Origin of the sequence: Mucilaginibacter terrigena, from assembly GCF_004168255.1 — a bacterium.
Classification (GTDB): domain Bacteria; phylum Bacteroidota; class Bacteroidia; order Sphingobacteriales; family Sphingobacteriaceae; genus Mucilaginibacter; species Mucilaginibacter terrigena.
This window is the reverse complement of sequence record NZ_SEWG01000003.1, coordinates 115,343-173,013: the sequence shown is the minus strand read 5'-3', so window position 1 is coordinate 173,013 and position 57,671 is coordinate 115,343. Positions and strand designations below refer to the sequence as shown.

The window sequence follows — 57,671 nt, the reverse complement described above, 5'->3', positions numbered from 1 at the left end:
GCAGGGCATTAGCGAAACCAGTATAGTTATACACCTCTCCGTTACCGGCAGGGTATTGTACCATAGCACCGAACATATCGTCGGTTAGCTGCGCGGTGCGGTGGTCGCCAATTTGCAGTTTTATACCGTAAGGCTCGCTGCGGGTCTTTAAAATATCAATGGTTTGCGGGAACACTTCTTCGGATACGAAGAAAATGTTTGCCGCATTGTTTTTACGTAAGCTGTACTGCATAAACATCGCCTCGGCAGCAGCTGTACCTTCATCCAGTAAGGACGCGTTGGCTATTTCCATCCCGGTTAAATCGATAACCATGGTTTGGAAGTTTAACAAAGCCTGTAAGCGGCCCTGTGCTATCTCGGCCTGGTAAGGGGTGTATTGGGTATACCATCCGGGATTCTCCAGGATGTTGCGCTGGATAACACCCGGTACAATTACATCATAGTAACCCTGGCCGATGTACGATTTAAACACCTTGTTTTTTGAAGCTGTTTGCTTAAGCGTATTCAGGTAATCGAACTCGCTTTTGGCGGGCGGCAGGTTCAGCGGGTTCTTCAGCCTTATTTTTGCCGGTACGGTTTCGTTTATTAACTCATCAAGCGAATTTACACCGATAGTTTTAAGCATTTTATCAGTATCGGCCTGGTTTGGCGCTATGTGCCTTTGCTGGAATTTTTCCTGGTAATCTACGTTCAGCTTCATTGAAATTTATGTCCCTTAAAATTTAGGGCAAAGGTACAATTTACCTGATGAATAACAATCAGGTAATACGATTTGACACTGGTTTTACTTAATAAAATATCTACCTTTATCCTCCCCGATATTATCATGCTTGTTAAGAAATTTTTACTATTTATTACCCTACTACTTCTTAGCTCCCAACTGTTATTCGCAGATACTTTTACGGTTACCAGCAATGCTGATAGCGGCCCCGGCACCCTGCGCGAAGCCTTAACATTGGCCGCTGCAAATGGCAGCGCAGTTAAAGATTATATTGTTTTTAATATACCCAGCCTAACTGAGGCGGGCAGGACGATCTTGTTACGCACCGACTTGCCTTATGTTAGTTCGGATGTCGTGATAGATGGTACTACACAGCCCGGCGCAGGCTTCGGGGTAAGTAATTCAAAGATCAAAATAACGGTGAACAGGCAGCAATTCCGTACCGCGCAGATCGTGGATCACGCGTGCAGCGCCGCCCTTTTTATACTCAACGCGCAAAACGTTGAAATTTATGGCTTATACATCACCAATTTTTACGCGTTAACAAGTATTTATGGTTATGATGCAACCCCCGGCGCCGCTATATACTTATCCAATACAAAAAACACAAAAATTGGCGCACCCGGCAAAGGAAATGTTCTGTTCGATAACGAATATGGAATAGCGGGAGGTTTTTTTGGCGACGGGCAGAATAGTTTTGTGGAGGTAAAGGGTAACTTTATTGAATGTGATGCAGATGGAAAATCAGTTTCAACGGTATCGTATACCGTTAATTCGGGTATATGGGTTTATGCCAGCGATGTTTTAATTGGCGGCGACCTGCCCGGCGACCGAAACTATTTAGGGTACTGCAATAACATCATCAACACCGGCGGCAATAATTATTCGATCATCAATAATTACATCGCGGTGGATTATTTCAACAATGCGCAATTAAATGAGGATGGCGTTACGGTTAGCGGCCATGTAAATGTTGGCGGCGATAATTTACTTTTCCGCAATAATGTGTTTAGCTATATGTTAATGACCGTTAGCGCCAAAAACTTTAAGATGTACAGCAATACGGATAAAGGCCCCGCACCTAATCGAAACCCCATTATAGAGATCCGCTACGCCGAGAATGGAATAATTGGAAGCGACGACATTACCGAGATAAATTCCATAACGGGCAACCCGTTTTCATCGGCTATTGCCGCCTATTCATCAAAAAATATAAGGATACTTAAAAACAGCATTATTTGCAGCGATTACGCCTATTATACTGACGACCCGGCAGCCCCTAAGATTGCGATAATTGTAAACAATGATACAGAGCTTTCCGGTACGGCTACACCCAACTCCTTAGTATATATTTATGAAGATAACCGCGACTGCCCTGTGTGCAGCCCTGTTCAATTTTATACAACCACAGCTGCCGACGCCGCCGGGAACTGGAAAATAACCGGCAATTTTGTTAATAAAAAATGGGTTGCCAATACAACACTACAGCAAACATCATCAGAGTTTACGCAACCCCGCTTCCCATATTTCGACAACAGTAACAGCACTGTTAAAAACCCTACCTGCGGTGCAAATAATGGCTCTATCGCTATCTCGAAATATAAATACATCCTTAATATTAAATGGTTTAATGAGAATGATGAAGAGGTGGGCCAGGGAAATAATGTGGGCAATTTAAAGCCCGGCACTTACTATGCCATTGGCTACAACGGCAACTGCTCTGCCCGGTCAGATCCTTTTACTTTATATGATATACACCCTGTTATATTTGATGGCTCCAAAAAAATAGTGAACCCATCGTGTGGCGCTGGCGGCTCTATAAAAGGTTTATTTGCATCAACCAACTCGCAAAATACCGCATCATATACCTGGGCCGAAAAAATTGCAGGTACGGTTGGGAACACCATAGACATTGAAAACCTGCCGGCCGGTGAATATACTTTAACCGTAACAGACGATGTTACCCACTGTACAGCACAATACGGCCCTATTACACTTACCAATACATCCGGCCCGCAGATAAACCAATCATCGTACGTTACATCGCCAAGCAGCTGCAGTACGGCTTCGGGGGCAATACATGGTATAACCGCAGCCGGTACCAATGTTAAATACAGCTGGAAGAACGAGGCAATGACAGAAGTGGGTACCTCTGCTGATCTGGACGGGGTACCGGCGGGTAATTATACTTTAACAGTTACCGACGATAGCAATTGCGGGCCGGTAACCTCTTCCCCTGTTGAGATACTTAGCGTAAGCGACATCAGCATAAACACCGATACCAAAAATGTACAGGATGCGCATTGCGATAATCCCGATGGTTCCATTACCGGCATAACCGTTACCGGTACCGGCACTTATTTATGGACCAATGAGCAAGGCACCGGGTTTGGAAATGATATTAACCTTACAGGAGCACCTGCTGGTAAATATAAGCTTACTGTTACCAGCGCCGGCTGCCCGCCGGTTTCAACTGAACTTATTGAGATAAAAAGCGTTAACGGTGTATCGTTAGACCTGACAGAGATAAATGTGGTATCTACCACTTGCGAAAAAAATAATGGATCGATAAAGGGTTTGCAAACCATAAATGCCACAAGCGTTGAGTGGCGAAGAAAATCGGATAATGCTTTTGTAGCGGGCACACTTGATATTATTAACCAACCTGCAGGCAATTATGTATTAACTATCAAAAACGCCACCTGCAGCAAATCGTACGATTTTACCATAGAGCAGCTGCCAACAATCGTTTTCCCCGATTTTGCACCTGTATACACCAAATCGTGCGCGGCGTTTGGCACGGGCACCATTACCCTTAATACCGGCGCAGGCGAGCAGCCCGTGGCCTACCGCTGGGTTAACAGCGAGGGTACGCGGGTTGGTTATACCAATAAGGCGGAGTTTTTGCCGGCGGGCGATTACAAGCTTTATCTTACAGATAAAAACGGATGCGAAAATTTTTATAAGGATTACCACGTTGATGCTTATCCCAACTTTAACATAACTTATGGCAGCATTACACAGGCGCAATGCGGCGTAAGCACAGGCAGCGTATCGGCTACCCTGGTAAGCGGCGGCACCTCAAATTACACCTACCAATGGCTGGATGGCAACCGCGACCCTATACCCGGTAAAAATCAACCATCGATAGATAATTTAGCGCCGGGCACATACACCCTGCGCATTACCGATGGCGGCTGCAATTTAGCGGAGCCCGAATTTACTATTACCGATGTTTCTGTAGACCCGCCTACACCATCTGTTACCAATATTGACCGCTGCAGCGCCGGCACAGCGGTTATTACTGTAAACGATGCTTACCCAACCGCTAAATACCGCCTTTACGAAACCGCCACAAGCGCGCAGCCAATTGATGAGCAGCAGGGCGGTAAATTTACGGTAAGCGTAACCGAAAGCAAAACTTACTATGTAAGCCTTACTTATGGCACCTGCGAAAGCCTGCGTGCCGAAGTTAAAGTATTGCTTGGCAGCATTACCAGCGGGATACCCAACACCTTTACGCCAAATGGCGACGGCACAAACGATTTTTGGAAAATAAAAGGGATAGAAAATTATACCAACGGTACCGTAAGCGTATTTAGCCGCGATGGGCAACTGGTTTTCCAATCTAAGGGATATGCCGTACCTTTTGATGGCACGCGTAACGGCAAGCCATTACCGGCAGGTGTATACTATTACATCATCGACCTGAAAAGCTGCGACCTGATAACGGGCAACCTCACTATTTTGCGTTAGGCCAACTTACCAAGATACATCTGGATAGTATTCTCTAACCCATAATACAGGGCATCGCTGATAAGCGCGTGGCCTATGCTTACCTCATCAAGCGCCGGGATGTTTTGGGCGAAATACTGCAGGTTCTGCAGGTCGAGGTCGTGGCCGGCGTTTATACCCAGGCCAAGCTTATGGGCAGCTTCTGCAGCTTTAATGTAAGGGGCTATGGCATCTTCCTTATTTACGGCGTAATTGTGCGCGTAGGCTTCAGTATAAAGTTCAATACGATGGGTACCGGTGGTGGCGGCGGCCTCTACCATTTCAACAACCGGGTCTACAAATATGGATACACGGATACCGGCGTTTTTAAACACCGCGATGATCTCTTTTAAATATTGCTGATTAGCTATAGTATCCCAGCCATGGTTTGATGTTATCTGCCCCAAAACATCGGGCACAAGGGTTACCTGCTCGGGCTGGCTGGCCAGTACCAGGTCAATAAATTTTTGCTCCTGACAATTACCCTCGATGTTAAACTCGGTGGTTACAATTTTCTTCAGATCGAAAACATCCTGGTAGCGGATATGCCTTTCATCGGGCCGGGGGTGTACCGTTATACCTTCCGCGCCAAAGCGTTCGCAATCTTTAGCAACCTGTACTAAGTTAGGGTTATCGCCGCCGCGCGAGTTACGCAGGGTGGCTATTTTATTGATATTGACAGATAATCGGGCCATAGTTGCAGATGTTTAAGGCAAATATCACTATTACATCAGTAACAATAAAACATATTTATGATTGTGTTTATTTCCTGCAGTCGCCCGGCTGGAGCCGGGCGACAATTATTATGAGGCCGCCTGCCGCCAACTTACACGCTGCGGCGTCCCGCCGCAGCGTGTAAGTTGGCGGCCGGCTGGAGCCGAGCGACTGCGTACTTTTATAAAACAAGAAAACCCCGACGAGTCGGGGCTTCCTGATATAGTAGTAAATCCTATTTAAGCGGCGGGAATTTCGCACCGTCAAATATACTTTTTTCTGCGGCCATTTTCTCAACATCCTGCCATTTTCGTGGGGCATCAATGGATAGGTTGGTGCCTTTATCTTTTCCTATTACAATGTCGTCTTCTATACGCACACCAATGTTCCACCATTTTTTATCGCACTTGCTGCCTGCGGGGATATAAATGCCCGGTTCAACGGTTATCACCATATTCTCTTCCAGGTTACCCTGGTACGAGCCTTTATCGTGTACATCAAGCCCCATATGGTGCGATACACCGTGCGGGTAATAAGTGCGCAGTTCCTTAGCTTCTTTGATGATGCCTAACTTTATCAACCCCGCGGCTAATACCTCGCCGGTTTTAGCTTCGAGCGATGCATACGGCACACCTGCTTTACAAAGCTTAAATACTTCTTCCTGCGCTTCGTAAACTATCTGGTAAATGGCTTTCTGCTCTTCGGTAAATTTACCTGTTGGCGGTACGGTACGGGTAACATCGGCCGAGTAGCCATGATACTCCGACCCCACATCAAGCAATACCAATTGGTTATTCAAAACGGTTTCGTTATTTTCTTCGTAGTGCAAAATGCAGGCATTGGCGCCCACACCTACAATTGGTGGGTAGCCCTCGCCTTCGGCGCCATACTTTTTATGAACGTACATCAATATGCCTTCCAACTCGCGTTCGCTCATGTTTGGTTTTACAGCGCGCATTACCTCGGCATGGGCAATGCTGGATAACTGTACCGATTTACTTAGCAAAGCCAGTTCTTCAGGCTGCTTAACCCCGCGCAATTTTACGGTGTATTCGTCAAACAAACCGGCGCTGCCCATAGTTTCTTTAATTTTAGCTTTTACACCTAACAAAGTAACCGAATCAGGCCTGGCTACCAGCTCTTGTATAATAGCGCTGTTTTTATGCGCGTCATCGGCAAGGCGAGGTTTAAGATAATTCATTATCTGCGTCAGGTTCTTCGCGGTAGCATACTTTGCAATAACATCATAATCGGCCTTAAGCCCTTTATCAATATTGGGCACAGCTGCTTTGGCTTTAAAAGTGTTTATTAATTCTTTTAGGTCGCCGGTGGCATCGTCGTTAAGGTCGTCATATACAACAGCGCTGAATTTTTTAAAATCGACAGGGAATTTGGCAAACTCGCTGCCGTTGTAAACCCTTTTAAAACCCAACTGTGCCTTTGCACCGTCAACACCCATACGCCTGCCTGTCCATTGCTCGCGCTGTGCATCGCGCTTGCGCACAAAAAGCACTTCGTTGTAGCTGGTATCGCCGGTGCCCTGCATATCTTTAAATATCAGCAGCGCGGCATCGGGCTCCATATATCCCGAAAAATAATACAGATCGGGGTTTTGGTGAAAAACATAATTTACATCGTTAGAAAATACCTGCTCGGGATAGGCAAATACTATCGCTACCGAATTGGCGGGCATTAAATTACGCAAGGCCTGGCGGCGGCCGGCATGAAATTCCTTGCTCAGGTAATCTTTAGGAATATTTGGGCTTTCCTGCGAAAAGGCTGTTACCGTACCCAGGCACACGGCCACGGCCGCGATGAATGTTTTAGTTAATAGTTTCATTATATAATTAGGTGTAAAAAACCGCGATAAGTTACAAATTATATTAAATAAATAATGTGCCATTATCACCTTTGCATTAACCGGTATCCCTGTTTGTTAAAACATAACCCTGCTGGTTACGTGCGCGTTAAAACTGATAATAACTATATTAGTTATTGTTAACTTTACGCTATCCAATCGCTGAGAAAACATCCTGATGCCATACACCTGCCCCAAATGCGACCGTGAATTAACCAGCGAAAGCCAAAGGCATTACTGCGCCAGGGTAAATTTAAACGATCTGTTTAAAGGCAAGCCCGATGAACTTATACTGCTGTTTGATAAACTGCTTGCCGAAGTTGCTGAATGGCCCGAAGTGCTGGTTGGCGTAACGCCCAACTGTATCACCTTTGTGCACAGGCAAACCTTTTTTGTTATCCGCCCCATGCAAAAGGTGCTTGACCTGAAATTTTATTCGGCCGCCAAAATAGATGAACCACCTGTTATTAAAAGCATTGCCACTGCCGGCAGGTTTCAAAACAATATCAGGCTAAGCCATACCGGCGAGCTAAAGCCGCAGCTGTTTAGCTGGATAAGGGGATCGTATGAGTTGTTGTGATTATATTTAAATGATGAAAAGATTAAGCCTTGTTTTATTGTTTCTGTTCGCTTTTAGTTTTGTAGCATTATGCCAAAGCCAGCTGACCGTCGATAAAACGCCAAGGCAAACTTCCTTTAATGGATACAGTAAAGTAATAACTTCACTATCGCAAGTTCCAAAAAACATTAAAGATAGTGCTGAAGTTGCTTTAGTTTCCTTTTTGGGTGATTTTTCTTCAAAAACAAGGTTTGAAAACGGGCAGATAGTGGATCTGGAGGCTTACCATAAGTTTAAAGCCAATGACAATCCAGGCCTCTTCATTCCGAAGTATGAGTTAATTTTTGTTTTAAGAGACCCGTCAATAGGTATTAGAAGCTATCCTATCGAACTAAGGTTAAATGAATTTGGCAAACTCCTTAAATTGAATTGGCCAAAAAAAGGGTATACTAACAAATCAAAATTCCCTCCATTAGATACGGTGAGAAACGCAGTTTTAAACCGTGCAAAAAAATTAAACTTTAATCGCTCCAATTACGAAATTGCTTTTAACTACGATTTTGAAGCTCAAAAATTCTATTGGACATTCCTTTTTTTAATATCAAAGAAAAATAACGTAAAACGCTATAATTTACTTACCATTAACTGGGCCAATTTAAACGACATCAGACAAAGCGAGCAATCTACAGTTACTGTATATTGATTTAACCAAAAAAGGGATACAGCTTAAAGCTATATCCCTTTTTTAATATGTATTGGTGGCGCAACTGTGTCAGTAGTTCACTCACAAAACCATTGATTATAAGAAACTTACAAATAAGAGGCTGGTTGTGCAAACGTGAACGTGAACATAAAGCGCCATTTTTTGCTTAGTAACGGTAGTACTCCGGTTTAAACGGACCTTCAACTGTAACACCAATGTACTCGGCCTGGTCCTGGTCTAAAACTTCCAGTTCCACACCAATTTTTTCCAGGTGTAAACGGGCAACTTTTTCGTCAAGGTGTTTTGGCAGGGTGTAAACTTTGTTTTCGTAAGCGCCGCCGTTTGTCCAAAGCTCAATTTGAGCAAGCGTTTGGTTAGTGAACGAGTTACTCATTACAAAGCTTGGGTGGCCTGTTGCGCAGCCAAGGTTTACCAAACGGCCTTCGGCTAATACGATCACATCTTTACCGTCTATAGTGTATTTATCAACCTGTGGTTTAATTTCGATTTTTGAACTGCCATAAGCGCCGTTTAACCAGGCCATGTCGATCTCGTTATCAAAGTGGCCAATGTTACAAACGATGGCTTTGTCTTTCAACGCGCGGAAATGCTGCTCGCGAACGATATTTTTGTTACCGGTTGCGGTAACCACGATATCAGCTTCTTTAATAGCGGTACCAAGTTTTTTTACTTCAAAACCTTCCATAGCTGCCTGTAAAGCGCAGATAGGGTCGATCTCGGTAACGATAACGCGTACGCCAGAGTTACGAAGCGAATCGGCAGAACCTTTACCCACATCGCCATAACCGCAAACAACAGCCACTTTACCGGCCATCATTACATCGGTAGCACGGCGGATGGCGTCAACCAACGATTCGCGGCAGCCGTATTTGTTATCAAATTTCGATTTGGTAACCGAATCGTTTACGTTGATAGCAGGCATTGGTAATGTACCGGCTTTCATACGCTCGTATAAACGGTGTACACCAGTTGTAGTTTCTTCAGATAAACCTTTAATGTCGCCTATCAGTTCAGGGAAACGATCTAAAACCATATTGGTTAAGTCGCCGCCATCATCCAATATCATGTTCAATGGTTTGCGGTCTTCACCAAAGAAAAGGGTTTGCTCGATACACCAGTCAAACTCCTGCTCGTTCATACCTTTCCAGGCGTAAACAGAAGTACCCGCGGCAGCAATAGCGGCAGCGGCATGATCTTGTGTAGAAAATATATTACATGACGACCAGGTAACTTCGGCACCCAGTTCTATCAAAGTTTCAATTAAAACAGCGGTTTGGATGGTCATGTGTAAACAGCCTGCAATACGTGCGCCTTTTAATACTTTAGCAGGGCCATATTCTTTACGCAGCGCCATTAAACCCGGCATTTCTGCCTCGGCCAATTCAATCTCCTTGCGGCCCCAGGCGGCCAGTGAAGGGTCCTTCACTTTATTTTTCACGTATGCAGTTTCTACTGATGACATATAATTCAATTTTTTTTGAGCTGCAAAAATAGTGAATATAAATATTTTAATGAAATTGGATGTATTATGATTACCGGGCAATTACACAAAGTAACTTTTAACCGATAGGCGGGTTAACCCTTTGCTTGTCAGGCTTTCTTAATCGAAAACTGGTCGGAGCTAAATATCACATAAAGTAACATCGCGGCCAATGCATATGCCCAAAACGCATTAAATGCAAACAGGATGGGTTCGCTGCTGCTGCTAATGTCGCCCCCTAAAAACGGGTAGAGCATGATACAGGCAAAGGACAGGCAGTAAACAAGCGCGAAGATAATTACATGCCTTATTTTGCGCGGCGATTGCTTGTTGTAGCCTATCAGCAAAAATCCGGCTACGGCTAAGTACTGGCAAATATCTTTCAGGTTACTCATCTTTATATAGTACAACCCATCGTGGCTACCCTGTATTAAAAAGTAATAGCCAATACGTGTTAAAATAACCCAAAAGCAAAGTATAATTATTTTCATTATGCGGTTATGCGCATGCGGTAAAACGTCCCTGAGCGTCGCAAGCCCCGCACCTGCCGGCATTTTCGGCCTCGCATAGTTCTTTAAGTGTCAGGTCCTTTTTATCCTTCGCCATGGCTGCTTTAGATACTACGATGATCTGCCCCTTTTTCGGCGCCTTATCTTTTTTCAGGTTGTCTTTCATTGCGATAAAAATTAAATTGTTAAACTAATATAAGCATTTATTAAACAAACCGGATAAGGTTCAAGGTAGCGTAAGCTATAAGTTAAGGCTCAAATATTGTTTTGGATTAACCGGGTGCCCGTTCCTGCGGATCTCGTAGTGCAAATGCGGGCCTGTCGAACGGCCTGTTGAGCCTACTTTGCCTATCATATCGCCAACGGTAACGCGCTGTCCTTCTTTAACATTTATTTTTGATAAATGACCGTACCAGGTTTCGAGGTTATTGGTATGGCGTATTTTAATACAGTTACCATAACCGCCTGCCCTGCCTGCAAATATTACCCTGCCGCTGGCTGTACATTTAACCGGGTCGCCGCGGTGGCCTTTAAAATCTATACCAGGGTGAAACTCGCGCCCGCCAAAATCAAACGGATTACCACGCGAACCAAAGAAAGATGTGAACGAGCTTAACTTTGGATAGCCCATTGGCATATAGGCTATATTGTTTACCAATTTATCAAGGTAATTGCTAAAGTCGGCATACAGTTTAGTATCGCTTTTGGGTTTGTCGCCAACATTCAGCTTTTTAAAAGATATGCTGTGCAAACCGCGCTTACTCATGAAATTATTAATGGTTTTTAGCTTGGCTTGTATGTCCTGTATATAAGATACGGCCTGGCTGCGGTTGCCTTCTTTTTCGGCATTTAAAAGCAACGCATCCTGCGATTCTTTCTCAATTTGTCCTTGTAAGGCAGCTATCTGAGATTGCAGCCGGCTGTTTTCCTGCCGTTGTTGTACACCTTGCGTACTAAGGCGAACAATGGCTGTCATAAGCACCATTACTACTATCAATATAGCGGCAACAGTAACTTTTAACGAATTAAAGTGTTTGGCCTTTACCTGTACCACACGTGGCTGGGCACTACTTTTTTGAGTAATAATTCCCATACCTAAATGTTTAATTTTAAGTTCATCAAATAGTGTTAATTAGGGTTAACAATACTAAGACATGCAAGATAAAAATAATTTTTAAAAATGCATGCTCCCGCTATTATAACGGAAACGTCAATTATTACGGATTATTCTGATAAGGGGTTGTTTTTATTTTGAATTGAGTATTTTTGTGCTGAATACAAGCGAAGTAAAATTATGTACCCAGAATATTTAGTTGCCCCAATGCGGGAAGAATTGACCAAAGTTGGTTTTGAAGAATTAAAGGACGCCCAATCTGTTGAGCAGGCTATTAAAAGTGAAGGAACTGTATTTGTTATGGTAAATTCGGTATGCGGATGCGCGGCAGCCAATGCCCGCCCGGCAGCACGCTTTGCAGCAGCAAACGAAAAACACCCCGACAGGTTGGTAACCGTTTTTGCAGGTATGGAAACCGAAGCGGTTAACGCGGCCCGTAACCTGATGCTGCCTTACCCTCCGTCTTCACCGTCGATGGCTTTGTTTAAAGATGGTAAATTGGTTCATATCATCGAGCGCCACCAGATAGAAGGCCGCCCTGCACAAATGATAGCTGACAACCTTATTGGCGCGTTTGAGCAATATTGTTAATAAGATTCAAGACTTTTAGAGTCAAGAATCAAGATAAAGAAAGCCCGGTACATTTAATATCGGGCTTTTATATTACAAAGTGTTTTATTTTTTTCCTGGCTCTTGATTCTCCTGTCTTATTACTTCGCGTCGGTTATTTTTAAGTTTTTCCAGTCGCCGGGCGAGCCGTTGCCCACCCAGTAGCCAATTTTTGTGCCGCCGGTTTTAACCAGTGGTTCAACCTCCAATACAGCATTTTGAGCGCCATTTATAAACACACGTATTTTTGTTGATGTAACCGTAATACTAACATGAAACCATCCGTTAGGATCGGGTGCGGGCGTAACCGCCTGTTCGTACTTATTGGGGAATTTATCCCTTAGCACCGGCCAATCGTAATTAGGCATGGCTATGTATTGTACCCCATGGCTTTTCCTAACAGCGTCGGCAGATAAAAAATTGAAGGGCCTAAAATACACGCATTGGTAAGTAGTATCATTTAACCCGTGGAACGCTATACCTACAAAACTACCCTGCATTTCGTCATTCCCTTTTACATCAAAATCAATTGTGCCAAACTTAAATTGCTTGTTATTAAGCCATGCAAGGCCGGCATTTTTCAACCCATTAAGGTGTGTGCTTCCATCGCTGCCCAAAGTTAGCTGACGGTTAATAACAGTTAGGCCGTGTGCCTGCAAAGGCGCCTGCTGTCCAAAGCAGTTGATAGCGAGCAGGCAAGCTGCCAGGGGAAATAATGCTTTATAAATTTTCATAACCGTTGTGCTTACTCTGTTTTTAAACTTTTTACCGGGTTAGCCAGCGCTGCCTTTATACTTTGATAGCTAACCGTTAATATGGTTATAGCAATTGCGCCAACCGCGGTTAATACAAATATCCACCAGGAAAGTTCGGCGCGGTACTTGTAATCCTGCAGCCAGCCATGCATCAGGTAATAGGCCATAGGTATGGCTACCAACAAGGATATGCTTACCAGGATTATAAAATCTGTAGACATTAAGCGCCACAGGTTAAATACCGATGCCCCAAGTACTTTACGTACGCCAATCTCTTTAATGCGCTGCTCGGCCATAAAGGATGCCATACCAAACAAGCCCATGCAACTAATAAATATGGCCAGCATGGTAAAGAAACCGGCCAGTTTACCTACACGCTCCTCGTTCGAGAATTTTTTGGCATATTCATCATCGGTAAATTTATACTCAAAGGGGCTGCCGGGGTCGTACTGTTTAAACACCGCCTCAATTTTTGCAAGGGCTTCATGGGTGCTTTTTTTAGGGTTAAGCCGTATATCAACAGTGCCTTCGGGACCGTTGGCCAATATCATTATGGTTGGCTTTACCGGTTCATATGGCGACGACATCACCATATCTTTTACCACACCTATCACTTTATATTTGCTGCCCCATTCAATAGTTTCGCCTACGGCATGCTTAAAATTCATGAATTTGGCGGCAGATTCGTTCAGTATCATAGCGGTTGAGTCGCTCACATATTCGCGCGAAAAATCACGGCCCTCAATTAATTGCCAGTTGGCTACCTTACCAAATTCGGGGGTTAGCCGCATTGTGGCGAAATCGTCTTGCAGATCCGGCGATTTGCCACGCCAGTTTAAGCCGCTGTTATTTGAATACACCCCTGTAAGCGGGCTGTTAGATTCGGCAATTTCGGTTATGGTGCCGCTTTGCAGCAGATCGTTACGCACCGCAGCGAAGTTATTATGTATATCGTCTGATTTCATGTTGACCTGTACAAGGCCGGTGCGGTCGTACCCAACTGGCCTGTTTTTGGTGAACTGTACCTGCCTGAATACGATAATGGTACAAATAATTAAAGTAGCCGATACAAAAAACTGCAGTATCACCAAAATTTTGCGCGGTAATGCAGCAAACCTGCCTGCCTTAAACGTTCCCTTTAATACTTTAACCGGTTGAAATGAGGACAAATAAAATGCAGGGTAACTGCCGGCAACAATGCCGGTAAATAAGGCAAACCCAAGCCCCATTAGCCAAAACACTGGGTTAGCCCAAAGTATATCTACAGTTTTACCTGCAACCTGGTTAAACCACGGCAATATCAGCAACACCAATACCAGCGATAAAATAAAGGCAAAGGCGGTTATCATTAACGATTCGCTGAAAAACTGGCCTATGAGCTGGCTGCGCAGCGAACCCACTGTTTTACGGATACCAACCTCTTTGGCGCGCTTCTCTGACCGGGCGGTGCTCAGGTTCATGAAATTAATACAAGCCAGCAATAACACAAAAATGCCAATAATGGCAAACAACCATACAAACTGTATATCGCCGCCGGTGTTAATGCCATCTTTAAATTCCGAATACAGGTGCCATTTGGTCATGGGGTGTAAGAAAATAGCCGGCTTAGACTGGGCACCTACCGAATCGCCCTGGGCCGCAATATTTTTTAGTTTAAGGGGTTTTATGCGTTCGTCTACTTTTGCTATATCTGCCCCGTCATTCAATTGTGCAAACAACTGAAACGAGTTGTTTCCCCAGCGGGTAGCCGCCCGCTGCAACCAGTCCTGGGTTGTCATATAAAAATCCCATGGGATGATGAGGTTAAGATCGTTAAGGGTGGTATTATGCGGAAGGTCTTCGTAAACGCCGGTAACCTTTACCAGTTGCTTGTTATCAATTTTAATAGTTTTATTAATGGGGTCGGCATCGCCAAACAAGGTTTTGGCCACCTTTGCCGAAAGCAGGATAGACGACGGATCTTTCAGCCCGCCACGTGTACCTTTCAGCATTTTAAGCGAAAGCATATCGGGCGCCTCGGGCTGCATGAAGTTACCTGTTTGCGTTATCTTTTTATCGCCAACGGCAAGTATATGTTCAAATGTCCAACTGGAAAGTACCATATATTTAAAATCCTTGCCCTTGCCGGTATAGTCTGTACGCAACAATGTCCCTAAGGGTATGGGTATCGATGTTTGGCTCCCTATTTTACCATTAAAGGTTTGGTGCTGCCACACTTGTACGATCTTGTCCTTATTCTGAAAATATTTATCATAAGATAACTCATCCCATATCCACAGGCCAATAAGCATAGCTACCGCCATACCAACCGATAGCCCGGTAACATTGATAAATGTGTGCGCTTTATTTTTGGTAAGGTTGCGCCACGATATTTTAAGATAATTTCTGAACATTGCCGTATAGTTTAGTGATACACTCTTAGCAAGCAAGCTTGCTATAGTACATTATTATAAGATACGTGCCAAATTTATAAATTACTCACTATCAGATATTTATAAAGATTAGAAATCCTGCAACCGTTCGTAAACGGACAATGCACTGTTCGGTTATAAGCGGGTAAATAGCTATTTTTAATTATATTTTTGTCATTCTAAGCATGACGATTGGAAAGGTTCTTTTAAAGCTTTGTGCCAGGTGAGGTTCTACATCTGACCAGTTAAATAGCCGTATAAAAAAATAGTGAATAAATAATATGCCAACATAACCATTAGGATAATTAAGGTGTAGTTAAACCGCCCTAAGGGATAATTTTCAATGAGCAAAAGATATCTTTTCCGCCAAAATATCAAAACATAATTTATGATATAAATTAATACGAATACCAGGACCATATCTAAAATGATAGAGATGTTTTCTTCGACTGCCGTAAAAATTCCAAATATTCCAATTTTACTTTGATAAACATGGAAATATTTCAACCAAAGCGTCGTGCTAAGCACAGCTAATGTAAATGTCCAAGAAATTAGCGTTAAAGGTTTTGTTACCCTACCTCTTTCTTTAGGATTATGCTTAATAAAACGCTGTATAGAATCGCTCCAAAATAAATAGTAATAGTTCCTCATAATTTTATAGTTAATGCGGAAGTGTACACGTAACAGCCTTCGTTGATTTAGTAAACCTGTCGAACCATTAACCGGGATGCAAGATGTACAAGTCTTCGACAGGCTCAGACTAACATCCTTCTCTGTCATGGTGAGCCTGTCGAACCATTAGCGAACCGTTCCTGCGTAGAAGTCTTCGACAGGCTCAGACTGACATACCTAATCACTGATCACTTAACTCTAATCACTATTTCAACTCTTTTATCTTCACATTCCTGTAATTTACATCAAAGCCGTGGTCCTGCAGCAGGATGTGCCCCTGGGTGGCTTCGCCAAAATCTTTCCAAACCTTGTATTTGCTAATGTCTACCAGGTCGCGGTATTCCTTAGAGCCACGGTCATATTCCAGCACTTTTATGCCGTTCAGATAATGCACCACGTGGTTGTTTGGTAAAACTACAATGCGCCCAATGTTCCATGCACCGATGGGGTGTACAAAGCGGGTTTGCTTTTTAGCAGGAATAAGGTCGTATAACGATGCCAGCGTGCGGTTACCGTCGCGGCCAAGTTTGGCATCCGGGTGTACGGCATCGTCCAGCACCTGGTACTCCAGCCCTATGGCCGAGCCTTGCGTTTTTTCATCAAGCGTAACAAAGTATTTAACCCCGCTGTTAGCCCCTGTAGACATCCTGAACTCGAACGACATATCAAAAGCTTTGTACTGCCCGTTGGTAATAATATCGCCGCCATTAGTAGCCTCGCCGCCATTCGCGCCAATTACCGATAGCATCCCACTGTCAACCTTCCAGCCTTTTGCAGGGAAGGTAGCGGCAGTGGCGCTATGCCAGCCCGTATTGGTTTTGCCATCAAATAAAAGCTTCCAGCCATCCTGTTTTTCGTAGGCCGATAAAACGTTTGGCTTCAGGTTTACCACGTAAACATCCTTTGCAAAAGGCTGGGGCTGCAAATTGGTGGTTTTGATGAGGATGTTTTTGAAGAAGATCTTTTTACCAGCTTGCCCCGCCTCGCTGATGGCGTGTACCTGCAGGCCGATAAAGCCTTTGGCATCCACCGTATCAACAACCATAGCTGTGGCTACGCCGTTTATCCATGTTTTGGTGGTATTGCCAATACATTCAATTTTTATGTGGTTAAACTGCCCGTTCTTCCAGGCGTTTTGGGCCTTGGCGTTCAGCTCCATGGGGTACAGCCAGTCGCGGCGGCCCTCGTCGTATATTCCGCCGCTCCATTTACGGTCGCTGGGGTCAATTTCGCATTGGCGGCCGTAAACCTGGCCTTTGCCGTCGTGCCCGGCAGGGTTGTAATGGCTGCGCAACTGGATGCCCGAATTGGTGATAGTGCTTTCCGTTTTAGCGTCAAGCTCTAAAATAAAATCGCCATATTCCTTCTCAGTCACTAAAAAGGTATTGCCGCTATTTAATACAGCCGTGCCGGTGATGCCTCCATTCTCTACTTTATATTCGGCTTTGCCGGCAAGGATCTTCCAGCCGTTAAGGTTTTTACCGTTAAACAGGTTTATATAGCCGGTTTTGCTTTGTGCCGATGTGGTTTGCATGCCGGCGGCTATTGCCATAGCCAGCAAGTAAATTTTCATGTTCTTCATAATATTTATTCAGGCTGATGTGTTAAACTTTCAAATTCCATCCGGGTTCGTATTCGCGACCCCAAAGTTTGGCGGCTTCGGCATCGTGCAGGATGTGGCCGTTGCTGCTATCCAGGTTCAGTACCCTGCCTACACGCTGTGCAATGTTTCCCAGCTGCGGTATCACGGTTGATTTATGTCCGTTAATAATAGTTTGATTTAGCTTTTCGGTGCCTTGTATAGCTTTTACAAAGTTTTGCAGGTGTACAAGATCAAGCTTTTCGGTAGGGCTCACTTTATTGGAAGCATCCACCGGGGTTTCGTCCTTTACTTCTTTCACCAGTTTATTATCGTAATCATAAACCTGGTAGCCGTTGCCGCCGCCATAATTAATGGTGCCGTGGTCTCCATAAAAAACAACACCACGGCCAACACCTTCAGAGTTATAGCCGTTGCAGCTGCGCCCCTCCCAGGATATCGCGGTATTGTTGGGGAAATTTACTAATATGGTTTGTGTATCGGGCGTTTCCCAGTCATCTTTAAAAGCAAAACGCCCACCCGATGAAGTTACCCGGTTAGGGAAATCGACACCCAGGCCCCAGCGCATTACGTCTATTTCGTGCGTGCCGTTGTTTAAGGCTTCGCCGGTTCCCCAGTTCCAATGCCAGTGCCAGTTGTAATGGATCAGGTTATCTTTATATGGCCTGCGTGGGGCATACCCCTGCCACAGGTCGTAGTTCAAATTTGCCGGTACAGGCACTACTTTACCTACCCCTATCGATTTACGGTTGTTTACATACCAGCCCCTTGCAAAGTAGGCCCGGCCAATAATACCTGCATGCAGCTCGGCCACCATTTTTTGCACGTTATCAAACGAGCGGCGCTGGCTGCCCATTTGTACCAGCCGGTTATATTTAGCAGCGGCGGCTATGGCCATTTCGCCCTCGTGCGGGTTGTGGCTGCAGGGTTTTTCTACATATACGTGTTTACCTGCCTGGCAAGCCAGTATGGTGGCGGGCGCGTGCCAGTGATCGGGCGCGGCTATTACCAGGGCATCAAGGTCTTTTTTCTCCAGCAGCCTGCGTATATCAGCAATGCCTGTGGGTTTTTTACCGGTTATCTTTTCAATTTCGGCAATACATTTCGCCATAGCAATGCTGTCTACATCGCATATGTAGCCTATTTCAACATCGGGCAGGGTTGCTAATTTCTGCGCCAGGAAAGCGCCCCGGCTGTTAACGCCCATGATGCCAACCACTACTTTTTTAGCCGGCGAACCTTTGTAAATGCCGCCTAAAGCAAGGTTTGACCCTATTAAAAAACTGGTGCCGGTAAGGGTTGCACTCTGAATAAATTTTCTGCGTTGCATAACAAATAGGTATTTGGTGATGTATTAGCGCACAATTGGTAATGGCTAATTTAGTATTTAATATATAAAATCACTTTTGGGTAGCGATTTTATTACATGGCTTATTATAGCCAAAACACTACATATTATTTTGTGTTATTAATAATCCCCCTAAAAGGGTGAATTGCCTTATTATCTAACGCAAACTGTAACTTAAATGTATTTTTGCGATCATAAATCAGATAAAAACTAATACTTTAGCTTTTATTATGCATGCATATCAATTAAACTATTAACCATATGAAAACTTTTTACGCTGCCGTAATCATCGGTAGTATCAGCGCTTGTGCATTAAGCACCGCAGTAGCGCAAACTGCACCACCTGCCGAAGATCCTGCGATGAAGATCTACCGCGAAACCACCCCAAAGATCAACGACCTTGTACACACCAAGCTTGATGTACGTTTCGATTATAAGAAACGCTATATGTACGGTAAGGAATGGGTTACTTTAAAGCCCCATTTCTACGCCACCGACTCGTTGCGCTTAGATGCACAGGGCATGGATATCAAAAATGTATCCATAGTAAAGGCCGGCAAAAATATACCGCTTAAATTCACATACGACAGCCTTACAATTAACATTAAGCTGGATAAGGTTTATTATAACACCGAAAACTATACCATTTATATTGATTATACATCAAAACCAAATGAGCTTAAAGCACAGGGCAGCGCTGCCATAACAGATGCCAAGGGTTTATATTTTATTAACCCGGATGGCACTGAAAAGGATAAGCCAACACAGATATGGACACAGGGCGAAACCCAAAGTTCATCGGCATGGTTCCCTACTATTGATAAGCCTAACCAAAAAACTACCGACGAGATAAGAATGACCGTTCCTAAAAAATATGTTACGCTGTCAAACGGTCGTTTAGCTTCGCAAAGGGTTAACACCGATGGTACCCGTACCGATACCTGGATCATGGATCTTCCGCATTCGCCATATTTGTTTATGATGGCGGTAGGCGATTTTAAAATAACCAAGGATACCTGGAAAGGCAAAGAAGTAAGCTATTACCTTGAGCCTAAATACGCGCCTTATGCTAAAGACATTTTTGGCTTTACGCCCGAGGTAATTGATTTTTACTCGAAAACCCTGGGTGTTGATTACCCATGGAACAAATACTCGCAAATTGTAGTACGCGATTACGTGAGCGGCGCGATGGAAAACACCACTGCTACCCTGCACGGCGATTACGTACAAGCCACCAAGCGCGAGTTGATAGATGCATACTACAGCCAGGGCCGCAGCACCATTGTGCACGAGCTTTTTCACCAGTGGTTTGGCGATTATGTTACTGCTGAAAGCTGGAGCAACCTAACGGTTAACGAATCGTTCGCTGATTTTAGCGAAACCCTTTGGGCCGAGCATAAATATGGTAAAGATGCCGGTGACGCGCATATTAACGACGACAGGCAACAATACCTGAGCCAGCCAAATCTTAAAACCAAAGACCTGGTACGTTTCCACTACAAGGATAAAGAAGAAGTATTTGATGCCGTTACTTACCAAAAAGGCGGCAGCATATTATATATGCTGCGCAACTACCTTGGTAATGCGGCATTTTACAAGGGATTAAACATTTACCTGAAAACAAACGCGTTTAAAAACGGCGAAGCCCATCAATTGCGCTTAGCAATGGAAGAAGCCAGCGGCCGCGATCTTAACTGGTTTTTTAACCAGTGGTATTTTGGTGCAGGCCACCCAATATTAGGTATTACCTACAAGTGGGACGATGCTACCAAAACACAAACCGTTTACCTGAACCAAACACAGGATGGTAATGTATTTACTTTACCATTGGCCATTGATGTTTATGCAGGTGGTAAAAAGGATCGCCGCATGTTTTGGATGCGCAATAAGGTTGATAGCCTGGTATTTCACTCGGCCACCAAGCCAAGCCTGGTAAATGTTGATGGTGATAAAATGCTGCTGGTTAAAAAAACAGATAATAAATCGCTTGACGAATTTGTGTTCCAATACTTTAACGCACCGTTATACTTAGACCGTTTTGAAGCTATAACTGCTGCTGCAAAACAGCAAACCAACGCGGGTGCACGCAAGGTTATTATTGCAGCCTTAAACGATAAATATTACGAGTTGCAAATAAAAGCTATCAAAGCTGCCGATATGACCAACGACGATGTACGCAACGCTGCCCAGCCAATATTAATTAACCTGGCGCAAACAGATCCTAACACGTTAGTTAGGGCGGCTGCCATAACCGTTTTAGGCAAGCTAAAGGCATCGGGCAATACCAATTTGTTTAAAGCTGCTTTAAAGAGCCAGTCGTATGCGGTACAGGGCGCTGCTTTATCCGCTTTAGGCTTGTTAAACCCTGCCGAGGCGGTAGCTTTAGCTAAAACTTACGAAAAAGATAGCGAAGGCGCTTTAACCCAGGCCATATTAAATGTTTACACAACCGGCGGTACCGATGCCCAGTACGACTATGTTTACAACGCATTTGCCGAAGGTGCGCCGCAAACACAATTCAGCATTATGCCAAAATTTGCCGACTTTACCGGCCGCGTTAAAGACCCCGCACAGGCACAAAAAGGCATTAAAGCCATTGCCGATTTTGGTGTTAAATACAAAAAATATGGCATAGGCCCGCAAGTAGTGCAAATATTAACCGGTATTAAAACCAGCCGTGCTAAACTGAACGATACAGCATCAGTTGCTGCTATTGATAAAGCTGTGGCCGAGTTACAATAATTGCGGTATTTAATTGATCAAAAGCCTCTCCATTTTTTGGAGGGGCTTTTTTTTACAGAAGATTTTATATTTGTGCAGATGAGCCTATTAGTTGATACCGCTAACCGCGATACACTTCACACTTTATTGTTAAAACTAACTGCCGACACCAAACCGCTTTGGGGTAAAATGACCCCGCAGCAAATGATAGAACATTTGATAGAAAATGTGCAATACACCAACGGCACGCTGATACCAATCTGCAGGCGAAGCCCGGAAGAAGCTTTAGAAGCAAAACAGCGGGGGTTAAACCCTGATGTACAGATCCCAAAAAACTTATTTTTAGGCGACCTGCCTGCTGAATACGCTTACCTTAACCTGCCGGCCTCCGTTACCCGGCTAATGGCCGACCTTGAACTTTTTGACCGCTATTTCAAAACTAATGCTATGGCCATTCATGGCGGTTTTGGCCCCATGGATTACAATGAATGGATTATTTGGCATAGCAAACACTTTACGCATCACTTCAGGCAATTCGGGCTTATTGAAGGGGATATTTAAATGTTAAATAAAAAAATTTAACATTTTTTAGCATTTACCTTCGGCATAAAATTTCATAGATTAGCACTAAGAATTTAGTTTATGAAAAAGTATTTACTTTTTATTGTATTGTTTATTGCCTCGGGCAGCTTAATGGCGCAAAGCGTAACCATTGCCCCTTTTGATAAAACCTTTGATCAAAAACTTACCCAAACTTTTAAGCTGGATAGCGCCTTGCGTGTACCGTTGCCATTACTGCCAACCGATAAATTTTTTAAGCAGGGCGATATCAACAAGCTAACACAGCAAAATCAAATGCTTGCACAGTTAAAAACCGGTAATGATGGTTACAATATGCCTGTTTATGTTTTAAGCGGCACATCTAACATGCCCATAAAAAAGATAGAAGGAAATTATACCATGCCGGTTTTGAGAGATGAGATCAAGAAACTTAGCAAGGTTACGCCGTAATTTTAAAAATCCTTATTCAGCAGTTTTTCCAGTTCGGCAAAGCTGATATCCATTTTTATACGCCCTTGCTTGGCGTACGAGATCTCACCGGTTTCTTCTGATACGATGATGGCCGTAGCATCGTTAGCTTCGGTAACGCCTATGCCTGCGCGGTGGCGCAGGCCAAACTGGGCGGGAAGGTCGGATTTTTCGGTAACAGGCAATATGCAGCTGGCCGATTTGATCTTATTTTCTGATATCACCACAGCCCCGTCGTGCAGCGGGCTGTTCTTTTGGAAAATGCTTTCTAATACGCGTTTAGAGATTCGGGCGTCCAGCACTTCGCAGCTGTTCTGGTAAAACTGTTCATCGTAATACTTCGCAAAAACGATGAGCGCCCCGGTACGGGTTTGTTTCATGCTTTTGCAGGCATCAATAATGGGTTTTATGCGGGCGTAATTGTTTTTTTCGGTTTCGGCTTTGCCAAAAAAGTAGCGCCACCAGGCCTTGTTACGCTGCAGCGACGCATTTTTTCCCATCAGCAATAAAAACCGGCGTATTTCCTGCTGAAACAGTACAATTACAGCAATGATCCCAACATCGGCTACTTTTTTAAGGATGCCTGCCAGCAGCGGCATTTTTGTATCAGGAACGATAAAATACAGCACATAGATGATGGCCAGCCCTATGAAAATATTGGCGGCGATGGTCCCCCTGATCAGGTTGTATAGCTGATAAATAATGATCGCCAGCAGCAATATATCTAATATGGCAAATGGCGTTACCTTAAGGCTGCTCAGATCAAAGGAATGCATGTTACGAAGTTAACAAGTTTTAGGAAAGTTCAGTAATGGTACCGGTTAGTTTACTCACCTTGATGGAATGCAAGTGGTGACACTATTTAGCCACCAATATTATCATGTACCTGACTATAACGTGTTGATGTTTTTTCACGGTGAGCATATGTGATGAACGTGAACTCCTGGCGAAGACCAAGGGTGAGGCTTTATTTATTACGCTCGGTGGTAAAGCGTACCAATTGCTCAAGGCCGGTACGTGCTTCGCCGGCGGGGAAGGTGTCCAATATAGCAAAGGCTTCTTCCTGGTATTTTTTCATTTGGGTCTCGGCGTATTCCAGGCCGCCTTTGGTTTTCACAAACCGGATGATCTCGGCTATCTTTTTAGGGTCGTCGTTATGGTTTTTTACCAGGCCTATCATGCGTTTTCGTTCGCCGCTCTCGCTGTTATTTAAAGCATATATCAGTGGCAGGGTAACTTTCTTTTCCTTGATATCGATGCCCAGTGGTTTGCCAACATCATCGGTACCAAAATCAAACATATCATCCTTTATCTGGAAGGCTATGCCTATTTTTTCGCCAAACAAGCGCATCTTTTCAATGGTTTCATCATCTGCATTGGCCGATGCTGCACCGCATGCACAGCACGAAGCAATTAGGGAAGCGGTTTTTTGACGGATCACCTCGTAATAAACCGTTTCGCTGATATCCATGCGGCGCACTTTTTCTATCTGCAGCAGTTCGCCCTCGCTCATTTGCTTAACCGCTTCAGATACTATTTTAAGCAGCTTAAAGTCGCCGTTATCAATGGATAACAAAAGGCCCTTGCTAAGCAGGTAATCGCCCACCAAAACGGCTATCTTATTTTTCCATAAAGCATTGATAGAGAAAAAGCCACGGCGCTGGTACGAATTATCAACCACATCATCGTGCACCAGGGTTGCGGTGTGCAGCAGTTCTACAAGCACGGCGCCACGGTGGGTAGCATCATTTATACCCCCGCAAATGGTGGCCGAAAAAAACACGAACATAGGCCTGATCTGCTTACCCTTGCGCTTTACGATGTAATAGATGATACGATCGAGCAGTGGCACAGAGCTTTGCATAGAGGTTTTGAACTTCTCTTCAAAAACATCAATTTCTGCAGTAATAGGTTTTTTAATTTCGTTGATGTTCAGCATTGAAACAAAACACGCTTTTTATGCAATTACCTTACCTGGCAATCCGCAGCAAACATAAGCTTTAAAAAATATATATGCATAAACGCCTAATATTTTTACGGCGATTAAACCTTTGTCCCATTTTATCCTCTATTATAATAGTTAGTAATAACTACATATGAGTTTAGTTTTTGTGAGTTAAAGTTTTCGTTTAGAGCGGGGCCGTAAAAGGTCCCGCTTTTTTTGTTGCCGTTTATTTTTACATTTGCACTCCTCAAAAAACGGAGAGGTGTCTGTCCCTAGGACTCCTTTGGAGAGTGGTCGAAAGAGCACGCCTGGCCCAAAGGGCTCCTTTGGAGAAAGTGTGTATATGCCAAAAGTGTATCGAGGGTTCGAATCCAATATAAATGAATACAAAATGTATTACAGTTATATTTTAAAAAGTTTAAAAGACGAGCGCTACTATTATGGTAGCACAAATGATGTAAATAAAAGATTGTTAAAGCATAACTCGGGGCAAGTTAAATCAACAAAACACAGAGCGCCTTTTGTAGTGCATTTTGTTGAAGAGCATTTAAACCGTACTTTGGCTTTCAAAAGGGAATTATTTTATAAATCTGTTGACGGATACAGATATTTAAAAGAAAATAAAATAACGTAATACGGAGAGGTGTCTGAGTGGTCGAAAGAGCACGCCTGGAAAGTGTGTATATGCCAAAAGTGTATCGAGGGTTCGAATCCCTCCCTCTCCGCCAAGGACATCTTAAATAAAACAAAACCGCCTTAAATGATGCATTTAAGGCGGTTTTTTGTTTTAGACCTACCAAAGTATTCAATAAATCGCATTGTTCTGATGGCCTTTTGGTGACCTGATAGGCACCCGAAGCAATAGGTTGAGCGTTTCGAGATTATTTCTTTTTTAAAATTTTCAAATATAATGATCCGCGATCTTTGATCACCGTGTCTCCAACAGAAATATGGATGCGTTTATTGTAAATGAGAGAATAAGTACTAAAACTAATTTTGTGAACAGTAACGGTTGCGATATTTTTCTGACCATACTTTACCTTATCTACTATCCCGTGTATACTTAATGATAATGCATCTTTTTTTACCTGCTTACGTTCCTTCAACAAAATAAATAATAAAATAAGTATAACTATTATAGCTATCTCTTTTTTTGAAATGTACTTTTTAAAATCCATATAATTTATAAGTTTGTCCAAATCCTACTGACACTCCAGCAGCAGGCCAGCCCCAAGATCTTCCAAATCCAGCCCATGTAATCGTTTTTACGGGTGATGTAACCTTATCAAAAGAAACCCATCCGTATGCCCCATTCGCTTCTCTAACTGTGAAGTTAACTGAAACAAATATTAACTACTATTAAACCTCCTTCAATATATCATTAAAAAAAAGTAAATATATTTGCGCAACTCAAAAGTTGCATATATATTTGCAACCCAGGGGTTGCATAATTAGCTATTCAATAATGAAACAAGATATATTTCAGGCCATATCAGACCCAACACGCAGGGCTATTTTAACGTTAATTGCCATCCAGGCATTAACACCAAATGCAATGGCCGAAAAATTTGACATGACCCGCCAGGCAGTATCAAAACATATTAAAGTATTGTATGAATGCGAATTGATTAAGCCTGAACAGAGCGGCAGGGAAATTTATTATCACTTTAACGCGAAAAAAATGCAGGAGTTTGACCATTGGTTAGCCCAATTCAGGCAAAACTGGAAAACTCAATTTAACCAACTGGACCACTTATTATCAACAATTAAAGAACAGAAAAAATGAACGACGATTTGCTATTTGATTTTAATGTTGACAAAGCCGCGAAAACAGTTTACATAACCAGGGAGTTTAATGCCGGGCAATCATTAGTATGGGATGCCTTTACTAAAGCCGAACTACTGGACCAATGGGGGGCGCCTGCACCTATGCGCGCCAAAACCAAGTATATGAATTTTGAAGTAGGCGGCCGGCGATTTTACGCGATGATAAGCCCCGATGGACAGGAGCGTTGGGCGGTACAGGAATTTACATCCATTACCCCGAAAACCAATTTTAAGATGTACAACGCGTTTGCAGATAAAGACGAAAACCGTGAATTGCCGGGTTCTGATTGGGATTACAGCTTCAGCGAACAAAATGGCATAACCAAAGTACACATCGTCATTTTTAATGAATCGTTTGAGCGATTGGAAAAATTACTGGAGGGCTTCAAAATAGGCTTCACCATTACCTTAAAAAATCTCGAAGATTTGTTAACCACTTTATCGCAGAAATAACAAGAAGATAAATAAAAACTTAAAAATAAAATTATGAGAGCAATCAATCCCTGGATCAACTTCAACGGGAATGCTGAGGAGGCATTCACTTTTTACAAATCAGTTTTTGGCGGAGAATTCACAAAGGTCATCCGTTTCAAGGATTTGGCAAGTGATGAATTTCAAATACCGGAAAAGGAAGCAAACAAACTCATGCACATTGCTTTACCTATTGGTAAACACAATGTATTAATAGCTAATGATGTTCCCGAATTTATGGGGCGGGTAAACGAAAGCGAAAACAGGTCTAAAATATCAGTGAGTGCCGAAAGCCGTGAACAGGCCGACAAAATATTTAACGGATTATCAGCAGGCGGGGACGTTGAAGGGCCTATTGGTGATAGTCCTTGGGGTACCTACGCCGGAATGTTTAGAGATAAATATGGCATTGAATGGATAGTGGAATTTGACCCCAATTATACCGGGCAAGTTTAACCGAAGAAAAAGGGCACTCTACATGGTGTTGAGTCCAATGTCAGCGGTATAGGGTGTTCGTTTGGCCGTCCTTTCTCTCCGCAACTTTAGAATAACAAAAAGCAACAAAAGCCTGCGATAATTTGATTTGCAGGCTTTTGTGTAAACATCTATAATACAGATTACCTATCGCATCAATTCTCTTTGAATATTGAATAGAAATTCAAAAAGGTTCATCTCTGTTGGTATTTGCAGCTTTTTACGAAGGCGGTAACGGCTTATTTCTACCCCGCGCACAGATATGGCCATCAACTGGGCTATCTCTTTACTGGAAAGGTTCATGATAAGGTAAGCACACAGTTTTAATTCCTGCTGGTTAATGCTTGGGTAGCGGTCTTTTATAATGGTTAAAAAGCCCGAATGCACCTTATCAAAATGGATAGAGAACTGTTCCCACTCTTCGTTTATCTTATTTTCTTCGGCCAGCAGGCGCAGTAATTTTTTAATCTCGCCAACCTCTACCATATCTTTACCCGATTTTTGAAGGCGCTGCAATTCATCTTTTACCTTTAATAAAAACTCCTTTTTTTGTACGATGTTTAATGCTGCAGATGCCAGCTCGGATGTTTTAAATTCGATTTCCGACTGCAGCTTTTCATTCTTCAGGTTCATTACCTCTTTTTCAGATCGCTCTAATTCCAGCTGGTGCAGATAGGCAATTTGCTTTTGTTCCTCTTCGTTTTTTTGATGCTGGGCAAGCAGTTGTTTTTGCTGTTTAATTATATGCCGTTTTTCCTGTAGTTTATATAAATAGTATAGCGCCCCTGCAAATATTACAAGGTATAAAATGTATGCCCAAACAGTTTTATACCAGGGCGGGTTTATAACAAAAGAGTAGCTTGAAATAGCAGACTCGTTATTTTGATGGTTGCGTGCCTTTACTTTAAACGTGTAACTGCCGGCAGATAAATTGGTATAATCCTTCTCAGATCTTTTGGACCATTCTGACCATTCTTTGTCAAAGCCCTCCAGCAAGTAGCTGTATTCGGCATTGGATTGTTCTTCAAAAATTGGCGACGAATACTCAAAATGCAACGAGTTCCAGGTATGGGCCAGCGAAGGCGCATTCTCAGCAGTTTGCTTTTTATCATCGCTAACCCCGGCAAAGTACCCGCCAAAAAGCAAACTATCGGTACCGTATGTTGCTTTAACCCTACGGATGTAAGCATTTAAAGGCCTAATATTTTGCTTGTATTTTGCATAGTTGATGTGATAAAAGCCGTTCTCGCTACCAACAAATACATTGTTGGCGTTCACCGGGTAAATGTTCTCGAAGCCACTTAAGATGCGGTTGTTCAATTCGGGGATATTGATAATAATCGGCGCCGATGAATAATCGGCCACGCCAACGCTTTTGCCTTCTACAAACCATACGTTGCCGGCGGCATCTTCTTTAAGGTATCGCAGGCCCCTGTCGCCGAATACTTTCTTAAATTGTGGTGATTGAATGAAACGGTCGGACGCCGCATCGTATTCGTAAATGCCTTTTTCGGTAGCAATAACGATCCGTCCTTTTATTTTAAAAACAAAATTATTTAGGGTTGATGGCAGGCCCTGTTCTTTAGTATAAGTTTTAACGCTGCCGGTATTGGGGTCTAACTTATAAACGCCACGGTATGGATGCGATGTCCAGATCAGGTTATGCCCGTCAACCTGCAGAAAGCGTGCCGACTCATAATACTTTCCTACGCTTCCCTTATCAGCAAGGGTAACGCTCTTATTATCAAAGAGGCGTACACCATAATAATTACCCGCTGCAATTAATGGCTCGCCGGCTTTGTTTTTTAAGGATTGAAATGTCCAGAAACCGGTGGCGTTGTAAACAGGAGAAAGCCTGTCGCCCACGATCTCGAAAAGCCCGTCGTCTTTACCGGCAAGCAGGCGTCCGCTTACCTGGGCCAAATTCCATGTTTGGCCTTCACCTATCAGTTTAAAGGCATTTTTCAAATAGCTCAGGTCGTCAACACCATTTACCGGCAGCTGGTACACCCCGTTAGATAAGGCAAAATATAAATTGTTCTTAAACAAAGCCGCGCCATAGCCACCGCCATCTTTAAAAATTAAGGGGTTAATGTGTTTAACCGCATTGTTGTAGGCTATATAATCTATCCCGTTATCAAGCCCCAGCCATACGTTATGGTTAACATCGGTATACATACAACGCACATTGATATTTTGCAATCCCTCCTTTTTACCGATATTTTCGATGATGTTACCATATTTATCAAACTGGTAAATGCCATTAATATAGGTACCCGCCAGGTATGTGCCATCATTAAGCGCCGTTGCTCCCGAAAAATGCTGGTGATTGTCAACCCCGGCCCCGTTCAGGTTAAAGTAGGTTAGTTTATTACCACTTAGCCGGTATAAGCCATCTTTAGCTGTTGTAACCAAGCCGGTGGTATCGTTAAACTTTGAAATATTGGTAATATAAAACCCGCCCGGCAGATCCGCTTTGGCAATAAACGGTTCCCAGCCGCCATTAGCGAAAGCCAATACTCCTTTTCGCTCGTCATGGGCCAGTAGCTTATCGCCGAATGTGCCCAAAAACAGCCATGACGGCGAATGATAAACGGTTATTTTACTATTACTGTACCTAAATATCTTATCGTGCGTGCGGAAGAAGATATCCTTACCATAACTGGAAATATCCCATATATCTGAAAACGCCTGGTCGGCCGCAGGGATAAGGCTCTTTAATGATGTAAATACAAGCAACCCGTTTTTTGCAGGCGAAAAGTAGCCTATTTCGTCCTGGCCACCTACATAAAGCCTTTTATCAGCACCAAATTCGAGCGAGCGTACAATGGTTTTATTGGGCAGCGGGTATAATTGCCAGTAAGCCCCATCAAAAACCAATACCCCTTCGTTGTTGGCAAAATACATGCGGCCCTGTGCATCCTGGCGTATTTTCCAGTTTTGTGTGCCTGCATTATACTGCCGTTTCTCGTAATTTACCGTTTTACGCTGGCCAATGTAAGCCTGCGACAAGGCATCCCTTGCCCATACCAATAGTACCGCGAAAAGTATTATCCTTAAAAACAGCGTTTTATGTTGGTGTATCAACATTATATATGGGGGCTTATAATTGGTTTACTAATATCTGTGTTTTTAAATGATTTTTCAATGTTGTGTAGCAGTGATGTAGTGCCAAATTTCACTTTAGGTACAGGCCTGCTATACATTTGAGACCACAAACCAATTGCTGCGGCAAGTTATAAACCAATTTTAAACCAATTAACAAAATGCTTTAAACTTAATGTATTACCGTGCATTGCTATGCCCGAAAAAATCTCACATGAATAAACTTTTACAACAAACCCAGGGCCGTTGCCAAACGGCTAATTAATTAAAACTAACAATAAACCTTATGCAATTAAAACTCAAGTTTTTTGTGGGTATTGCTTTTCTCTTTTGTTTTGTTAGCGAAGCCTATTCACAAAGCCTTCGTATAACCGGTAAAGTAACCCAAAAGTCTGACGGGCTAAGTTTGCCCGGAGCATCAGTATCCCTTAAGGGAACGTCAACAGGTATTGTTACCGATATAAACGGTAACTATTCCTTAAACATCCCGCAAAATGGCGGCACCATCGTAGTTTCGTTTGTAGGCATGGCCTCGGTTGAACGGATTGTAACACAAGCCGGCGAACAAAACTTTGTTTTGGAAGACAATGTAAATAATGCCCTAACAGAAGTTGTTGTAGTTGGTTACGGTACCCAAAAGGTAACCAAAGTATCCGGCGCCATCGCAACGGTAAAAAGCGCCGATATCCAGCGGCAAAACCCTGTACGTGCAGAAGAAGCCATACAAGGGCGTGCATCGGGTGTTACCGTTATACAGGGCGGTACACCGGGTTCCAACCCAACCGTAATTATCAGGGGTATCCCATCGCAAAGTGGATCGAACCCGTTAGTAGTTATAGATGGTGTGCAGCAAACCTTAAGCGATCTTAACGCGGTGAACCCCCTCGATATAGAATCGATAAATGTACTTAAAGATGCATCTGCTACGGCTATTTATGGTGTTAGGGGGGGTAACGGTGTAATTGTTGTGACTACCAAAAACGGTAGAAAGAATATGAAAACCGAATTCACCCTTAACAGTAGTTACGGTGTGCAGGAAATAGCCCGCTACATTGGTGTTTTAAATGCTACCGAATATGGCGCAATGATAAACGAAGGCAGTGTTGCAGCAGGCGGCAATGTTATATTTCCCGATCTTTCTGTGTTAGGTGTAGGCACCAACTGGCAAAAGGAGGTATTTAAAACCGCGCCGTTACAACAACACACTTTAGGTGTGCGTGGCGGCAGCGAAACCGTTTCGTATTTCCTGTCAGGCGGGTATACAAGCCAGGGTGGTATAGTTGGGGGGATTGATAAATCAAAGTTCGATCGTGCAAACTTCACAGCCAACCTTGATTTTCAACTGTCATCAAAACTAAAATTCATTTTAAATACTACCGGCGTCATATTAAACTCTAAAGGGATACAGGAAAACTCTTTTAACAGCGTAATTGGTAGCGCATTAAACTTCGACCCAACGGTATCGGTTTTAAATACCGAAAACACAGTTGGCAAATATGGCTACAGCAACCTTTTACTATCTGAAGTTTACAACCCGTTAACCAAGCTTGATAATACTTATAACAAAAGCCTTGGCAGCAAGCTTTACGGTAAATTTGAAATACAATATGATATTTTGAAGAACCTTAAACTTACCAGCAGACTGGGTTATACCAAATATGATGCTAACAGTAAAGGCTTTACGCCGCTTGTATTTTACGGGCCGCTTAACGTTGACAACAGCATGAATGCCGATGGTTCGACCGTATTAGATAAACATAATACCGTAAACCACGATAAAGTAAGCAACTTTAACTACAGCTGGGAAACTTATGCCAACTATAACTTTAAAGTGGCGCAGGATCATAATTTTGAAACAGTTGTTGGCTTTTCAATGGCGAAAGAATCTGGTAACGGAACCGGTGTAAACAGGCAGGATGTACCATTTAACTCATGGGAATTTGCAGATTACTCGGCAGCTACCGGTACAAATACTGCAACTAACCCAACCGCAACGGGTGGTTACTACTACCAATACTTTAAACGCAACATGTCGTACTTTGGAAGGTTGAACTATGATTACAAAGAAAGATACCTTGCATCATTCACCGCGCGCCGTGATGGGTCAACATCTTTTGGCGCCGACAGAAAGTTTGCTAACTTCTTTTCAGGATCGTTAGGCTGGGTTGCCAGTAAAGAAAGCTTCTTTAATGTACCCGCTATCGATTTCTTAAAAATAAGGGGTAGTTATGGTACAGTAGGTAATGATATTACGCCAACGCAGGCATACAGCATTGCAACCGGTGGCCCTGATTATGGCCCTACCGCAAACAGCAATGGCTATAACTTCAGCAACGTATTCTATCCGGGGTCTACCTTAGCCTCTACCGTAAACGAAAGGCTTGGCTGGGAAACCCAAAAGCAGGCAAATGTTGGTTTTGATTTGACGATGTTAAACGGCAAATTAAACATCACTGCAGATTACTATGAAAAAAGGGTATCTGGTTTAATATTTCAACCGGCAACAGTTTTAGTAAACGGTACCATACCATTGCCTGATGCTAACATCGGTTCAACTAAAAACAGCGGCCTTGATGTATCAGTAGGCTATAACGCAGACCTTGGCAACTCGTTTAAACTTGGTAATACCGTAACGGTAACTACCGTAAAAAGCTTGGTTACCGCAACCAATACCGATGGTACAGCGAGGATATTTGGCGGCAGCTATTTTAACGGCCAGTCGCAACAGGTAACGGTTTTTGAAAAAGGCCAGTCGCCGGGTTATTTCTACGGTTATAAAACCGATGGCTTGTTCCAAAACGCCGCAGAAGTTGCAGCAGGTGCAACCCAACCGGGCGCAAAACCAGGCGATATCCGTTTTGTAGATACCAATAACGATGGTACCATAACCGCCGAAGACCGCACCTATATTGGCAACCCGTTCCCTAATGTAATTTTAGGATGGACGCTAACCATGAGTTATAAAAACTTTGATTTTAATGCGTTTACCTACGCTTCATTAGGCAACGATATTTATCGCGCTTATGAGCGTAACGCCAACTACACCAACAAATTCCGTGGTGTGCTGGCAAGGTGGACAGGCGAAGGCACAACCAATGATGCCCGTAACCCGCGTTATACGTTTACTGATGATAACAGCAACATCCGCGCATCAGACAGGTATGTAGAGGATGGTTCATTCGTGAAGATCAAAAACGTACAGTTAGGCTATACTTTCCCACGCTTATTACAAGGAAAAGTATTTAAAAGCATCAGGGTTTACGCGCAGGTAAGAAATGCTTACACCTTCACTAAATATTCGGGCTACGACCCGGAGATCTCGGGCGGTGTATTTGAATCTGGTGTTGACCGTGGCGCCTATCCGCAGCCAAGAACATACACTATGGGACTTGACATTAAATTATAATTCATTTAAATATTATTACGATGAATAAAAAATATATAAAGCTAATTGGCGTGGTTATGCTAATAACCACACTCACAGCATGTAAAAAATGGGTAGAAAATAACCCGCACGACCGCTTTGTGGTTACCGACCTTGACTACCTGAAATCGGAAACAGATTACCGTACCATGGCCATCAGCGTATATTCCCCGCTGCAATGGTTAAACCAGGCGGTTGTTGTTGGCGATATCGCATCTGATAACTCGGTAGCGGGTGGCGAAAGCGCATCAGACGTTTTAGCGTTGCAGCAAATAGACGATTTTACCTTAACCTCATCAAACTCCACACTGTATGATCTGTGGCGGGTTGCTTACGAAGGTGTTAACCGTTCTAATTATATCATAAAGTATAAAGACAAGAACAAAGCGGGCGAAACGGTTGACTTCACCGGCAAAGATGCCCTTTATGGCGAAATGCACTTTTTACGGGCTTACTACTATTTTACCCTGGTAAAAATGTGGGGCGATGTGCCATTGTTCACTAACGATCGCTTTGATTATAATGACGCAAAATCATTAACAAGGGCACCAAAAGCCGAAGTATACGCGCAGATAGAGAAGGACCTTAACGATGCCATAGCAGTTTTACCTGCCACCCAGGCACAGCAAGGCCGTGTAACTAAGTATGCTGCCCAGGCATTGTTAGGTAAAGTTTATTTATACGAGAACAAGTTTTCAGAAGCGGCTTCGGTATTAGAACCTGTTATTACACAAGGCCCTTTCTCATTGGTAAGTGACTACGCATCTGTTTACTTGGCAGCAGGCGAAAACGGCCCCGAGTCGGTATTCGAGATCCAGTACACCAATGGTTCGCCCTACTACAATTGGGGTGGTGCCACACGCGGGCAGGGTAACTATGCTGTTCAGCAAAATGGAATCAGGGGTTTAAACGGCGGCGGCGCTATGCCTTATGCTGCTGGCTGGAGCACCAACCTGCCAACGCAAGACCTGGCTGACGCATATTCTGCAGGCGACCAGCGTAAAGCCATCACAGCATTCGATATCGAAGCTTACAAAGCAGCCCATCCCGAACTTAACATTACCTATCAGGTAGCACCGTATAAAAACACAGGTTTATACAACGGAAAATACCTGCCACGCAAAGGTGAAACATCGGGCCAGGTTGAATTGAACTATCTGAACAACTTTAGGGTTTTAAGATATTCTGAAGTATTGCTAATGGCTGCCGAAGCTATAAACAGAAGCGGTGGCAGCGATGCCAAAGCACAGGAGTACCTTAACAGGGTACGTGCCCGTGCATTTGGCGACGACCTGCACAAGATAACCGCTACAGGCGATGCACTTAAACAGGCTATATGGGACGAGCGCAGGCTTGAACTGGCTATGGATGGCGACCGCTTTTTTGACCTGGTTAGAACAGGGCAGGCCGCCGCAAAACTTACAGGTTTTAAAACCGGCAAGCACGAGGTGTTCCCTATACCACAGGAAGAAATTAACGTTACAGGTTTAACACAAAACCCGGGCTATTAAACCTTAAAAAATCAAGATCATGAATGCAATAAAATATTTTTTGAGCATAATCCTGGTACTGGCTGTTATAACAGGCTGTAAAAAGGAAGTATTTGATGATACATCGTTTGTGAATAACGGTGTATCTGATCCGGCAAAATTGTCGGTATTATTTAACATTACACAGGATAACACCGGCCTCGTTACCGTTTACCCAACAGGCGAGGGCGCAACCCTTTATGATGTTTATTATGGCGATGGTACCGATAACTTTGTTAAAGTAGGCCCGGGCAAAAACACCCAGCACACTTACAAAGAAGGCGTTTACAATGTAAAAATCGTAGCCCACGGTGTAAACGGCAAAACCACCGAATTAACCCAGGAGCTTACTGTATCGTTTAAAGCGCCCGAGAATTTAAAGACAACTATCACCACTAACGGCTTAACAATTAATGTTGGCGCAGCCGCTGATTTTGAAACCATGTACCATGTTTATTATGGTGATGAAACTACAGCTGATCCCGAGCCGTACGATTCTTTCCTGGAAACGCAAACGGCAACACATAATTATGCATCTGCGGGTACATACGTAGTAAGAGTAGTGGCTTTAAGCGGTGGCGTTGCAACAACCACGCACGAGGAAACCATAAAAGTAGGCAGACAAATAGACCTGCCTTTGACCTTTGACGACCCTAACTACGATTACACCACCAGCGATTTTGGCGGTAACATATCAAGTGTGGTTGCAGACCCTGCAAATGCTGCAAATAAGGTTTTAAAAGTTATTAAACCGGGCGGCGCCGAAGTTTGGGCAGGTACAACATTAGGTACAGGTGCAGGCTTTGCAAACAAAATTGCAGTAACTGCTGCAAACTCAAAATTGACGGTTCGTGTTTACTCACCTGCTGTAGGTTTAACTATCAAATTAAAATTAGAAGACCATGCCGATGGTTCAAAATTTGTTGAAGTTGATAAGCTAACAACAGTAGCCAATGCCTGGGAAACCTTAACATTTGATTTTAATAATAATGTTCCGGGTACACCTGCGTTAAACCCGGCGTTCACTTACGATAAGGCTTCGATGTTTTTTGACTTTAATGTAAGCGGCAGTGGTAAAGTATTTTATATGGACGACCTGAAGATGACTGTCCCTATTCAAAAAATAAGCTTGCCTGTTACATTTGACGCGCCAAATACAGATTACACCGTAACTGATTTTGGTAATGATATTACCATTGATGCAGTTGACCCTACAAACGCGGCCAACAAAGTTAAAAAGACCACCAAGCCGGGCGGTGCCGAAACATGGGCCGGGGTTACTGTTGGTACACCAGCAGGTTTCCCAACTAAAATAGGTGTTACGGCAGACTTTGCTCAAATGAGCCTGCGCGTTTATTCGCCTGCGGCAGGGTTAACCATCAAATTAAAAATAGAAGACCATAACGATGGTACAAAATCTGTTGAAACAGATGCGGTAACCACTGTAGCTAACGGATGGGAAACCCTAACGTTCAATTTGCTTAATAACTCTGGCGGTACACCTGCATTTAATGCGGCATATAATTATGATAAAGCCACGGTATTTTTTGATTTTGGTGTAAGCGGTTCGGGTAAAACATTTTACTGGGACGACCTGAAACTTTTACCTGCACCATCTTCTGTTTTAGGCATCCCGCTTAATTTTCAATCTGCAACCCTGAACTACGCCTTTATCGATTTTGAAGGCGGCGGTGTTACTGTTGTTAACAACCCAAGCGCTACCGGTATTAATACCAGTACTAAAGTTGCCAAAATGGTAAAAAGCCCCGGCGCTACTTACGGCGGCAGTTTTATCAGCCTTGATAACCCGATCGATTTCTCAACCAAAAAGATCATCAAGATGAAAGTATACTCGCCAAGGGTAGGCGCTAAAGTTTTACTAAAGGTAGAGAACCAAACCAACGGCGGCATCAGCTTCGAAAAAGAAGTAACTACCACCAAAGCCAACGAATGGGAAGAGTTAACTTTCGATTACACCGCAATCAACACAGCCAACTCTTACCAAAAAGTTGTACTGATATTTGATAACGGCACGTCGGGTGATGGATCGGCCAACTACACATTCTATTTTGATGATATCACACTTAATTAATTTATAAAGCGATGAAAATTAATATAAAAGCATTAATAACCATCTGTTTGGCAGCCGTTATAATTGCAATAGGCTGTAAAAAACAAGAGTATTCCTTTGGTAAAATAATTACCCCGAAGGACCTGACCATAACAACCGAGATTGAAGGTGTTGACGATACCCACCCTGCAGGCAGCGGTTCCGGTAACGTCACAATCAACGCATCGGCTACAGATGCCATTTCATACAAAGTAGATTTTGGCGATGGTTCCAGCAAAATAGTGGGCGAAGGCGCACTGGTGCACAAATATACTACCCCCGGCACTACCGAATACACCGTTGTGGTAAATGCTGTAGGTACCGGTGGCGTAACAACCACTACAACCAAAACCATTACCGTATTTGTTGCGTTTGAGATCCCGGCGGAAATATTGCAGAACCTTACTAACGGTGGTTCGCAAACCTGGGTTATTGATCGCCTTACCCCCGGCCATGTAGGTGTAGGCGCTGCCGATACCTATACATCAAACCATTATAGCGCCACACCAAACCAACGCGATGAGTGTTTATATGATGACGAGATAACCTTTACTAAAGATGGAAAAACCATAAACATGACGGTTGATAACAAAGGGCAGTCTTTCTTCATAGCTGCTGCTACTGCATTTTACGGTAAATCAGGAGGAGATAATTGTTATGACCTTGATGTTACAGGCACTAAAAAACTGGTGTTTATGGATGCTACGTCGGGCTCAACCCCGGCAAATTCAACCCGTATACAATTCACAGTACCGGGTAACGGGCTTATAGCATTTGGCACAGGTGGCAGCACGTACGAACTTATGGAGCTAACTGCAACCACTTTTACAGTACGCACCATGAGTGTAGATGGCCTTGCATGGTATCAGAAATTTAAAGTTAAATAATAAAAGATATGAGAAGATTGAAAACTTTAGTGTTAGTGGCAGTGGTAGCCTTGTTTACCAATTGCTCTAAAAATAATGATACGGGTGGCAACTCAACAGCAGACAAACCTGCAAATGTTGTTGTAACACCCACCGTAAGTACCGATAACAGCGGCACGGTAACTTTTGCCGTTACAGCAGAAAACGCCGTATCGTACGAGTTTGATTTTGGGAACGGCGTTTTTCAGAACAATACAAGCGGCAGTTTAACATACCAATACCCGGTGGCCGGTGTTTATAACGTAAAGGTTACCGCTAAAAGCCAAAGCGGTAAAACAACAGTAAAATCAATACAGGTAAATGTTTCTGCAGCCGAGGCGCTTGTTTGGTCGGATGAGTTTAATAACACCGGCGCGCCCGACCCTGGTAAATGGGGCTACGATCTGGGGAACAACAACGGATGGGGTAATAACGAGCTGGAATATTATACCAACCGCACAGATAATGCTATTGAATCTGATGGTACCTTAAAAATCAACCTGAAGAAAGAGGATTATAATGGTTTTGGTTATACATCGGCCAGGCTATTAACTAAAGGTAAGTTCGCGTTTAAGTATGGCCGTGTCGAGGTTAAAGCAAAGCTGCCTGCAGGTGTAGGTACATGGCCTGCAATATGGGCGCTGGGTGCCAATGTAGATACCACTCCGTGGCCCGCCTGCGGCGAGATAGATATTATGGAACATGTTGGTAAACAACAAAACACCATATTTTCTACCCTGCACTATCCAAATCATTATGGTGGCGGCGGTGTAAGTGCAACTACACAAAACCCAACTGCTTCTACAGCGTTTCACGTTTACAGCCTTGAATGGACGCCAACTACCATGAAGTTTGCTGTTGACGGTAACGTATACCACACGTTTGCCAACACTGCCGACCTGCCATTCAATCACGATTTCTTCCTGATACTGAATGTTGCAATAGGTGGTAATTTTGGTGGCCCGGCGGTCGACCCTAATTTCACTAACGACTCCATGGAGGTAGATTACGTACGCGTTTATAAATAATCATTTAAACAGGTAAGGCTATCCGTTAATTAACGATAGCCTTACTTTTTATAAAATAATCCCCTGATTAATATTATGCTTCACAAAAAGTGTATTTATGCTGCTGCATTCGCAATGGCAATAGTTATTGGCACGTCATGTTCGTCTGTTAAAAAAGGCTCGGTAACGGGTTATGCCAAAGGCAATGTGGTTTTTTTTGACGATTTTTTGGGCACCACACTCGACCGCACCAAATGGACACCGGAAGTACCCGGATTTAACGGGAATAACGAGTTACAAACTTATGTAGATTCATCATCTGTAATGTACATAGAAAACGGGCTGCTGGTTTTAAAGCCAAAATATTCGCCTAAGTTTAAAAATATTGAAGGCAGGGAATATGATTTCATCTCGGCACGAATAAACACCCGCGATAAGTTTGATTTTACTTATGGCACAGCCGAGGCACGCATAAAGGTTACCGCAGGCGAAGGCTTGTGGCCGGCCTGGTGGATGCTGGGCAAAGGCAACTGGCCGCAAACAGGCGAGATTGACATTATGGAGTACGTGGGTGAACCCGACTGGATAAGCGCGGCCGTGCATGGCCCTGGTTACAGCGGCGAAACCCCTTTTGTAAACCGTTTATACTTTGATAAGGAACACGATGCCACACAATGGCATGTTTACGCGGTTGACTGGACACCCGAGAGCCTTGTTTTTAAATACGATGGCGTAGCAATGTTTAGGGTAACCCGTAAAATGGCAGAACATTATGGCAAATGGGTGTTCGACAATAAGCAATATATGATACTTAATTATGCCTTGGGTGGTGGGTACCCTGCTAAAATAAACGGTGTAAAACAACCTTTCTACGGGTTACCCGAAAGCACCGTTAACATGGTGAAAAATGGCGAAGCCAAAATGTGGGTCGACTGGGTTAAGGTCACTAAAAGCAGCGAACAATAACATTTACAATACACGTAAGCGCTATTTGCAGAAGGCCCCGTATGGGGCCTTTATTGTTTAATTAAAGTAAATATTTAACCTCATTTGTTGTAAGGATAACGCCCTGTTTCCGTCGTTATTGCGAATAAAAAAATATAGTTTAAAAACGGTAATTTGATAGATCATACCTTATATTTTTGGCTTTTTACAGATCTGATAAGCCATCATCATGACACCGGGAAACAACAAATCAAACATATATACACTCGATTTACATAATGCTGACGGGTTAACCTTTATGTTAGTTGGAGGCAAGGGCGCTAACCTGGGCGAACTGTCGAAAATAAAAGGTATAAGTGTGCCCCGTGGTTTTTGTGTTACTACCGAAGCTTATAAAAAAGTAACCGGTGATAACGGCATATTTAACGGCCTGCTGGATGAACTATCACGACATAAGGCAGACGCGAGGAAAAATATCAGCGAAATTTGCGCAAACATCCGTACAGCCATTGAAAGCACGCCCATCGCTATTGATATAGTAAAAGAGATTACAACTTACATTACAAAGTTTGATAAGGCAGAGGCCTTCGCGGTTCGCTCCAGCGCTACAGCGGAAGACTTGCCGGCAGCATCATTTGCTGGCCAGCAGGATACCTATTTAAATGTTATTGGCCATGATGCTATACTAAAGCATATCAGCAAATGCTGGGCATCCCTGTTTACCGATAGGGCTGTAATATATCGTATCCAAAACGGCTTCGATCACCATAAGGTACAGATATCTGTAGTTGTGCAGCAAATGGTTTTCTCCAAGGTGGCGGGTATCTTGTTCACTGCCGATCCAATTTCTGGTAACAGGAAAGTGCTATCTATCGACGCAAGTTTCGGCCTTGGGGAAGCATTGGTTTCCGGCCTTGTCAATGCCGATAATTACAAGGTACGCGAAGGTAAGATAATCCATAAGAAAATATCAGCAAAAAAACTGGCTATATACCCCGAAATAAACGGTGGTACAAAGAAGCAGGAAATTGAAGCTGCCCAGCAGAACAAGCAAGCGCTCACCGATGCAGAGATCTTGCAGCTTGAAGCCATAGGCAGAAGCATCGAAACACATTTTGGCAGCCCGCAGGATATTGAATGGTGTTTAGCCAATGGTACATTTTACATAGTGCAAGCCCGCCCAATTACCACATTATACCCTATCCCCCAATCAAATGACCAGGAAAAACATGTCTATTTATCTGTAGGCCACCAGCAAATGATGACCGATGCGATGAAACCATTGGGATTGTCGTTTTGGATGTTAATGACCCCGCCTAACACACGCACGGCAGGCGGCAGGCTGTTTATAGATGCTACACTTATGCTGGCTTCACCTGCCGGCCGGGATACGATACTTACCACCCTCGGAAAATTCGATCCCCTTTTTAAAGACGCCCTTACAACCATCATTAACCGGGGCGATTTTATAAAACCATCCCCCGATGAAAAAAAACCGGGTACCGGCCAAAGCAGTAATGCTGTTCCCCTTCCCGATTATCATGCGCTGAACGATTATGATCCAACAATCGTTTCGGATTTGATCAATAGCAGCCAGGCATCTTTAGGAGCGCTAAAACAAAACATCCTGGAGAAGTCAGGCCCGGACCTGTTTGATTTTATTATGGAAGATATCGGGCAATTAAAAAAACAAACATCCGACCCACGAAGCATTGGTGTTATCATGACCGGGATGAACGCTTCAACCTGGATCAACGAAAAAATGCTGGAGTGGCTTGGCGAAAAAAACGCGGCCGGCACTACCTCTCAATCTGCACCAAACAATATCACCTCAGAAATGGGCCTCGACTTACTGGATGTAGCGGATGTAATTCGCCCTTACCCCGAGATAATAGCGTATTTAGAAAAAATAAATGAGGACAACTTTTTAGAGGGGTTAGGTAAGTTTAAAGGTGGACAGGAAACCCGTGAAGCAATTACAAACTACCTTAACAAATATGGGATGAGGTGTGTTGGGGAAATAGATATTACCAATTATCGTTGGGCCGAAAAACCCATTAAACTTGTGTCTTTGATCCTTAATAACATCAAAAGCTTCGAGCCGGGTGCGGGCAAACAGCGGTTTGAACAGGGAGAACAGGAGGCTTTAAAAAAGGAACAGGATTTATTGAAAAGATTGAAGCAATTGCCTGATGGCGCGCAAAAGGCAAAAGAAACAAAACGCATGATCCACCTTGTCCGAAACTATGCCGGTTATCGCGAATATCCAAAATATGCCATTATTAGCCGGTACTTTGTTTATAAACAAGCTATACTGAAAGAAGCCGGGCAACTTGTAAAGGCTGGTACTATTCACGAAAAAGAAGATATTTATTACCTGAATTTTGAAGAACTTAAGGAGGCGGTGCGCACAAGGCAGGTTAATTATTCCGTTATTAATAAACGCAAAGAAGAATATAAACTGTACCAAAAACTATCTCCGCCGCGTGTTATGACAACTGACGGCGAAACATTTTCAGGCAGTTATAACCGGGGGGATCTACCGGCTAACGCTATAGCCGGGCTGGCCGTATCTTCGGGCATTGTAGAAGGGCGCGCACGAGTTATTTTAAAAATGGAAGATGCGACCCTGGTAGATGGAGATATACTGGTCACTACCTTTACCGACCCCAGTTGGACACCCCTGTTTGTGTCTGTAAAAGGCCTTGTTACCGAAGTTGGCGGACTGATGACCCACGGCGCTGTTATTGCCCGCGAATACGGCCTGCCCGCCGTTGTAGGAATAGATAACGTTACTAAATTGATCAAAGATGGGCAACGGATCAGGGTAAACGGAACCGACGGTTATGTGGAGGTGCTGTAGATTAGGCCTTTAATAATTATTACCTTCCCCTAAACCACTCCATCTTTATTGTATTTAGCCTTATACTCTAATGGCGAAATGCCGGTGATCTTTTTAAACACTTCGCGAAACGCTTTTACATCCGAGTAACCCACTTCGTACATCACTTCGTTAATTGTTTTACGAGTAGTTTCAAGCGCTTTTTTGGCAGATTCTATCTTTACCCGCTGGGTGTATTCAACCGGTGTGTTACCTGTGGCTTTAATAAACCTTCTGTCAAAATTTCTCCGGCCCACGGCAAACCTCGAAGATAAATTTTCAATAGATATTTTTTCGTCCAACTTATCCTCAATATAAGTTTGCGCTTCTTTTATCATTTCATCTCCATGCAGCTTTTGCCCGGTAAATATGGTAAATGCCGACTGGCTTTGCCTGTCTATTTCTATCTGGAAAACTTTTGCGCAAAAAATGGCGGCTTGCCTGTCATAATATTTCTCTACCAGGTATATTAGCAGATTAAGGAAGGAGTAACCACCGCCATTGGTATATATCCCGTGCCCGTCGGTGATCAGTTTATCGGCTTCTAAATGCACATTTGGAAACGAGTTTCTGAAAACATCCGCCACGCACCAATGTGTAGAACAGCTTTTCCCATCGAGCAAACCTGTTGATGCCAGCATAAAGGCCCCGCTACATATGCTGGCTATTTCTGCACCATTTTTGTATTGCTGCCCAATCCAGTCTATAAACAATTTATTGCCATGCACAGCATCTTCATAACTGCGAATGGTTGTAGCAGGGATAACTATGAGATCGGTTTTGGCTATCTCCGAAATATGCACCTGCGGCGTAAGGGTGATCAGGCCGCCGTAATAGTCTGCTTTTTCTGATATCCCCGCCAGTTCTATATTAAACAACTCCCCTTTTCCGGCATCTTTCCAATACATGTTGGCTCTTGAAAATACATCACACGCGCCTGCAATACTGGCAATAGTGCTAAGGTTACTTTGCCCGTTAGGGACAATTATGGTTAAGTGCTTCATCGCTTTTTAAGATTTATGATCGACACCCTAAGTTACGTATTTGGAATGCAAAAATAATTTGTTTGTCTAAATTACCCCGTGATAAAGTCTATTTCACACCCCTTTTAGGCGTAGCGCTATCCCTACTTTTGACTTAAGCGTATCTGATAATGATGCGGGAAACATCTTCTAACACAAAAACAGAATTATGAAAAACCAGGATTTCACAACAACCATTTTAGTTAGTGCAGCAGCACAAAAAGTTTTTGATGCTATTAATAATGTACGCGGCTGGTGGTCAGAAAACATTGAAGGCGATACCGGTAAACTGAACAGCGAATTTATATACCATTACCAGGATATACACCGTGCCAAAATGAAAATAACTGAGCTTGTTACAAATAAAAAAGTGGTTTGGCACGTGGTTGACAATTATTTTAAGTTCACCAAAGATGAAAACGAATGGAAAGGCACTAATGTGATATTTGAAATAACTGAAAAAGATGATAAAACACAATTAACGTTTACTCATCAGGGCTTGGTACCAACCTACGAATGTTATAACGTTTGCCACGATGCATGGACGCATTATATACAAGACAGCTTAAAAGATCTTATCCTGACAGGCAAAGGGAGCGCGACACCTAAAGAGGCAGATGAAAACGCTGAAACAAAACCGGTTCCTGCAAAAGATAGGGGCACCCAATGTATATTTCACCGGTTGCAGATCAACGCGCCTGTTGAAAAGGTATATGAAGCTATAACCACACAGAAAGGCCTGGCAAGCTGGTGGACAGCGGATACCATTGCAAAACCCGAAGCAGGAAGTATTGCCAGGTTTGCTTTTGGTTCAACCTATTTTAAAGAAATGAAAATAGAGCAGCTTAAACCATATAGTACAGTAAAATGGCTTTGCATTAAAGCTCATGAAGAATGGATCGGCACCGCCATTACTTTTGAACTGGAGCCAAACCATAAAGGATGTTCGCTATCTTTCCATCATGATGGGTGGAAGGCCGCTACAAATGAGTTTGCCGGTTGTAGCTTTGATTGGGCGCTATTTCTGCGGAGCCTGAAATTTCTTTGTGAAACAGGCAAGGGTTTCCCCTATCCCGAATTTAATAAATAATATATTTACAGGCGACATGAAAATGAAACCGGCCGAGTTTATTGCGCTATCAGCATCTACCATGATGCTAACTGCTTTGGGGATCGATATTATGTTACCGGTATTTGGCCAACTCCGGGAGCATTTTGGGCTCCCGCCGCAGTCAACAGCTACAGCGCAGATCATCTCGTTCTTTTTCATGGGCCAGGTCGCCCAGATCATTTTTGGGCCGCTGTCAGATCGTTTTGGGCGGTTGGCTATTCTCAGGATAGGCTTCCCGCTGTATATTATCAGTGGGATAGCCGCGGCCTTTGCCCCAACATTGCCGCTCATGTATGCGGCACGCTTTGTGGCGGGGATAGGCGCTTCAGCCGTATTTATGACCACTATCGCCGGGGTACGCGACCGTTTTGTTGGCGACCAGATGGCCCGTACCATGTCCCTTATTTTTACCATATTCCTCTCTACCCCGGTGTTCGCTCCCTTTTTAGGGATAGCTATATTATCTGTTGCATCATGGCAAATGGTGTTCCTTACGCCACCGTTGTTTGCCGTTATCGTTTTTATATGGTCGTTAAGGCTGGAGGAATCCCTGCCCCGCGATCAGCGTAACTCGCTGCAATTAGCCAGCCTTGTCCAGTCTATCAAAAAAGTGGTTGGCAACCGCACGTTCCTCAGGTACACCGGCATAACTACTGTCCTTTTCACCGCCTTAAGCTCCTACGTAGCCAGTTCCGAGCATATTGTAGGCGAGATCTATGGCAAACCAAAAGCCTTTGCCGCGATATTTGCCGGTATGGGCCTCCTGATGTCGTGCTGTACATTCCTAAACTCTTACTTGTCATCCAGGTTTGGGGCCAGGCGAACCATAAGAGGGCTTCTCTTTGTTTATCTAACAGTAGCCAGCCTGTTACTTTTATTCACTATCCTGGCCGGTAACCCACCGGATATGCTGATCTTTTTCATCGCAATAGCCCTGCTAATGTCGCTTAACCTGGCGGTTGAACCTAACAGTAGCGCCCTGGCTATGGAGCCAATGGGCCATACAGCCGGTATGGCATCTGCTGTTTACGGCACAACCTTCTTTTTTATCGGGTCGGCGTTAGGTTCGGTTATCAGCCACCTGCTGGTAAAAAGTGTATTCCCGCTGGTATTGAGTTATTTTGTGATAGGCATAATAACCGTGCTTTTGGTTTTTAGCGACCGGGCCCCGCGCGACAGATCATCTTCATTAAAAACGTTATAAACCCTCGGCTAAATGTTATTTGACGGCATTTACCCTCATTAAATGCTTATTTAACAGTTAATTACGAAAACGTTTTAGTAAATAAATCTCCCGAAACATTGCAGTTTTATCTTTTAGTTAAATAGTTTTGACTCAACAGTGCCAATCGATATGTGCTGATAGCCAATACTTTCCGGGTGCCGCAAACTGCTCCATCCGGTAAACTACCAATTGTAATTAAACTACATCTATAAACCAATTACTAAACTTTAATTATGAAGAAAACAAACCTTTCTTATTGGGCTTGCTATGCCCTGCTGTTTACAGCCGCGGTAATTTTTACCCAATGCAAAAAATCATTACTGCCCGATGGTGCCCCGGCAAAATCAGGAACAGAAGCGGTGACCGCCCCCCGGTCGGTAACCTCATTTGTGCACCCTGGCGTGATGAATACCGCTGCCAACCTCGACCTGATACGTAACCAGGTTAATGGCGGCGATGCTGCACGCAACGCCTCATATCAAAAGGTTGTTGATTTTATTAACAATAACCCTATGCCCACACAGTTTTATTCTACCGTTTACGTAGGTTCAAACGGGCATACAAGTCCTTCCAAGTCGCAGATCCGTAAGGATGCTATACTGGCCTACGCGCTGGCCCTGCGTTTCGCAAAAACAGGTGACACGCAATGGTCTGATAAGTGTAAGTTCATCCTGAACGGCTGGGCATCCACTTTTCAGAACTACGCGCCTATTGATGCATCCGATAACCCCCATCAATCCGACCTGGAAGCTTCATGGACAACCCCAAGTTTTGTAGCCGCTGCCGAGATCATCAGGTATTACCAGCCAAACGGCGTATCGGCAAACTGGTCGCAGGCGGATATAAACACTTTTAGCAACTACCTTAACAACGTAAAAAACAATTACATTAACCACACTTTTGGTAGTAATGGTTATAATTATAACAACAATTGGAACGTATCTGCCGGTTACGCTAAAATGGCTGTTGGCGTTTTCCTGAACAGCGCCAGTGTTTTTAATGATGGCGAGGCACAGCTAAATATTACCATGCCCAATATGATCCACCCGGACGGCACCATGCCCGAGGAATGCGACCGTACAGATTGTGTGCATTACCAATATTCGTTAACCGGCTTTACCTACGCTGCCGAAGTTGCGGCCATGCAGGGCGATAATTCTTTATACACCGCGCTGTCAAACCGTATTAGCACCGGGTACGATTTCATGTACCGCTCGTTCTTTCAGAACATCAGCTGCGATTATTGCACTACCGGCAGCGCGGTTTATGGCGGCATTGAGGTGGCGTACCATCACTATGGTACTTCAAATATGGGTGCGCTTCGCGATCTGCACGACCCGCTTGGCGCGCCTGCAGATAATACCTTTTTAGGTTTCACCACCTACACACACTATAATTTAGGTGGCGGCACAACTCCTCCGCCAAACAATAACCCACCTATTGGTACAGTAATATCGCTTAAGGGTTTTAATAATAAATACATTAGCGGCGAGAGCGGCACCCAGGCCATGACCTGTACCCACACTACAGCCGGCGACCCGGAACACTTTACCTTACTGGATGCCGGCAACGGCAAGGTTTATCTGCGCAGCATGGGCAAATACGTATCGTCAGAAAATGGCGCGCAGGCTATTACCTGTAACCGCACTACCCCCAGCGATTGGGAAAAATTCACCTGGGGTGTTACCGCCGATGGCAAGATAACGCTACAGGGCAATAACGGTAAGTATATCTCCAGCGAGAACGGCACCCAGGCCATGACATGTACCAGGGCCACCCCGCAAGGCTGGGAATCATTCGGGCTTAACCAATAGGCGCAATTAGTTGATCACTAAAAGGCTGTTATCAGAAATGATACAGCCTTTTTTTGCAAAAAAGCTATCCACTAAAATCGCGGATGGCTTTTGATTAAAAGTGATATTACTTTTTATTTATCAAACTGCCCGGCTGGTAACCACTGCCACGGTACCGAATGCAACATTGAACCTATTATAGCTATTAATGGCTAAACCCTTCTTAAAAAAAATAATTGAGGGGAGGGTAACAAAATTGGCATACAGCTGATATACATGCAGAAACCCTAAAAAACAACATCATGAAAAAGTTATCATTATCAGTTTTAGTATTATCATTTGTAAGTGCATCAGCTTTGGCCCAAAGCGCCGTACAAAAAGGCATAAGCAACAACCCTTCGCCACGTATTTCGATGAATGTAACCGTTGCTAAGCAACAAAATAACGCAAGGCAAACACCAAATACCTCCTTTGGCCAAAAAGTTAATGCCGTAAAACAAACTGCCAACCAGGCAGCAGACGATCACCGCACCTACACAGGCGGGCGCAAACTTGAAACCATCGCGCTTGTTAACGGGCAGCCTATTGGCGGCATTGTTGTTAAAGGCGGCCAAAACCCCAGGCCCAGGTAATTTTACTACTATGGCAGTTATATACAGGATGCCCGGTAATTATATTACCGGGCTTAGTTTTGTAATCACTTAGTGTAACAATCATTATACTTTCGGTCGCATTATTAAATTGTTAAATTGCTTTAACTTGGTATCTTCAAATGTTTTACTGACTAAATTATTGAAATGAATAAATACTTACTAACGGTAACTGCGTTTGCATTGGCTTTAAGCGCTAATGCACAACAAAGCACCTCCTTAACCGCTAAGGATTACGAGCACGCCGAAAGCTTTTTAGGATACAACACCGAGCCCTTTATTGACCGCTCCAGCGTAAGGCCAAACTGGCTGCCCGGCAATAAATTCTGGTACCGGGTTTATACCGCGCAGGGCAGCGAATATGTATTGGTTGACCCGGTTAAAAAAACACGTACCGTTGCCTTTAATGCGCAAAAACTGGCCGACGCTTTATCTGCCGCGGGTGGTAAAAAGTACGATGCCAACAAGCTGCCTTTTCAAAGTATTAAATACACCGCCGATGGAAAATCTATACTATTTTCTGCGGATGCAAAAAAATGGGCTTATAACCCGGCAACCAATCAATTAAGCGCCGATACATCTAAAGCATTGCCCGAAAAAGCTGAAAAGCTTACCGGCCGTGCTGCACGTGGCGGAGGTAATGAAGTGTTATCGCCGGATGGCAAACGCGCCGTGTTTATTAAAGATTACAACCTTTGGGTGCGCGATGTTGCCAGCAGCAAACAAATACAGCTTACTACCGATGGCGCAAAAGACTTTGGCTATGCTACCGATAATGCCGGTTGGACAATGAGCGACAGGCCTATCGTGTCGTGGTCGCCCGATTCTAAGAAGGTTGCCACCTTTCAGCAGGACCAGCGTAAGGCAAGCGATATGTACCTGGTTACCACCAATGTAGGTAAGCCAACGCTTAAAGCATGGAAATACCCGCTGCCCGGCGATAAGGATATTATCACCATCCAAAGGGTTATTGTTGATGTAGATAACGCGAAAGTTGTCCGTTTTAACATCCCGCCCGATCCGCACCGTGCTACGCTTAGCGATGATATATCAAGCAGCGGGAGTTTTGATGATGCCGAGTGGAAAGCCGATGATACCGAGTTCGCCTTCGTATCAACCTCGCGCGATCATAAAAACGAAAAAGTGCGCATTGCCAACGCCGAAACCGGTGCCGTACGCGAGGTGTTTGAAGAAACCGTAAAAACGCAGTTCGAATCTGGCTGGGGCGTTATCAACTGGCGCTATCTGCCTGCCTCAAAAGAGATCATCTGGTTTTCGGAGCGCGATAACTGGGGCCACTTATACCTTTACGATGCCACAACAGGTAAAGTAAAAAACCAGATAACCAAAGGCGATTGGGTTGTAACCAAGTTGCTAAAGGTTGACGAGAAGAACCGGGTGCTGTACTTTGTAGCGGGTGGCCGCGAAGCGGGTAACCCCTATTTTTCGCACCTGTATAAAATCGGTTTTAATGGCAAGGGCTTAACCCTGCTTACACCCGAAGAAGGTAACCATACGGTTATCTTCTCGCCCGATTATAATTATTTTGTCGATAGCTATTCTAAACCGGATGTAGCGCCGGTTACTGTGCTGCGCGATATTAAAGGCAAAATGATAACTATTTTGGAAAAAACAGACGTATCGCGTTTGGTTGCTACAGGTTGGAAACCGCCTGTCCCGGTAAAGCTTAAAGCTCACGATGGTATTACCGATATTTATGGCCTGGTGTTTACACCAACAAAAATGGATGCTAACAAAAAATACCCGGTTATCGATTACATCTATCCCGGTCCGCAGGGTGGCGGTGTAGGCAGCTGGTCGTTTGTTGCATCACGCGGCGATCACCAGGCGCTTGCCGAACTGGGTTTTATAGTAGTAGTGATAGAAGGCACCAGCAACCCGCTCCGTTCAAAAAGTTTTCATGATATGAACTACGGTAACATGGCCGAAAACACCCTTCCCGACCAGATAACAGGCATCAGGCAACTGGCTTCGCAATACCCTATTGATACAACAAAAGTGGGCATCTGGGGGCACTCGGGAGGCGGCTTTGCTACCGCGGCGGCTATGTTCCGTTATCCCGACTTCTTTAAGGTAGGCATCTCAGAATCGGGCAACCACGAGAACCGCAACTACGAAGATGATTGGGCCGAGCGCTATAACGGCCTGGTTGAAAATTCTGACTACGATGCGCAGGCTAATCAAAACTATGCTAAAAACTTAAAAGGTAAGCTAATGCTTGCCCACGGCATGATGGATAACAACGTGCCGCCATACAATACACTGTTGGTAGTTGAGGCATTGGAAAAAGCCAATAAAAGCTTCGACCTGGTGATATTCCCTAATAGCGCGCATGGATATGGCCAGTATTCGGGCTACATGATGCGCCGCCGCTGGGATTATTTTGTAAAGAACCTGTTAGGCGCCGAAGCACCTTACGATTACCAGTTGAAACCACGCACAACCCCACGTTAATGATCCGCGACAAGTACTAAATACCGGCCTGCAATTTTCATTGCAGGCTTTTTTATTTACCGTGTATTAATACTATCCTGTTTATCAAGCTTATCCAAAAAAGCTTCCGCGTTTAAAATATGTCGCTGTTGCTTTTCGGGAGGCATCTTATCAAATATTTTTATAAGCATGCCCAGCCTGGGGTTTTGCAAAAAAAAGTTACGGTGCACATGCATAAACCTCCAGAACAAGCCGTCCCAGGTGTCCTGCCAGTCGCCTTTTGGCCAGTCGCCCATTTTCATCAGGTAGTTGCTGCCGCTTATATAAGGTTTGGTCATCATCAGGCCGCCATCTGCAAATTGTGTCATGCCATATGTATTAGGTACCATTACCCAATCGTAAGCATCAACGTACATTTCCATAAACCATTTGTAAACATCGTGCGGATTAAACTCGCAAAGCAGCATAAAATTTCCTATCACCATCAGTCGCTCAATATGGTGGCTGTAGCCGGTACGCAGCACGCGCTTAATTATCGTATCAACCGGCACTATGCCTGTTTCGCCCTTCCAAAACGATAAAGGGATACGCCGTTTAAAACCCCAGTAATTTTTTGTGCGCTGTTTTACGCCTTCGCGTTGATACACAATATGTATAAACTCGCGCCAGCCCATTACCTGGCGTACAAATCCTTCTAAAGAGTTTAGTGGCGTACCGTTACTGGCAGCAAAATCAAGCGCCTTATCAATTACTTCCTGCGGATTTAACAGGCCGATGTTTAAGAGCGGACTAAGAACCGAATGGTATAAAAAACTCTCTTGCGAAACCATCGCGTCTTCATATACACCAAAATTTTGAAAGCGATGTTCCAGGAAATTATTTAGCCAATGTGCGGCATCATGATGAGTAACCGGGTAAAAACCACCCAAATTACCAAAAGGCGATGCTGTGCTACCATAATTATCGGGGTAGTGCTTATCAACCCATTGCTGTGCTACAGTTACATATTCGTTGGCCTTGGGCACATTCAATAATGGAGGGTTTTGCTTTTTAGGGAATTTCAGCCGGTTTTCGCTATCGTAGGTCCATTTACCACCTATGGGTTTACCATCACTTTCCAATAAAATATTCCGTTGCTTGCGTTGGGCTATGTAAAAGTCGGTCTGGAAATATGTTTTCCTGTTATCAAAAAAATCAGCTACATCATCGGGGCTGTTGAGGAAGTTGGGGGTGCGGTATTTGGCTAAAGCTATGTTGTGTGTAGCACATTGGCTATCCAGGCGCTTCGCCAGCCAATCGTCGGCAACATCACAATAATGAATTTGTTTAACGCCTTGCCCCGCCAAATGGGGTATCAGCCTTCGTATATCACATAACTTGTTGGTTGCTTCTATATATTTTACCTGGATGCCTTTTTTCGACAAGCTATCGGCATAATATTGCATAGATGCACGGTGCAATACCAGCTTTTTTTTATGAAAGATGTATTGGTTAAAGAAGAGGTATTCTTCAACCAGGTAAACCATTCGCTGCTGTTTAATTGCCGGATGGCGCTCAAACAATTGATGCGGAAAAACAAGCGTGACACTATTGGGATGCATGATGAAGGAACAAGGCCTGCGCATGTTTGTTCATGAATATTGATGCACTAATTAAATGATTTGTTTACTATCATGCCAATATTTGGCCGGAACATTATAATTCGGTATTCTTGAAGCTGTATGGAAAAACTAAACCCCGAAGTATTAAAAACCAAACAGCACTTTGAGATCCTTGACGGGTTAAGGGGTGTTGCTGCTTTAGCTGTTGTAGCCTTTCATTTTATGGAAATGGTTTACCTCCCGCCGCAAAATTTCCTTGCCCACGGTTTTTTAGCGGTCGATTTCTTTTTCTGCTTATCAGGTTTTGTTATAGGCTACGCTTATGACGATCGCGTTGGCAAAATAGGGGTGATCGAGTTTTTTAAATCGAGAGGTATCAGGCTGCATCCATTAGTAATATTAGGTTCAATATTAGGATTATTAAGCTTCCTGTTCGACCCCTTTGGCGGCCACCCCGAATTGTACGGCACAGGCAAGATCGTACTGGTATTTTTAAGTTCCATCCTTTTGATACCTTACCCGGTAATTGCCGACCGGGCGTTTAACCTGTTCAGCTTCAACGCCCCTGCATGGTCGTTATTTTGGGAGTATGTGGCCAATATTATTTACGCATTAGTGCTATATAAATTAGTGCGCCGCTGGTTATTGTTATTTACCATTGTATCGGCAGTAGTGCTTTGTATGGTTACCTACCATGCCGGGAATATTATGGGCGGTTGGAGCGGGCCAACATTTTGGGATGGCCTGGCCCGTATCTCTTATTCGTTTTTAGCAGGGTTGCTTATTTATCGTTCCAAATGGATCATTAAAAATAAACTGGGCTTTACCGGGCTTGGCATTATGCTGATATTTGCCTTTTTAATGCCTTTTACCAAATGGAACTGGATTACCGAACCGCTGGTGGTACTGCTTTATTTCCCGCTGATAGTGGCACTGGGTGCCGGGGCCACGCTATCGCCGGGACTAAAAAAACTCTGTAATTTCTCGGGTAATATTTCCTACCCGTTATACATGACGCATTATGCATTTATATGGATGTTTGGTAATTACTATAGCAATCATAAGCCATCAACCCCTCAATTAACTTTAATTATCATAACCGGGATGACCCTGATGGTTGGCTTTGCTTATTTAATTATGGTATATTATGACATCCCGCTTCGTAAGTATTTGACTGATAAACGCAAACAGGCGCTAAAAAAATAAATTACCTGTTCGGGCTGAAATTATATCCCCGGTTTACTTGTTATTCATATCTTGCGGGTAATGGAAGAATATTTTACATTATTTAAAAATTGGGTGATAAGCCTCGGCGAAAAGCACGAGGTTGACCCGCTTATACTGGGCAGCCTTTACCTGGTAAGTAAAGTAAGCTTTTTCTCTTTTTTGGGATGGACGATAAAGAACCTGCGGGCAAAAAAGCCTATTATGATAACGTTGTTATTCGCCTCGCTCAGTTTTAGCATGCCCTACCTTTACCTTATAATAGTAGGCCGCAATATATCTGTTTGGGTGTACCTATGCATTGGCCTGATGTTTATTTACGGCGGCTATTCCATCTGGAAAAAGGTTACCGAAAAACCCGGGCTGGCAGACGTATAAATAATCTAATAAAAAAAGCGCCGACGGCTCTCATTACCGGCGGCGCATATATTAACCAATTTACCAAAAAACTGCTATTTTTTATCCTTTTGCAGGATGCTTAAACGGGCATACAGTTCTGCTATACAGGCTTCATCTAAAAGCCATTTAGGTTTCTGCAGTTCATCGGGCTTTGGTGTCCAGCTATGGCTTATAAGGCCGTAACGGTCGCGCGATGTTTGCCATGCGTAGTTCAGGCTTTTCTCAATTGCGGCTATGTACCGGTAATTGCCGTCAACCTTATATAATGCTTCGTATCCTCGAAACAACACCGTAACAAACCAGGGCAGGTCTATCTGTAAAGCATGGTTATTATTGTGCGGCAAGCCCGAATAATATTTATAACTATCAGCAGCAAGCATTTTGGCCTGTTCCAGGTATTGTTTTTTGCCGGTGAACCGATACAGCATTACAGCCGCTTCCATTAATGACCCTGTGTTGTATGTATAAAATGTCAGGTTTTGTTTACCATCAAGTTTTACATCATTGGCTATAATACCGGTGGCCGGGTCGCGCAGGGTTTTATACATCCAGCTATAAAATTTTTCGCCCTGTTGCAGGTAATATTTATCCTTGCTGCCCTGGTAAATTTTTAGCGCGGTTAGCGTGGCCATACCATTGGTACAGGCAGGTTTTTGGTCATTATGACCCTCCAGCCAGGTTACACCGCCACCAACATCATCATTCCATCCGCTTAAAATAAATTTGAAAACACCTTTAGCGCGCTGCAGGTACACCGGGTTGTTGGTGTTAAAGTACGATTCCATATAATCGATACCTACCAGCCCGTTATCATCGTAATAACGGTCGGCCTTCTCTAACTTTACGGGGTATGCCTGGTAACCTGCCGGTTTGCGCACCGTATCCCGGTATTGCTCAATGCCCATTACCAAACTATCCTGGTACGGTTTGTATTTTGCCTTTAACGCCGGCACTTTCATTAACACATTGGCCGCCGAAAACATGCCCGAAAAAGGCCATAAAAAACTAACTTCTTTTTCCTTAACCCCGCTTCCCTGGAAATAGGTGAGGGTATCCTTATTATTGGAGGGATAATTCTCAGAAAACAGGCCTATCTGCGCAGGCACACGGTAGCGTTTCCAAACATTTAGGTATATGCTTTCGGCACGTTTCCTGTATTCTGCAGACAGGTTTTGCTGCGCGGATGAAACATGCGGGAGTATACCTGAAATGATCAGTATAAGAGCAACAATGCGGATGTGTTTTTGTATCAATGTCATTTGTGTATGTTAATTACCTGTAGTCGGATAACATGGCTTGTGTGCGCTGCATCCATGCCTGGTCTACACCCTCCTGCCTGGTTTCAACATTGCTGCCGTTAAAATTGCAGAAATGGTAATACCCAAGGTTGGTAGTATTACGCAGGTGCGTATTCATGTAATCGATATTTTGCTGCGCATAATCAAGCCAGGCCGTATTACCATCTCTTTGGTATAGTTTTATCATGGCCTGCGAGCCCCATACACACCATGCGGGATTTATACGGCCATCAGTAGTGTTAAAAATGTAAACATGATATGTACTGTTCCAAAGCGTGGTATTCATGCTTCCGCCCAGGTTTTGCGCTTTGGTCACATAGCTATTGTCGGCCATAACTTGCCCGTAAAGCAAAAAGGCTTCAACCATGATCGCATTATCGTAGGTGAACTTTTCGGTGTGTTTGGTACCGCTGCCGGCACCGTCAATTTTCCAGATGTACAGGCCTGTTGGTGTATCATACATATTGTTTACCAGCCAGTTTTTTACAGAAATAGCCCAATCCCGGTAATACGTTTGTCCCGTTATCTGGTAAAGGCGCAAAAACAATTGCAGGGCCAGCCCATTGGTTTGGGTTGGTTTGCTTTCTTTTATCGTATTCCACCAAAAGCCGCCGCCATAAGTGTTATCCCATTGGCCGCTGTTCATCAACCAATTTGCACATGCCTTGGCAGCATTTAGGTAATTGGTTTTGGTTGTGCCGGTAGTTACATCGTACCCATCAAGGTACGCCACTCCCGAAAGGGCGTTATCGTCTGTATACTTATCGCCCGAGGCGCCCGTGCCGTTTACATTGGCTGCTGCATAATAACCACCTGCAGGGTTTGATCCATTCCACATATTGTTCATCCATGCGAAAGTATTATTCATATAGGGCGCGTATGCCGAATTGCCAACTTTCACCATTGCTGCATCAGCATATATCTGGCTAACATTATACCATTCGTAAGCTGTGGTGGTTTGGGTTGTTGTGTTTACCCGGTAACTATTGTAACTGGTAAGCAGGTTACCATATATAAAATTGTGCGTTTCGCCTGCTTTAATGTAATAGGCCGAGCTTGTGCCCTGCGTTTTTAGCTTTTTACCAGCGGTAATGGTTTCGCCAGCAATAGGTTTTGCAGAGGAGGGGGCCTGATCTTTTTTACAGGCGGTAAACGTGATGGCCAGCATTATACATGCCGCCATTAGCTTTGTGAATTGATTAGTTTTCATAATAGATGTTTATATAGGTTTATAGAAATCATTATATAATTCCCCTTCATCTAATCCCACTCCCCTGCTACATAGGCACTACTGTACCGATGGTGGCGGCGTTTTTGTGCCCCAGCTTGTATTTGGCTGGTTGCCCATAATAAAAGTTAATTTTCCGCCTTTCATCAACTCATCGCGGTATAACCAGCAATTATCAAGCGGTGAGCCGTTAAATGTTGCTGATTGGATGTACACGTTGTCTTTAGCATTATTTTTGGTTTCGATAGTAAGTATCTTACCATCGCCCAATGTTATAGTAGCTTTATCAAACAGCGGGCTGCCCAGTTCGATAATAGGCCGCAGATCGGTAAACCCTTTCACATCAAACAGGCCCAAAGCATTCATCACATACCACGAGCCTAATTGCCCCTGGTCTTCGTCCTGCCCATAACCATAGCCATGGATAGGCTCGGTACCGTAAAAC

At 43.8% G+C, this 57,671-nt stretch carries 45 protein-coding genes and 1 tRNA gene (2 of these 46 running past the window's edge); 26 read left to right on the top strand and 20 right to left on the bottom strand.

Annotated elements, in window-relative coordinates; all coding sequences use genetic code 11:
* Positions 1-700, bottom strand: partial view of an aminomethyl-transferring glycine dehydrogenase gene (gene gcvP, locus EWM62_RS07900; protein ID WP_129876127.1) — the 5' portion only. 2,210 nt of this gene lie to the left of the window's left edge; 700 of the gene's 2,910 nt are visible here — the first part of the coding sequence; it begins with the start codon at positions 698-700; the stop codon falls past the left edge of the window.
* 126 nt (positions 701-826) lie between these two features.
* On the opposite strand from gcvP, the gene EWM62_RS07895 reads away from it, so the two are divergent.
* A complete protein-coding gene (locus tag EWM62_RS07895; RefSeq protein WP_129876126.1) occupies positions 827-4,477 on the top strand; it encodes a gliding motility-associated C-terminal domain-containing protein in 3,651 nt (1,216 codons plus the stop codon).
* On the opposite strand, the gene EWM62_RS07890 is transcribed toward EWM62_RS07895, so the two are convergent.
* On the bottom strand, positions 4,474-5,190 hold the full coding sequence (locus EWM62_RS07890; RefSeq protein ID WP_129876125.1) for a pyridoxine 5'-phosphate synthase: 717 nt from the start codon (positions 5,188-5,190) through the stop codon (positions 4,474-4,476). The genes EWM62_RS07895 and EWM62_RS07890 overlap by 4 nt on opposite strands.
* Positions 5,191-5,444: 254 nt before the next feature.
* A complete protein-coding gene (locus EWM62_RS19470) occupies positions 5,445-7,049 on the bottom strand; it encodes an aminopeptidase P family protein (RefSeq protein WP_203235007.1) in 1,605 nt (534 codons plus the stop codon).
* 196 nt (positions 7,050-7,245) lie between these two features.
* Here EWM62_RS19470 and EWM62_RS07875 point away from each other — a divergent pair, with 196 nt between their 5' ends.
* Together EWM62_RS07875 and EWM62_RS07870 are read left to right on the top strand one after the other, a co-directional pair.
* The gene (locus tag EWM62_RS07875) at positions 7,246-7,647 is read left to right on the top strand and encodes a DUF5655 domain-containing protein (protein WP_129876124.1); all 402 of its coding nucleotides are present in this window, start codon (positions 7,246-7,248) and stop codon (positions 7,645-7,647) included.
* Between the two features lie 10 nt (positions 7,648-7,657).
* Positions 7,658-8,329: a hypothetical protein gene (locus EWM62_RS07870; RefSeq protein ID WP_129876123.1), complete on the top strand. Its 672-nt coding sequence runs from the start codon at positions 7,658-7,660 to the stop codon at positions 8,327-8,329.
* Positions 8,330-8,495: 166 nt separating this feature from the next.
* On the opposite strand, the gene ahcY is transcribed toward EWM62_RS07870, so the two are convergent.
* The 4 genes from ahcY to EWM62_RS07855 form a co-directional block, all read right to left on the bottom strand.
* Entirely contained in the window at positions 8,496-9,812 is a 1,317-nt protein-coding gene (gene ahcY, locus EWM62_RS07865) for an adenosylhomocysteinase (RefSeq protein ID WP_129876122.1), read from the bottom strand.
* A gap of 128 nt (positions 9,813-9,940) precedes the next feature.
* The gene (locus tag EWM62_RS07860) at positions 9,941-10,321 is read right to left on the bottom strand and encodes a hypothetical protein (RefSeq protein WP_129876121.1); all 381 of its coding nucleotides are present in this window, start codon (positions 10,319-10,321) and stop codon (positions 9,941-9,943) included.
* A 7-nt stretch (positions 10,322-10,328) separates the two neighbouring features.
* Positions 10,329-10,505 carry a hypothetical protein gene (locus tag EWM62_RS19290; RefSeq protein WP_162499806.1) on the bottom strand — a complete coding sequence of 59 codons (177 nt, stop codon included), beginning with the start codon at positions 10,503-10,505 and terminating at the stop codon, positions 10,329-10,331.
* A gap of 75 nt (positions 10,506-10,580) precedes the next feature.
* Entirely contained in the window at positions 10,581-11,432 is an 852-nt protein-coding gene (locus EWM62_RS07855) for a peptidoglycan DD-metalloendopeptidase family protein (RefSeq protein ID WP_129876120.1), read from the bottom strand.
* Positions 11,433-11,633: 201 nt separating this feature from the next.
* Between EWM62_RS07855 and EWM62_RS07850 the strand changes: the two genes are divergently transcribed.
* A complete protein-coding gene (locus tag EWM62_RS07850) occupies positions 11,634-12,044 on the top strand; it encodes a BrxA/BrxB family bacilliredoxin (protein WP_129876119.1) in 411 nt (136 codons plus the stop codon).
* 119 nt (positions 12,045-12,163) lie between these two features.
* Here EWM62_RS07850 and EWM62_RS07845 read toward each other — a convergent pair whose 3' ends face one another.
* The 4 genes from EWM62_RS07845 to EWM62_RS07830 all read right to left on the bottom strand — a co-directional run bounded on the left by EWM62_RS07845 (position 12,164) and on the right by EWM62_RS07830 (position 18,830).
* Positions 12,164-12,796, bottom strand: a complete 633-nt coding sequence (locus EWM62_RS07845; protein WP_129876118.1) for a LamG domain-containing protein — start codon at positions 12,794-12,796, stop codon at positions 12,164-12,166.
* An 11-nt stretch (positions 12,797-12,807) separates the two neighbouring features.
* Entirely contained in the window at positions 12,808-15,210 is a 2,403-nt protein-coding gene (locus EWM62_RS07840; protein ID WP_129876117.1) for an ABC transporter permease, read from the bottom strand.
* Positions 15,211-16,105: 895 nt separating this feature from the next.
* Positions 16,106-17,482 (bottom strand): 3-keto-disaccharide hydrolase, encoded by a 1,377-nt coding sequence (locus EWM62_RS07835; protein WP_129876116.1) that lies wholly within the window; start codon positions 17,480-17,482, stop codon positions 16,106-16,108.
* A gap of 22 nt (positions 17,483-17,504) precedes the next feature.
* Positions 17,505-18,830 (bottom strand): Gfo/Idh/MocA family protein, encoded by a 1,326-nt coding sequence (locus tag EWM62_RS07830; protein ID WP_129876115.1) that lies wholly within the window; start codon positions 18,828-18,830, stop codon positions 17,505-17,507.
* Positions 18,831-19,109: 279 nt separating this feature from the next.
* Here EWM62_RS07830 and EWM62_RS07825 point away from each other — a divergent pair, with 279 nt between their 5' ends.
* The 3 genes from EWM62_RS07825 to EWM62_RS07815 all read left to right on the top strand — a co-directional run bounded on the left by EWM62_RS07825 (position 19,110) and on the right by EWM62_RS07815 (position 22,580).
* On the top strand, positions 19,110-21,590 hold the full coding sequence (locus EWM62_RS07825; RefSeq protein WP_129876114.1) for a M1 family aminopeptidase: 2,481 nt from the start codon (positions 19,110-19,112) through the stop codon (positions 21,588-21,590).
* 78 nt (positions 21,591-21,668) lie between these two features.
* Positions 21,669-22,130 (top strand): hypothetical protein, encoded by a 462-nt coding sequence (locus EWM62_RS07820; protein ID WP_129876113.1) that lies wholly within the window; start codon positions 21,669-21,671, stop codon positions 22,128-22,130.
* Between the two features lie 81 nt (positions 22,131-22,211).
* On the top strand, positions 22,212-22,580 hold the full coding sequence (locus EWM62_RS07815; RefSeq protein WP_129876112.1) for a hypothetical protein: 369 nt from the start codon (positions 22,212-22,214) through the stop codon (positions 22,578-22,580).
* A 2-nt stretch (positions 22,581-22,582) separates the two neighbouring features.
* On the opposite strand, the gene cdaA is transcribed toward EWM62_RS07815, so the two are convergent.
* On the bottom strand, positions 22,583-23,374 hold the full coding sequence (gene cdaA / locus EWM62_RS07810) for a diadenylate cyclase CdaA (protein WP_129876111.1): 792 nt from the start codon (positions 23,372-23,374) through the stop codon (positions 22,583-22,585).
* Between the two features lie 191 nt (positions 23,375-23,565).
* Positions 23,566-24,537, bottom strand: coding sequence for a polyprenyl synthetase family protein (locus EWM62_RS07805; protein WP_129876110.1), 972 nt, complete (start codon positions 24,535-24,537; stop codon positions 23,566-23,568).
* Between the two features lie 349 nt (positions 24,538-24,886).
* Between EWM62_RS07805 and EWM62_RS07800 the strand changes: the two genes are divergently transcribed.
* Together EWM62_RS07800 and EWM62_RS07795 are read left to right on the top strand one after the other, a co-directional pair.
* The gene (locus tag EWM62_RS07800; RefSeq protein ID WP_317127803.1) at positions 24,887-25,177 is read left to right on the top strand and encodes a GIY-YIG nuclease family protein; all 291 of its coding nucleotides are present in this window, start codon (positions 24,887-24,889) and stop codon (positions 25,175-25,177) included.
* Between the two features lie 3 nt (positions 25,178-25,180).
* Positions 25,181-25,271: transfer RNA gene (locus EWM62_RS07795), tRNA-Ser, on the top strand.
* Between the two features lie 153 nt (positions 25,272-25,424).
* On the opposite strand, the gene EWM62_RS07790 is transcribed toward EWM62_RS07795, so the two are convergent.
* Positions 25,425-25,721: a hypothetical protein gene (locus tag EWM62_RS07790; protein WP_129876108.1), complete on the bottom strand. Its 297-nt coding sequence runs from the start codon at positions 25,719-25,721 to the stop codon at positions 25,425-25,427.
* Between the two features lie 287 nt (positions 25,722-26,008).
* Between EWM62_RS07790 and EWM62_RS07785 the strand changes: the two genes are divergently transcribed.
* From EWM62_RS07785 to EWM62_RS07775, 3 genes are read left to right on the top strand one after another with little or no spacing between them, the layout of a single operon-like run.
* Complete coding sequence (locus EWM62_RS07785) at positions 26,009-26,329, top strand: ArsR/SmtB family transcription factor (RefSeq protein ID WP_129876107.1); 321 nt, start codon at positions 26,009-26,011, stop codon at positions 26,327-26,329.
* Complete coding sequence (locus EWM62_RS07780; protein WP_129876106.1) at positions 26,326-26,823, top strand: SRPBCC family protein; 498 nt, start codon at positions 26,326-26,328, stop codon at positions 26,821-26,823. Before EWM62_RS07785 ends, EWM62_RS07780 begins: the two co-directional genes overlap by 4 nt.
* A gap of 33 nt (positions 26,824-26,856) precedes the next feature.
* On the top strand, positions 26,857-27,297 hold the full coding sequence (locus EWM62_RS07775) for a VOC family protein (protein ID WP_129876105.1): 441 nt from the start codon (positions 26,857-26,859) through the stop codon (positions 27,295-27,297).
* 165 nt (positions 27,298-27,462) lie between these two features.
* Here EWM62_RS07775 and EWM62_RS07770 read toward each other — a convergent pair whose 3' ends face one another.
* A complete protein-coding gene (locus tag EWM62_RS07770; protein ID WP_129876104.1) occupies positions 27,463-30,405 on the bottom strand; it encodes a ligand-binding sensor domain-containing protein in 2,943 nt (980 codons plus the stop codon).
* A 301-nt stretch (positions 30,406-30,706) separates the two neighbouring features.
* Here EWM62_RS07770 and EWM62_RS07765 point away from each other — a divergent pair, with 301 nt between their 5' ends.
* The 7 genes from EWM62_RS07765 (at position 30,707) to ppsA (ending at position 43,203) form a co-directional block, all read left to right on the top strand.
* Positions 30,707-33,826: a SusC/RagA family TonB-linked outer membrane protein gene (locus EWM62_RS07765; protein ID WP_129876103.1), complete on the top strand. Its 3,120-nt coding sequence runs from the start codon at positions 30,707-30,709 to the stop codon at positions 33,824-33,826.
* Between the two features lie 20 nt (positions 33,827-33,846).
* Complete coding sequence (locus EWM62_RS07760) at positions 33,847-35,355, top strand: RagB/SusD family nutrient uptake outer membrane protein (protein WP_129876102.1); 1,509 nt, start codon at positions 33,847-33,849, stop codon at positions 35,353-35,355.
* 19 nt (positions 35,356-35,374) lie between these two features.
* Complete coding sequence (locus tag EWM62_RS07755; RefSeq protein WP_129876101.1) at positions 35,375-37,465, top strand: hypothetical protein; 2,091 nt, start codon at positions 35,375-35,377, stop codon at positions 37,463-37,465.
* Between the two features lie 11 nt (positions 37,466-37,476).
* Positions 37,477-38,370 carry a PKD domain-containing protein gene (locus EWM62_RS07750; protein ID WP_129876100.1) on the top strand — a complete coding sequence of 298 codons (894 nt, stop codon included), beginning with the start codon at positions 37,477-37,479 and terminating at the stop codon, positions 38,368-38,370.
* Between the two features lie 8 nt (positions 38,371-38,378).
* The gene (locus EWM62_RS07745; protein WP_129876099.1) at positions 38,379-39,416 is read left to right on the top strand and encodes a family 16 glycosylhydrolase; all 1,038 of its coding nucleotides are present in this window, start codon (positions 38,379-38,381) and stop codon (positions 39,414-39,416) included.
* Between the two features lie 114 nt (positions 39,417-39,530).
* Positions 39,531-40,361 carry a glycoside hydrolase family 16 protein gene (locus EWM62_RS07740; RefSeq protein ID WP_129876098.1) on the top strand — a complete coding sequence of 277 codons (831 nt, stop codon included), beginning with the start codon at positions 39,531-39,533 and terminating at the stop codon, positions 40,359-40,361.
* Between the two features lie 208 nt (positions 40,362-40,569).
* Entirely contained in the window at positions 40,570-43,203 is a 2,634-nt protein-coding gene (gene ppsA / locus EWM62_RS07735; protein WP_129876097.1) for a phosphoenolpyruvate synthase, read from the top strand.
* Positions 43,204-43,232: 29 nt separating this feature from the next.
* Here ppsA and EWM62_RS07730 read toward each other — a convergent pair whose 3' ends face one another.
* A complete protein-coding gene (locus EWM62_RS07730; protein WP_129876096.1) occupies positions 43,233-44,225 on the bottom strand; it encodes a GlxA family transcriptional regulator in 993 nt (330 codons plus the stop codon).
* Positions 44,226-44,412: 187 nt separating this feature from the next.
* Here EWM62_RS07730 and EWM62_RS07725 point away from each other — a divergent pair, with 187 nt between their 5' ends.
* The 5 genes from EWM62_RS07725 to EWM62_RS07705 all read left to right on the top strand — a co-directional run bounded on the left by EWM62_RS07725 (position 44,413) and on the right by EWM62_RS07705 (position 51,497).
* Positions 44,413-45,333 (top strand): SRPBCC family protein, encoded by a 921-nt coding sequence (locus tag EWM62_RS07725; RefSeq protein WP_129876095.1) that lies wholly within the window; start codon positions 44,413-44,415, stop codon positions 45,331-45,333.
* 16 nt (positions 45,334-45,349) lie between these two features.
* Entirely contained in the window at positions 45,350-46,558 is a 1,209-nt protein-coding gene (locus EWM62_RS07720) for an MFS transporter (RefSeq protein WP_129876094.1), read from the top strand.
* Between the two features lie 254 nt (positions 46,559-46,812).
* Positions 46,813-48,393, top strand: a complete 1,581-nt coding sequence (locus EWM62_RS07715; protein WP_203235006.1) for an alginate lyase family protein — start codon at positions 46,813-46,815, stop codon at positions 48,391-48,393.
* A gap of 281 nt (positions 48,394-48,674) precedes the next feature.
* Positions 48,675-49,004 carry a hypothetical protein gene (locus EWM62_RS07710; protein ID WP_129876093.1) on the top strand — a complete coding sequence of 110 codons (330 nt, stop codon included), beginning with the start codon at positions 48,675-48,677 and terminating at the stop codon, positions 49,002-49,004.
* A gap of 165 nt (positions 49,005-49,169) precedes the next feature.
* Positions 49,170-51,497: a S9 family peptidase gene (locus EWM62_RS07705; protein ID WP_129876092.1), complete on the top strand. Its 2,328-nt coding sequence runs from the start codon at positions 49,170-49,172 to the stop codon at positions 51,495-51,497.
* A 56-nt stretch (positions 51,498-51,553) separates the two neighbouring features.
* Here the strand turns inward: EWM62_RS07705 and EWM62_RS07700 are convergent, their stop codons facing one another.
* Positions 51,554-53,101, bottom strand: coding sequence for a cryptochrome/photolyase family protein (locus EWM62_RS07700; protein ID WP_203235005.1), 1,548 nt, complete (start codon positions 53,099-53,101; stop codon positions 51,554-51,556).
* 96 nt (positions 53,102-53,197) lie between these two features.
* Here EWM62_RS07700 and EWM62_RS07695 point away from each other — a divergent pair, with 96 nt between their 5' ends.
* On the top strand, positions 53,198-54,283 hold the full coding sequence (locus EWM62_RS07695; RefSeq protein WP_129876090.1) for an acyltransferase family protein: 1,086 nt from the start codon (positions 53,198-53,200) through the stop codon (positions 54,281-54,283).
* Positions 54,284-54,343: 60 nt separating this feature from the next.
* The gene (locus tag EWM62_RS07690; RefSeq protein ID WP_129876089.1) at positions 54,344-54,679 is read left to right on the top strand and encodes a hypothetical protein; all 336 of its coding nucleotides are present in this window, start codon (positions 54,344-54,346) and stop codon (positions 54,677-54,679) included.
* A 74-nt stretch (positions 54,680-54,753) separates the two neighbouring features.
* Here EWM62_RS07690 and EWM62_RS07685 read toward each other — a convergent pair whose 3' ends face one another.
* From EWM62_RS07685 to EWM62_RS07675, 3 genes are all read right to left on the bottom strand, one after another.
* On the bottom strand, positions 54,754-55,959 hold the full coding sequence (locus EWM62_RS07685) for a glycoside hydrolase family 76 protein (RefSeq protein WP_129876088.1): 1,206 nt from the start codon (positions 55,957-55,959) through the stop codon (positions 54,754-54,756).
* 13 nt (positions 55,960-55,972) lie between these two features.
* Entirely contained in the window at positions 55,973-57,208 is a 1,236-nt protein-coding gene (locus EWM62_RS07680; RefSeq protein WP_238989306.1) for a glycoside hydrolase family 76 protein, read from the bottom strand.
* Between the two features lie 78 nt (positions 57,209-57,286).
* On the bottom strand, positions 57,287-57,671 hold the final stretch of the coding sequence (locus EWM62_RS07675) for a GH92 family glycosyl hydrolase (protein WP_129876087.1). The gene runs 1,982 nt beyond the window's last position; only the last 385 of its 2,367 coding nucleotides appear in the window; its start codon lies beyond the right edge, outside the window; its stop codon occupies positions 57,287-57,289.

Bases quoted from the DNA above. Each gene is read 5' to 3' on its own strand.
- EWM62_RS07705 (WP_129876092.1), top strand. From the start codon at position 49,170: ATGAATAAATACTTACTAACGGTAACTGCGTTTGCATTGGCTTTAAGC.
- EWM62_RS07850 (WP_129876119.1), top strand. From the start codon at position 11,634: ATGTACCCAGAATATTTAGTTGCCCCAATGCGGGAAGAATTGACCAAA.
- EWM62_RS07720 (WP_129876094.1), top strand. From the start codon at position 45,350: ATGAAAATGAAACCGGCCGAGTTTATTGCGCTATCAGCATCTACCATG.
- EWM62_RS07845 (WP_129876118.1), bottom strand. From the start codon at position 12,796: ATGAAAATTTATAAAGCATTATTTCCCCTGGCAGCTTGCCTGCTCGCT.
- EWM62_RS07710 (WP_129876093.1), top strand. From the start codon at position 48,675: ATGAAAAAGTTATCATTATCAGTTTTAGTATTATCATTTGTAAGTGCA.
- EWM62_RS07840 (WP_129876117.1), bottom strand. From the start codon at position 15,210: ATGTTCAGAAATTATCTTAAAATATCGTGGCGCAACCTTACCAAAAAT.
- EWM62_RS07805 (WP_129876110.1), bottom strand. From the start codon at position 24,537: ATGCTGAACATCAACGAAATTAAAAAACCTATTACTGCAGAAATTGAT.
- EWM62_RS19470 (WP_203235007.1), bottom strand. From the start codon at position 7,049: ATGAAACTATTAACTAAAACATTCATCGCGGCCGTGGCCGTGTGCCTG.
- EWM62_RS07825 (WP_129876114.1), top strand. From the start codon at position 19,110: ATGAAAACTTTTTACGCTGCCGTAATCATCGGTAGTATCAGCGCTTGT.
- ahcY (WP_129876122.1), bottom strand. From the start codon at position 9,812: ATGTCATCAGTAGAAACTGCATACGTGAAAAATAAAGTGAAGGACCCT.
- EWM62_RS07725 (WP_129876095.1), top strand. From the start codon at position 44,413: ATGAAAAACCAGGATTTCACAACAACCATTTTAGTTAGTGCAGCAGCA.
- EWM62_RS07855 (WP_129876120.1), bottom strand. From the start codon at position 11,432: ATGGGAATTATTACTCAAAAAAGTAGTGCCCAGCCACGTGTGGTACAG.
- EWM62_RS19290 (WP_162499806.1), bottom strand. From the start codon at position 10,505: ATGAAAGACAACCTGAAAAAAGATAAGGCGCCGAAAAAGGGGCAGATC.
- EWM62_RS07830 (WP_129876115.1), bottom strand. From the start codon at position 18,830: ATGCAACGCAGAAAATTTATTCAGAGTGCAACCCTTACCGGCACCAGT.
- EWM62_RS07685 (WP_129876088.1), bottom strand. From the start codon at position 55,959: ATGACATTGATACAAAAACACATCCGCATTGTTGCTCTTATACTGATC.
- EWM62_RS07680 (WP_238989306.1), bottom strand. From the start codon at position 57,208: ATGAAAACTAATCAATTCACAAAGCTAATGGCGGCATGTATAATGCTG.
- EWM62_RS07715 (WP_203235006.1), top strand. From the start codon at position 46,813: ATGAAGAAAACAAACCTTTCTTATTGGGCTTGCTATGCCCTGCTGTTT.
- EWM62_RS07895 (WP_129876126.1), top strand. From the start codon at position 827: ATGCTTGTTAAGAAATTTTTACTATTTATTACCCTACTACTTCTTAGC.
- EWM62_RS07820 (WP_129876113.1), top strand. From the start codon at position 21,669: ATGAGCCTATTAGTTGATACCGCTAACCGCGATACACTTCACACTTTA.
- EWM62_RS07760 (WP_129876102.1), top strand. From the start codon at position 33,847: ATGAATAAAAAATATATAAAGCTAATTGGCGTGGTTATGCTAATAACC.
- EWM62_RS07775 (WP_129876105.1), top strand. From the start codon at position 26,857: ATGAGAGCAATCAATCCCTGGATCAACTTCAACGGGAATGCTGAGGAG.
- EWM62_RS07740 (WP_129876098.1), top strand. From the start codon at position 39,531: ATGGCAATAGTTATTGGCACGTCATGTTCGTCTGTTAAAAAAGGCTCG.
- EWM62_RS07790 (WP_129876108.1), bottom strand. From the start codon at position 25,721: ATGGATTTTAAAAAGTACATTTCAAAAAAAGAGATAGCTATAATAGTT.
- EWM62_RS07730 (WP_129876096.1), bottom strand. From the start codon at position 44,225: ATGAAGCACTTAACCATAATTGTCCCTAACGGGCAAAGTAACCTTAGC.
- EWM62_RS07800 (WP_317127803.1), top strand. From the start codon at position 24,887: ATGCCAAAAGTGTATCGAGGGTTCGAATCCAATATAAATGAATACAAA.
- EWM62_RS07700 (WP_203235005.1), bottom strand. From the start codon at position 53,101: ATGCGCAGGCCTTGTTCCTTCATCATGCATCCCAATAGTGTCACGCTT.
- EWM62_RS07755 (WP_129876101.1), top strand. From the start codon at position 35,375: ATGAATGCAATAAAATATTTTTTGAGCATAATCCTGGTACTGGCTGTT.
- EWM62_RS07870 (WP_129876123.1), top strand. From the start codon at position 7,658: ATGATGAAAAGATTAAGCCTTGTTTTATTGTTTCTGTTCGCTTTTAGT.
- EWM62_RS07765 (WP_129876103.1), top strand. From the start codon at position 30,707: ATGCAATTAAAACTCAAGTTTTTTGTGGGTATTGCTTTTCTCTTTTGT.
- EWM62_RS07690 (WP_129876089.1), top strand. From the start codon at position 54,344: ATGGAAGAATATTTTACATTATTTAAAAATTGGGTGATAAGCCTCGGC.
- EWM62_RS07745 (WP_129876099.1), top strand. From the start codon at position 38,379: ATGAGAAGATTGAAAACTTTAGTGTTAGTGGCAGTGGTAGCCTTGTTT.
- EWM62_RS07770 (WP_129876104.1), bottom strand. From the start codon at position 30,405: ATGTTGATACACCAACATAAAACGCTGTTTTTAAGGATAATACTTTTC.
- ppsA (WP_129876097.1), top strand. From the start codon at position 40,570: ATGACACCGGGAAACAACAAATCAAACATATATACACTCGATTTACAT.
- EWM62_RS07890 (WP_129876125.1), bottom strand. From the start codon at position 5,190: ATGGCCCGATTATCTGTCAATATCAATAAAATAGCCACCCTGCGTAAC.
- EWM62_RS07860 (WP_129876121.1), bottom strand. From the start codon at position 10,321: ATGAAAATAATTATACTTTGCTTTTGGGTTATTTTAACACGTATTGGC.
- EWM62_RS07750 (WP_129876100.1), top strand. From the start codon at position 37,477: ATGAAAATTAATATAAAAGCATTAATAACCATCTGTTTGGCAGCCGTT.
- EWM62_RS07835 (WP_129876116.1), bottom strand. From the start codon at position 17,482: ATGAAGAACATGAAAATTTACTTGCTGGCTATGGCAATAGCCGCCGGC.
- EWM62_RS07785 (WP_129876107.1), top strand. From the start codon at position 26,009: ATGAAACAAGATATATTTCAGGCCATATCAGACCCAACACGCAGGGCT.
- cdaA (WP_129876111.1), bottom strand. From the start codon at position 23,374: ATGCATTCCTTTGATCTGAGCAGCCTTAAGGTAACGCCATTTGCCATA.
- EWM62_RS07695 (WP_129876090.1), top strand. From the start codon at position 53,198: ATGGAAAAACTAAACCCCGAAGTATTAAAAACCAAACAGCACTTTGAG.
- EWM62_RS07875 (WP_129876124.1), top strand. From the start codon at position 7,246: ATGCCATACACCTGCCCCAAATGCGACCGTGAATTAACCAGCGAAAGC.
- EWM62_RS07815 (WP_129876112.1), top strand. From the start codon at position 22,212: ATGAAAAAGTATTTACTTTTTATTGTATTGTTTATTGCCTCGGGCAGC.
- EWM62_RS07780 (WP_129876106.1), top strand. From the start codon at position 26,326: ATGAACGACGATTTGCTATTTGATTTTAATGTTGACAAAGCCGCGAAA.